67 protein-coding genes (2 of these 67 running past the window's edge) are annotated in these 57,428 nt (G+C 36.6%); 61 read left to right on the top strand and 6 right to left on the bottom strand.

Features of this window, described 5'->3' with window-relative positions; all coding sequences use genetic code 11:
• The 5 genes in view from BLS20_RS03770 to BLS20_RS03750 are tightly spaced (at most 26 nt apart) and all read left to right on the top strand, a layout consistent with a single transcriptional unit that may run on beyond the window.
• Positions 1-117, top strand: the 3' end of a protein-coding gene (locus tag BLS20_RS03770; protein ID WP_090172361.1) for a BaiN/RdsA family NAD(P)/FAD-dependent oxidoreductase. 1,128 nt of this gene lie to the left of the window's left edge; only the last 117 of its 1,245 coding nucleotides appear in the window; its start codon lies beyond the left edge, outside the window; the stop codon is at positions 115-117.
• Positions 118-133: 16 nt separating this feature from the next.
• On the top strand, positions 134-796 hold the full coding sequence (gene cmk / locus BLS20_RS03765; RefSeq protein ID WP_090172358.1) for a (d)CMP kinase: 663 nt from the start codon (positions 134-136) through the stop codon (positions 794-796).
• A gap of 3 nt (positions 797-799) precedes the next feature.
• On the top strand, positions 800-1,660 hold the full coding sequence (gene ispH / locus BLS20_RS03760) for a 4-hydroxy-3-methylbut-2-enyl diphosphate reductase (protein WP_090172356.1): 861 nt from the start codon (positions 800-802) through the stop codon (positions 1,658-1,660).
• A complete protein-coding gene (rpsA, locus tag BLS20_RS03755; protein WP_090172354.1) occupies positions 1,638-2,750 on the top strand; it encodes a 30S ribosomal protein S1 in 1,113 nt (370 codons plus the stop codon). Before ispH ends, rpsA begins: the two co-directional genes overlap by 23 nt.
• Positions 2,751-2,776: 26 nt before the next feature.
• Entirely contained in the window at positions 2,777-3,553 is a 777-nt protein-coding gene (locus BLS20_RS03750) for a CheR family methyltransferase (protein ID WP_090172352.1), read from the top strand.
• Positions 3,554-3,594: 41 nt separating this feature from the next.
• Here BLS20_RS03750 and BLS20_RS03745 read toward each other — a convergent pair whose 3' ends face one another.
• A complete protein-coding gene (locus BLS20_RS03745) occupies positions 3,595-4,683 on the bottom strand; it encodes a ribonuclease H-like domain-containing protein (protein WP_090172350.1) in 1,089 nt (362 codons plus the stop codon).
• Positions 4,684-4,859: 176 nt separating this feature from the next.
• Between BLS20_RS03745 and rsxC the strand changes: the two genes are divergently transcribed.
• From rsxC to BLS20_RS03715, 6 genes are read left to right on the top strand one after another with little or no spacing between them, the layout of a single operon-like run.
• The gene (gene rsxC / locus BLS20_RS03740) at positions 4,860-6,179 is read left to right on the top strand and encodes an electron transport complex subunit RsxC (protein ID WP_090172348.1); all 1,320 of its coding nucleotides are present in this window, start codon (positions 4,860-4,862) and stop codon (positions 6,177-6,179) included.
• Between the two features lie 24 nt (positions 6,180-6,203).
• A complete protein-coding gene (locus BLS20_RS03735) occupies positions 6,204-7,160 on the top strand; it encodes an RnfABCDGE type electron transport complex subunit D (protein ID WP_090172346.1) in 957 nt (318 codons plus the stop codon).
• Entirely contained in the window at positions 7,153-7,773 is a 621-nt protein-coding gene (locus BLS20_RS03730) for an RnfABCDGE type electron transport complex subunit G (RefSeq protein ID WP_090172344.1), read from the top strand. The genes BLS20_RS03735 and BLS20_RS03730 overlap by 8 nt, the downstream gene beginning before the upstream one ends.
• Entirely contained in the window at positions 7,766-8,617 is an 852-nt protein-coding gene (gene rsxE / locus BLS20_RS03725) for an electron transport complex subunit E (protein ID WP_090172343.1), read from the top strand. Before BLS20_RS03730 ends, rsxE begins: the two co-directional genes overlap by 8 nt.
• Positions 8,618-8,631: 14 nt before the next feature.
• On the top strand, positions 8,632-9,207 hold the full coding sequence (rsxA, locus tag BLS20_RS03720; RefSeq protein WP_090172341.1) for an electron transport complex subunit RsxA: 576 nt from the start codon (positions 8,632-8,634) through the stop codon (positions 9,205-9,207).
• Between the two features lie 12 nt (positions 9,208-9,219).
• A complete protein-coding gene (locus BLS20_RS03715) occupies positions 9,220-10,011 on the top strand; it encodes an RnfABCDGE type electron transport complex subunit B (protein ID WP_090172339.1) in 792 nt (263 codons plus the stop codon).
• Between the two features lie 49 nt (positions 10,012-10,060).
• Here the strand turns inward: BLS20_RS03715 and BLS20_RS03710 are convergent, their stop codons facing one another.
• Positions 10,061-10,666: a TIGR04100 family radical SAM protein gene (locus BLS20_RS03710; RefSeq protein WP_090172337.1), complete on the bottom strand. Its 606-nt coding sequence runs from the start codon at positions 10,664-10,666 to the stop codon at positions 10,061-10,063.
• Between the two features lie 10 nt (positions 10,667-10,676).
• Positions 10,677-11,513 carry a pyridoxamine kinase gene (locus BLS20_RS03705; RefSeq protein ID WP_090172335.1) on the bottom strand — a complete coding sequence of 279 codons (837 nt, stop codon included), beginning with the start codon at positions 11,511-11,513 and terminating at the stop codon, positions 10,677-10,679.
• Positions 11,514-11,695: 182 nt separating this feature from the next.
• Between BLS20_RS03705 and proB the strand changes: the two genes are divergently transcribed.
• The 14 genes from proB to BLS20_RS03635 all read left to right on the top strand — a co-directional run bounded on the left by proB (position 11,696) and on the right by BLS20_RS03635 (position 24,064).
• On the top strand, positions 11,696-12,535 hold the full coding sequence (gene proB, locus BLS20_RS03700; protein ID WP_090172333.1) for a glutamate 5-kinase: 840 nt from the start codon (positions 11,696-11,698) through the stop codon (positions 12,533-12,535).
• A 17-nt stretch (positions 12,536-12,552) separates the two neighbouring features.
• Entirely contained in the window at positions 12,553-13,971 is a 1,419-nt protein-coding gene (gene miaB, locus BLS20_RS03695) for a tRNA (N6-isopentenyl adenosine(37)-C2)-methylthiotransferase MiaB (protein WP_090172331.1), read from the top strand.
• Position 13,972: 1 nt separating this feature from the next.
• The gene (locus BLS20_RS03690) at positions 13,973-14,386 is read left to right on the top strand and encodes a NusG domain II-containing protein (RefSeq protein ID WP_090172329.1); all 414 of its coding nucleotides are present in this window, start codon (positions 13,973-13,975) and stop codon (positions 14,384-14,386) included.
• Positions 14,387-14,395: 9 nt separating this feature from the next.
• Entirely contained in the window at positions 14,396-14,905 is a 510-nt protein-coding gene (locus tag BLS20_RS03685) for a Gx transporter family protein (protein ID WP_090172327.1), read from the top strand.
• Positions 14,906-14,919: 14 nt separating this feature from the next.
• Positions 14,920-15,516 carry a Holliday junction branch migration protein RuvA gene (gene ruvA / locus BLS20_RS03680; RefSeq protein ID WP_090172325.1) on the top strand — a complete coding sequence of 199 codons (597 nt, stop codon included), beginning with the start codon at positions 14,920-14,922 and terminating at the stop codon, positions 15,514-15,516.
• Between the two features lies 1 nt (position 15,517).
• Positions 15,518-16,516 carry a Holliday junction branch migration DNA helicase RuvB gene (gene ruvB, locus BLS20_RS03675; RefSeq protein ID WP_090172323.1) on the top strand — a complete coding sequence of 333 codons (999 nt, stop codon included), beginning with the start codon at positions 15,518-15,520 and terminating at the stop codon, positions 16,514-16,516.
• Between the two features lie 71 nt (positions 16,517-16,587).
• Positions 16,588-17,025, top strand: coding sequence for a cell division protein ZapA (locus BLS20_RS03670; protein ID WP_090172321.1), 438 nt, complete (start codon positions 16,588-16,590; stop codon positions 17,023-17,025).
• 65 nt (positions 17,026-17,090) lie between these two features.
• Entirely contained in the window at positions 17,091-19,223 is a 2,133-nt protein-coding gene (locus BLS20_RS03665; RefSeq protein ID WP_176762276.1) for a U32 family peptidase, read from the top strand.
• A 107-nt stretch (positions 19,224-19,330) separates the two neighbouring features.
• A complete protein-coding gene (locus tag BLS20_RS03660; RefSeq protein WP_242870517.1) occupies positions 19,331-20,689 on the top strand; it encodes an FtsW/RodA/SpoVE family cell cycle protein in 1,359 nt (452 codons plus the stop codon).
• A 37-nt stretch (positions 20,690-20,726) separates the two neighbouring features.
• A complete protein-coding gene (locus tag BLS20_RS03655; RefSeq protein WP_090172602.1) occupies positions 20,727-22,115 on the top strand; it encodes a peptidoglycan D,D-transpeptidase FtsI family protein in 1,389 nt (462 codons plus the stop codon).
• A gap of 74 nt (positions 22,116-22,189) precedes the next feature.
• On the top strand, positions 22,190-22,624 hold the full coding sequence (locus BLS20_RS03650) for an NUDIX hydrolase (RefSeq protein WP_090172315.1): 435 nt from the start codon (positions 22,190-22,192) through the stop codon (positions 22,622-22,624).
• 18 nt (positions 22,625-22,642) lie between these two features.
• Positions 22,643-22,948 carry a hypothetical protein gene (locus BLS20_RS03645; protein ID WP_090172313.1) on the top strand — a complete coding sequence of 102 codons (306 nt, stop codon included), beginning with the start codon at positions 22,643-22,645 and terminating at the stop codon, positions 22,946-22,948.
• Positions 22,949-22,953: 5 nt separating this feature from the next.
• Positions 22,954-23,664, top strand: a complete 711-nt coding sequence (locus BLS20_RS03640; protein ID WP_143010220.1) for a hypothetical protein — start codon at positions 22,954-22,956, stop codon at positions 23,662-23,664.
• A complete protein-coding gene (locus tag BLS20_RS03635) occupies positions 23,648-24,064 on the top strand; it encodes a GerW family sporulation protein (RefSeq protein WP_090172309.1) in 417 nt (138 codons plus the stop codon). The genes BLS20_RS03640 and BLS20_RS03635 overlap by 17 nt, the downstream gene beginning before the upstream one ends.
• Before the next feature lie 162 nt (positions 24,065-24,226).
• Here the strand turns inward: BLS20_RS03635 and rpmB are convergent, their stop codons facing one another.
• Complete coding sequence (rpmB, locus tag BLS20_RS03630) at positions 24,227-24,412, bottom strand: 50S ribosomal protein L28 (RefSeq protein ID WP_090172307.1); 186 nt, start codon at positions 24,410-24,412, stop codon at positions 24,227-24,229.
• Between the two features lie 200 nt (positions 24,413-24,612).
• Between rpmB and BLS20_RS03625 the strand changes: the two genes are divergently transcribed.
• From BLS20_RS03625 to recG, 3 genes are read left to right on the top strand one after another with little or no spacing between them, the layout of a single operon-like run.
• Positions 24,613-24,975: an Asp23/Gls24 family envelope stress response protein gene (locus BLS20_RS03625; RefSeq protein WP_090172305.1), complete on the top strand. Its 363-nt coding sequence runs from the start codon at positions 24,613-24,615 to the stop codon at positions 24,973-24,975.
• Between the two features lie 14 nt (positions 24,976-24,989).
• The gene (locus tag BLS20_RS03620) at positions 24,990-26,672 is read left to right on the top strand and encodes a DAK2 domain-containing protein (protein WP_090172303.1); all 1,683 of its coding nucleotides are present in this window, start codon (positions 24,990-24,992) and stop codon (positions 26,670-26,672) included.
• 11 nt (positions 26,673-26,683) lie between these two features.
• Positions 26,684-28,765 carry an ATP-dependent DNA helicase RecG gene (recG, locus tag BLS20_RS03615; RefSeq protein WP_090172301.1) on the top strand — a complete coding sequence of 694 codons (2,082 nt, stop codon included), beginning with the start codon at positions 26,684-26,686 and terminating at the stop codon, positions 28,763-28,765.
• 84 nt (positions 28,766-28,849) lie between these two features.
• Here the strand turns inward: recG and BLS20_RS03610 are convergent, their stop codons facing one another.
• Entirely contained in the window at positions 28,850-30,592 is a 1,743-nt protein-coding gene (locus BLS20_RS03610) for an Rqc2 family fibronectin-binding protein (RefSeq protein WP_090172299.1), read from the bottom strand.
• A gap of 174 nt (positions 30,593-30,766) precedes the next feature.
• Here BLS20_RS03610 and BLS20_RS03605 point away from each other — a divergent pair, with 174 nt between their 5' ends.
• The 32 genes from BLS20_RS03605 (at position 30,767) to rsfS (ending at position 55,902) form a co-directional block, all read left to right on the top strand.
• Positions 30,767-31,645: a YicC/YloC family endoribonuclease gene (locus tag BLS20_RS03605; RefSeq protein ID WP_090172297.1), complete on the top strand. Its 879-nt coding sequence runs from the start codon at positions 30,767-30,769 to the stop codon at positions 31,643-31,645.
• An 8-nt stretch (positions 31,646-31,653) separates the two neighbouring features.
• Positions 31,654-31,920: a DUF370 domain-containing protein gene (locus BLS20_RS03600; protein WP_090172295.1), complete on the top strand. Its 267-nt coding sequence runs from the start codon at positions 31,654-31,656 to the stop codon at positions 31,918-31,920.
• Positions 31,913-32,548 (top strand): guanylate kinase, encoded by a 636-nt coding sequence (gene gmk / locus BLS20_RS03595; RefSeq protein ID WP_090172293.1) that lies wholly within the window; start codon positions 31,913-31,915, stop codon positions 32,546-32,548. Before BLS20_RS03600 ends, gmk begins: the two co-directional genes overlap by 8 nt.
• Before the next feature lie 5 nt (positions 32,549-32,553).
• Positions 32,554-32,883: a DNA-directed RNA polymerase subunit omega gene (gene rpoZ / locus BLS20_RS03590; protein ID WP_090172292.1), complete on the top strand. Its 330-nt coding sequence runs from the start codon at positions 32,554-32,556 to the stop codon at positions 32,881-32,883.
• 26 nt (positions 32,884-32,909) lie between these two features.
• On the top strand, positions 32,910-34,226 hold the full coding sequence (gene rimO, locus BLS20_RS03585) for a 30S ribosomal protein S12 methylthiotransferase RimO (RefSeq protein ID WP_090172599.1): 1,317 nt from the start codon (positions 32,910-32,912) through the stop codon (positions 34,224-34,226).
• Complete coding sequence (gene pgsA, locus BLS20_RS03580) at positions 34,223-34,786, top strand: CDP-diacylglycerol--glycerol-3-phosphate 3-phosphatidyltransferase (protein WP_090172290.1); 564 nt, start codon at positions 34,223-34,225, stop codon at positions 34,784-34,786. The genes rimO and pgsA overlap by 4 nt, the downstream gene beginning before the upstream one ends.
• A 1-nt stretch (position 34,787) precedes the next feature.
• Positions 34,788-35,279 (top strand): CinA family protein, encoded by a 492-nt coding sequence (locus BLS20_RS03575; protein ID WP_090172288.1) that lies wholly within the window; start codon positions 34,788-34,790, stop codon positions 35,277-35,279.
• Complete coding sequence (gene rsmD, locus BLS20_RS03570) at positions 35,267-35,824, top strand: 16S rRNA (guanine(966)-N(2))-methyltransferase RsmD (RefSeq protein WP_090172286.1); 558 nt, start codon at positions 35,267-35,269, stop codon at positions 35,822-35,824. Before BLS20_RS03575 ends, rsmD begins: the two co-directional genes overlap by 13 nt.
• An 11-nt stretch (positions 35,825-35,835) precedes the next feature.
• The gene (coaD, locus tag BLS20_RS03565; RefSeq protein WP_090172283.1) at positions 35,836-36,324 is read left to right on the top strand and encodes a pantetheine-phosphate adenylyltransferase; all 489 of its coding nucleotides are present in this window, start codon (positions 35,836-35,838) and stop codon (positions 36,322-36,324) included.
• 6 nt (positions 36,325-36,330) lie between these two features.
• Positions 36,331-36,975, top strand: a complete 645-nt coding sequence (locus tag BLS20_RS03560) for an ATPase (RefSeq protein WP_176762274.1) — start codon at positions 36,331-36,333, stop codon at positions 36,973-36,975.
• Between the two features lie 241 nt (positions 36,976-37,216).
• Positions 37,217-37,948 (top strand): pseudouridine synthase, encoded by a 732-nt coding sequence (locus tag BLS20_RS03555; RefSeq protein WP_242870516.1) that lies wholly within the window; start codon positions 37,217-37,219, stop codon positions 37,946-37,948.
• Positions 37,917-38,570, top strand: coding sequence for an HAD family hydrolase (locus tag BLS20_RS03550; protein WP_090172282.1), 654 nt, complete (start codon positions 37,917-37,919; stop codon positions 38,568-38,570). The genes BLS20_RS03555 and BLS20_RS03550 overlap by 32 nt, the downstream gene beginning before the upstream one ends.
• Complete coding sequence (locus BLS20_RS03545; RefSeq protein ID WP_090172280.1) at positions 38,571-40,472, top strand: YgiQ family radical SAM protein; 1,902 nt, start codon at positions 38,571-38,573, stop codon at positions 40,470-40,472.
• Between the two features lie 3 nt (positions 40,473-40,475).
• Positions 40,476-41,417 carry an RluA family pseudouridine synthase gene (locus BLS20_RS03540; RefSeq protein ID WP_090172278.1) on the top strand — a complete coding sequence of 314 codons (942 nt, stop codon included), beginning with the start codon at positions 40,476-40,478 and terminating at the stop codon, positions 41,415-41,417.
• A 14-nt stretch (positions 41,418-41,431) separates the two neighbouring features.
• The gene (locus tag BLS20_RS03535) at positions 41,432-42,076 is read left to right on the top strand and encodes a histidine phosphatase family protein (RefSeq protein WP_090172276.1); all 645 of its coding nucleotides are present in this window, start codon (positions 41,432-41,434) and stop codon (positions 42,074-42,076) included.
• Positions 42,077-42,089: 13 nt separating this feature from the next.
• Positions 42,090-42,623, top strand: a complete 534-nt coding sequence (locus BLS20_RS03530; protein ID WP_090172275.1) for a Holliday junction resolvase RecU — start codon at positions 42,090-42,092, stop codon at positions 42,621-42,623.
• 78 nt (positions 42,624-42,701) lie between these two features.
• Positions 42,702-43,898 (top strand): ATP phosphoribosyltransferase regulatory subunit, encoded by a 1,197-nt coding sequence (hisZ, locus tag BLS20_RS03525; protein WP_090172273.1) that lies wholly within the window; start codon positions 42,702-42,704, stop codon positions 43,896-43,898.
• A complete protein-coding gene (hisG, locus tag BLS20_RS03520; protein ID WP_090172271.1) occupies positions 43,899-44,543 on the top strand; it encodes an ATP phosphoribosyltransferase in 645 nt (214 codons plus the stop codon).
• Between the two features lie 20 nt (positions 44,544-44,563).
• On the top strand, positions 44,564-45,862 hold the full coding sequence (gene hisD / locus BLS20_RS03515) for a histidinol dehydrogenase (protein WP_090172268.1): 1,299 nt from the start codon (positions 44,564-44,566) through the stop codon (positions 45,860-45,862).
• Positions 45,863-45,877: 15 nt separating this feature from the next.
• Positions 45,878-46,471: an imidazoleglycerol-phosphate dehydratase HisB gene (gene hisB / locus BLS20_RS03510; protein WP_176762273.1), complete on the top strand. Its 594-nt coding sequence runs from the start codon at positions 45,878-45,880 to the stop codon at positions 46,469-46,471.
• Between the two features lie 3 nt (positions 46,472-46,474).
• On the top strand, positions 46,475-47,755 hold the full coding sequence (gene hisIE / locus BLS20_RS03505; protein WP_090172266.1) for a bifunctional phosphoribosyl-AMP cyclohydrolase/phosphoribosyl-ATP diphosphatase HisIE: 1,281 nt from the start codon (positions 46,475-46,477) through the stop codon (positions 47,753-47,755).
• Between the two features lie 73 nt (positions 47,756-47,828).
• Positions 47,829-49,694 (top strand): TIGR03960 family B12-binding radical SAM protein, encoded by a 1,866-nt coding sequence (locus tag BLS20_RS03500; RefSeq protein ID WP_090172264.1) that lies wholly within the window; start codon positions 47,829-47,831, stop codon positions 49,692-49,694.
• Complete coding sequence (locus tag BLS20_RS03495) at positions 49,678-50,394, top strand: TIGR03936 family radical SAM-associated protein (RefSeq protein ID WP_090172261.1); 717 nt, start codon at positions 49,678-49,680, stop codon at positions 50,392-50,394. Before BLS20_RS03500 ends, BLS20_RS03495 begins: the two co-directional genes overlap by 17 nt.
• Entirely contained in the window at positions 50,387-51,613 is a 1,227-nt protein-coding gene (locus BLS20_RS03490) for a ribonuclease E/G (RefSeq protein WP_176762272.1), read from the top strand. Before BLS20_RS03495 ends, BLS20_RS03490 begins: the two co-directional genes overlap by 8 nt.
• 125 nt (positions 51,614-51,738) lie before the next feature.
• Positions 51,739-52,047: a 50S ribosomal protein L21 gene (rplU, locus tag BLS20_RS03485; protein ID WP_090172257.1), complete on the top strand. Its 309-nt coding sequence runs from the start codon at positions 51,739-51,741 to the stop codon at positions 52,045-52,047.
• 18 nt (positions 52,048-52,065) lie between these two features.
• On the top strand, positions 52,066-52,395 hold the full coding sequence (locus tag BLS20_RS03480) for a ribosomal-processing cysteine protease Prp (protein ID WP_090172254.1): 330 nt from the start codon (positions 52,066-52,068) through the stop codon (positions 52,393-52,395).
• 4 nt (positions 52,396-52,399) lie between these two features.
• Complete coding sequence (gene rpmA / locus BLS20_RS03475; RefSeq protein ID WP_090172252.1) at positions 52,400-52,690, top strand: 50S ribosomal protein L27; 291 nt, start codon at positions 52,400-52,402, stop codon at positions 52,688-52,690.
• A gap of 68 nt (positions 52,691-52,758) precedes the next feature.
• On the top strand, positions 52,759-54,045 hold the full coding sequence (gene obgE / locus BLS20_RS03470) for a GTPase ObgE (RefSeq protein ID WP_090172250.1): 1,287 nt from the start codon (positions 52,759-52,761) through the stop codon (positions 54,043-54,045).
• Positions 54,046-54,057: 12 nt separating this feature from the next.
• On the top strand, positions 54,058-54,354 hold the full coding sequence (gene yhbY / locus BLS20_RS03465; RefSeq protein WP_090172248.1) for a ribosome assembly RNA-binding protein YhbY: 297 nt from the start codon (positions 54,058-54,060) through the stop codon (positions 54,352-54,354).
• A gap of 1 nt (position 54,355) precedes the next feature.
• On the top strand, positions 54,356-54,958 hold the full coding sequence (gene nadD / locus BLS20_RS03460) for a nicotinate-nucleotide adenylyltransferase (protein WP_090172246.1): 603 nt from the start codon (positions 54,356-54,358) through the stop codon (positions 54,956-54,958).
• A gap of 5 nt (positions 54,959-54,963) precedes the next feature.
• Entirely contained in the window at positions 54,964-55,551 is a 588-nt protein-coding gene (gene yqeK, locus BLS20_RS03455) for a bis(5'-nucleosyl)-tetraphosphatase (symmetrical) YqeK (RefSeq protein ID WP_090172244.1), read from the top strand.
• Positions 55,552-55,902: a ribosome silencing factor gene (gene rsfS / locus BLS20_RS03450; protein WP_090172242.1), complete on the top strand. Its 351-nt coding sequence runs from the start codon at positions 55,552-55,554 to the stop codon at positions 55,900-55,902.
• Between the two features lie 296 nt (positions 55,903-56,198).
• Here rsfS and lexA read toward each other — a convergent pair whose 3' ends face one another.
• The gene (gene lexA, locus BLS20_RS03445) at positions 56,199-56,813 is read right to left on the bottom strand and encodes a transcriptional repressor LexA (protein ID WP_090172240.1); all 615 of its coding nucleotides are present in this window, start codon (positions 56,811-56,813) and stop codon (positions 56,199-56,201) included.
• Between the two features lie 441 nt (positions 56,814-57,254).
• On the opposite strand from lexA, the gene iscB reads away from it, so the two are divergent.
• Positions 57,255-57,428: the start of an RNA-guided endonuclease IscB gene (iscB, locus tag BLS20_RS03440; RefSeq protein WP_090172238.1), read on the top strand. 1,119 nt of this gene lie beyond the right edge of the window; 174 of the gene's 1,293 nt are visible here — the first part of the coding sequence; its start codon is at positions 57,255-57,257; its stop codon lies off the right edge, out of view.

The following is a 57,428-nucleotide window of genomic DNA, read 5'->3' as shown; positions in this document are numbered from 1 at the left end:
TGCGGAGAAATGCTTGATCTTGATGCGTTGACAGGAGGTTATAATCTTCAGATTGCATGGTCAACCGGATATCTTGCAACGCAAAGTGTTCTAGATAAGAATGTAATAGACGAATGAAAGGAAGAATGTTGATATGGGAAAAAATATTGCAGTAGATGGACCTGCCGGTGCAGGAAAAAGTACGATAGCCAAAAAAGTGGCAAAGAATCTTGGATTGATTTATGTGGATACAGGCGCAATGTATCGCGCTATCGGTTTGTATATGCTAAGAAATAACATAGATGTATCGGATGAAGAAGCGGTGAATCAGGCTTGTGATCAAATTAGTGTTTCTATTCAATATGTGAATGGAGAACAACAGGTGCTGTTAAATGGCGAAAATGTAAATGGATTTATCCGTAAAGAAGAAGTGGGGAATATGGCTTCAAAAACAAGTTCTTATCCAAAAGTACGCGCAATGCTGCTGGATGCACAAAAAGAGCTCGCTCAAAAGCAGAATGTAATAATGGATGGGAGAGATATTGGTACATGTGTATTACCGGACGCTGAACTAAAGATTTATTTGACAGCATCGGTGCAAACGAGAGCAAAAAGAAGATTTGATGAACTTGTAGAAAAAGGTGTTGAATGCGATATTACAGAAATTGAAAAAGATATTGAACAAAGAGACTATCAAGATATGAATCGAACTATTGCTCCATTGAAGCAGGCACAAGACGCAGTTTTGGTTGATTCTTCAAATTTGACAATTGAACAGGTTTGTGAAACAATCATAAATCTATATGAAGAAAGGTAAGAAATGGAAGTTATTGTTGCTAAGAGTGCAGGTTTTTGCTTCGGAGTAAAAAGAGCAGTAGATTCGTTAGAAAAATTGGTTGAGACCAAGACGGATCAAAAGATATATACTTACGGTCCGATTATTCATAATGAATCTGTAATTCAGCATTTTGAAAGTCGCGGAGTTACGGTTCTTCATTCGAAAGAAGAACTTCTTGAAATTCAAGATGGAATTGTTGTGATTCGATCACATGGAGTGGGCAAAGAGATTTATGAGTTATTAAATTATCGCGGTATTGAGTATTGTGATATGACCTGTCCTTTTGTGCGCAAAATTCATGATTTAGTTGCGGAATATGAAAGAAAAGGTTGTTATATATTAATTGCCGGTGATAAGAATCACCCGGAAGTACAAGGAATTTTGGGATGGTGTTCGCCGGATAATTCACAGACTTTTCAGACAGCTTCTGAATTTGAGAAATTAGGCATAGAAAAAGATAGGTCAACAGTACTTGTCGCGCAAACCACGTTTAACCATAATAAATTTAAGAATTTAGTTGAAATTATAAATAAAAAAGGTTATGATATAAATGTTTTAGATACAATTTGTAATGCCACTGAAGTACGCCAATCAGAGGCGATACAATTGTCTAAAGACGTAGACGCAATGCTGGTGATTGGAAGTAAAAACAGTTCTAATACTCAAAAATTATTTGAGATTTCAAGAGTGGGATGTCCATGTACCTACTTGGTTCAGACATCAACTGATTTAGACGGATCTATATTCAAAGGCATTAAAAGCGTGGGTATTACTGCTGGGGCTTCCACCCCAAAAAAAATTATTGAGGAGGTTCAAACTAATGTCAGAAACAGGAAATTTTGACGAAATGCTTGAAGATTATGACAAAACAATAAGAAATGGGGAGGTAGTCGAAGGCGTTGTTCTTGAAGTAAGACCAGATGAAATCGTTTTGAACGTTGGCGCTAAATCAGACGGAATTATTCCGAGAAATGAATATACAAATGACTCGAATCTTGACCTTACCACTGTTGTTTCGGAAGGCGATAATATGACCGTTAAGGTTGTAAAAGTAAATGATGGAGAAGGACAGATTCTTTTATCTTACAGAAGAGTTCTTGCTGAAAAAGGTAATCAGCGACTGGAGGAAGCATTTAACAATCAGGAAGTGCTTACAGCCGTTGTTGATGAAGTGAAGAGCGGTGGACTTAGTGTAGATGTTGAAGGCGCAAGGGTATTTATTCCTGCAAGCCTTGTATCTAATACATATGAGAAAGACCTTTCTAAATATGAAGGTCAGGAAATTGAATTTGTAATTACTGAATTTAATCCAAGACGTCGTAGAATTATTGGAGATAGAAAACAGTTGATTATCGCTAAGAGAGCGGAACTTCAAAAAGAATTATTAGAGAAGATTCAAGTAGGCGATGTGATTCAGGGTACTATTAAGAATGTGACAGATTTTGGAGCATTTGTTGACCTTGGCGGAGCTGATGGTCTTTTACATATTTCTGAGATGTCTTGGGGGAGAGTTGATAATCCTAAAAAACTCTTTAATAATGGCGACGAAGTTCGCGTATATATCAAAGATATCAAAGATACCAAGATTGCTCTTAGTATGAAGTTCCCGGATGAAAATCCTTGGAATGATGCAAGTGAAAAGTTCGCGGTTGGAAATGTGGTAACCGGAAAAGTTGCTCGCATGACTGATTTTGGCGCATTTGTTGAATTGACACCGGGTGTAGATGCATTGCTTCATGTATCTCAGATTGCACATGAGCATATCGAAAAGCCTTCTGATGTATTGAAGAATGGTCAAGAAATTGAAGCTAAGATTGTTGATTTTAATGAAGCTGATCATAAGATTTCTCTGAGCATGAAAGCTTTAATTCCTCAGGAAGAAAAAGCGGAAGAAGAACAAGCATCTGTAGAAGAGGCATCGGAAGAAGAGTAATTTTCCATGTGAAGGGAGTGCTTTAATTGGCAAACGATTACGAAAAATTTAAAAAAGATATTTATATGATGACAAAAATCGATCTGAGTTCCTATAAGGAAAAACAGATGAAGCGTCGTATAGATACGTTGATTGCAAAGAATGGAATCAAGGAATATGATGAGTATGTTGGGGTAATCAAAAAAGACAAGGCTAAGTTTGAAGAATTTGTCAATTTCCTAACTATTAATGTTTCTGAATTTTACAGAAATCCTGAGCAGTGGAAGCTTTTGGATGAAGAGATTATTCCGGATTTGATTCAAAGATTTGGAAAGAATCTTAAAGTATGGAGTGCTGCGTGTTCAACGGGAGATGAGCCTTATTCTTTGGTTATGGCTTTGTCGAGACATTTGCCACTAAATAATATTCGTATTACAGCAACGGATATTGATAAGCAAGTAATTGCAACTGCCAAGGTGGGCCTATATAACGAAAAGAGTATTGCTGGCGTTCCAAAGGATCTTAAAGAAAAGTATTTTACCAAAATTGGTAATTCGTACCAGATTTCAGAAGAAATCAAAAAACGTGTTACTTTTAAAGAACATAATTTGCTGAAAGATCCATATATGTCAGGTCAGCATTTAATTGTTTGTCGAAATGTTTTGATTTACTTTACCGATGAGGCAAAAGAGGAAATCTACAAGAAATATAATAAAGCTCTGGTACAGGGTGGTGTTTTGTTTATTGGTAGTACGGAACAGATTATCAACTATAAAGAGCTTAATTATTCTCGAGAGCAATCCTTCTTCTTTAGAAAATTGTAATTATGAGATTAAAAAGAACCGATTTGATTCGGTTCTTTTTTTTATAGCGTGAGAAGTGTTTGCAAGTATTTTTTTATATGAGACAAGAGATAATCCTTGGATTGATCAAGCGCAAGAAAAGAATCCTTGCTTTTGTAAGATTGTTTAAATGAAGGGGAAAATATGTTGTTTGGATTAGGCAAAAAATCTCCTTCGTATTTTTGGTAGCAGTTAGAAGCCTTTGCTTTTTGCCTAAGTTCTTTAGGTAGAAACGATGCTACGGATTTGTGAATAGCGCGGTCTTCTTCGGGAAGATAATAATAGTCTTTATAATTATCATAAAAATAAAGCATATTTCCGGTTTTGATTGGAATTTGAATCCGTATCTTTGACGGATCAATTCTGATAAAGAATTGATCACAATAAAAAATAAAAGAATTCGTTATGGTACAGGAGTGGTTATAACTTAAGGCTAATTCTTTGCAGGGATTGCCATTTGCTCCGGTAAATTCTTCGATAGAATAATTGAAATTTGAAAGATGCTCAAAGGATAATATTTCTTTGATGGATAGAAGTTGCATAAGTTCGGGTAGATTTAGGATATCTTCGGTATTATGCTTAAGCAATAGCGTTTCACTTTCTGCATCATGCGTGTTCAAATAAGATTGAAAAACCGTGATCAATTCGCCGCCGGTCATCTTGTCATTTCTGGTGATATGCAGATAATGTTCCATTGTTTTTAATTTTTGGTCAGGTGTCGGTAAAAGGCGAAAGAGTGGTTTGGCTTCTAGATAGATGTCCAATTCTTCCGGGAATATTAGTGGGAGAGAAAGGCTGTGTTTTTGTGCGCGTGCAATAATAAATGGTAAATCAAAACGTTTGCCGTTATAAGAAATCAGCAAATCAGAATCTGACAAAGCATCAAAAAAAGATTTGATAATGGATACTTCATCTTCTTTGGTTTCGGCAAGAAAATGTGTAGAAACAATAGTTTCATTAACGAGTTTCCCGATTCCAATCATGTATATCATATGAAAGTCTCTTGAAAATCCGGTTGTTTCAATGTCGTAGAACAAAGGATTGTTAAAAAAATGTTTTGAAAAAAAGTCAATTTTGTGTGGAATTTCCTTTTTTGACTGAAAAATCTTCATAGTTTGTCACTCCGAACTAAAATTAATCTTGATAATACATATTATATTATGAAATTTGATGAAAAGAAACTAAAAAGATTGTTAAAAAGTTTTCAAAATTAGTATACAATAGGATAAAACAATGTGATATAATTTTAATTGATTGCAAAAAATAATTAAGAAAGCGGGGAAAACTTATGGGCTTAGGTACATTTAAAGGCGGAACTCATCCTTATGATGGCAAAGAGTTATCTAAGGATCAGCCGATAACTGATTATTTGCCCACTGGTGATATGGTATATCCATTATCTCAGCATATTGGCGCACCGGCAACTCCGATTGTTGCAGTTGGTGACGAAGTTTTGGCAGGACAAAAGATTGCCGAAGCAAGCGGATTTGTATCTGCTCCAATTTATGCATCAGTATCCGGTAAAGTAAAAGCAATTGAGCCGCGTCGGGTAGTTGTTGGAGATATGGTTAATTCTATTATCATTGAAAATGATGGTCAGTTTAATGCTGTAGAATTTGAGGAAGTACATGACCTTGATTCTTTAAGCAAAGAAGACATTATTGGGAAGATCAAAGAAGCTGGAGTTGTAGGTATGGGAGGCGCAGGATTCCCAACACATGTTAAATTGTCTCCAAAGGAGCCAAATAAGATTGAATATGTGATTGCGAATTGCGCAGAATGCGAACCATATTTGACATCTGATTACAGAAGAATGCTAGAAGAACCAGAAAAATTGATAGAAGGTATGAAAATTATTCTTCGATTATTTGACAATGCGAAAGGAATTTTCGGTGTAGAAGATAATAAGCCGGATTGTATTGCCAAATTGCAAGAACTTGTAAAAGATGAACCAAGATTGTCTGTGATGCCTCTTATGACAAAGTATCCACAAGGTGGTGAACGTCAACTTATTTATGCAACAACTGGTAGAGCAATTAATTCGAAAATGCTTCCGGCTGATGCAGGATGTATTGTGGACAATGTAGATACAATTGTATCTATTTATCGTGCTGTAAAACTTGGTCGTCCTTTGATGCATCGTATTGTAACAATTACGGGTAATGCTGTTGTCAATCCGGCTAATTACAATATCTGTATTGGTACAAATTATAGAGAATTGGTGGAAGCCGCAGGTGGCTTCAAATCAACACCTGAAAAAATCATTTCTGGTGGACCAATGATGGGATTTTCATTATTTAGTTTGGATATTCCGACTACAAAAACAACATCGGCACTGCTTTGCTTTACAAAAGATGAAGTGGCAGAATATGAAACGACGGCATGTATAAACTGCGCAAGATGCGTAGAAGTCTGTCCGGAACAGCTCGTTCCTTCAAGGCTTGCTGATTTTGCCGAAAATCATGTTGAAGATATGTTTGAACACTGGAATGGATTAGAGTGTATAGAATGCGGAAGCTGTAGTTATATATGTCCGGCAAGACGTAGTCTCGCACAGTCAATTAAATCCATGAAAAAAACAGTAATTGCTAACAAGAGAAAGAAATAATTGGATAGAAAGAGGTGGATTAGCGTGAGTGATTTGTTTAATGTATCATCTTCACCGCATGTCCGAGCTAAAGTTTCTACCAATCGAATCATGCTGTATGTGATCATTTCACTTCTTCCGGCAACGATTTTTGGTATTGTAAATTTTGGAGCTAGGGCACTACTTTTGATTGTCGCAACAATTATAGCTTGCGTTCTTTCAGAGTGGATATTTGAAAAGATTGTTCATAAAAAAAGTACAATCAGTGATTTAAGTGCAGTGGTAACCGGTTTATTGCTTGCATTAAACCTTCCGTCAACCTTACCTGTATATCAGGCGGTTATTGGTGGTGTGTTTGCTATTGTTGTAGTAAAAATGCTCTTTGGTGGTTTGGGACAAAACTTTATGAATCCGGCACTTGGAGCTCGTTGTTTCCTTCTTATTTCCTTTACGGGAAGTATGACAAGCTTTACTTATGATGGAGTATCCGGAGCAACTCCACTGGCGATTATTAAAGACGGTGGTTCTTACGACACAATGAGCTTGTTTTTAGGAACACATGCCGGTACAATTGGTGAAACTTCAATATTGTGTTTGCTTATTGGTGCGATTTTCTTACTTGCTATGGGTGTGATTGATCTTCGTATCCCGGGAACTTATTTAATTACATTTGTTGTATTTATCATCCTGTTTAGCGGACACGGTTTAGACGGAAATTATATTGTAGAAGAGCTTTGCTCAGGTGGTATTATTTTAGGTGCATTCTTTATGGCAACCGATTATGTAACATCACCGATTACACCAAGAGGTAAGATTGTATTTGGTATCTGTCTGGGATGTCTGACCGGTATTTTCCGTTTGTTTGGAGCATCTGCAGAAGGTGTATCATATTCTATCATTTTTGCGAATATGCTTGTACCTTTGATTGAGAGAGTAACAATTCCAAATGCATTTGGTGTAATAAAAGAAAAAAAGAAAAAGGAGGCGAAAGCTAATGAATAAGGCAGTAGTAAAAGACGCTATGATCTTAACGATTATTACGCTTTGTGCTGGTTTGCTCTTAGGTTTCGTCCACGAAATTACATTAGAGCCTATAGCACAGGCAAATTATAATATCCAGCAAGAAGCGTATAAAGCGGTATTTGCTGATGCTGAGTCTTTTGAAGAAGAGGAAGACTTTGATACGACCGCAGCAACAAAGGTAATAGCTTCCGATTTTCCGGATGATGAAATCGAAGGACTTGCAACAGCTTTGGATGCTGATGGCAATACGATTGGCTATGTGATCACGGTAACATCTCATGCCGGATATGGTGGAGATATTACATTATCCATGGGTGTTACTAATGATGGAACCTTGAATGGATATTCGATTACCGATATTAGCGAAACAGCCGGTCTTGGTATGAAAGCAAAAGAAGAAGCGTTTTATTCGCAGTTCGAAAATAAGCAGGTCGAATACTTTGAAGTAACAAAGACAGGCTCAACTTCGGACGATGAAATTAATGCTATCTCCGGTGCAACGATTACATCGAAAGCAGTTACTTATGCAGTAGATGCAGGTCTTGCATATTTTAATACTGAATTAACACAAGGAGGTAGTGCAAATGAATAAGTATGTGGAACGATTAAAGAATGGTCTTTTGACAGAAAACCCTACCTTCGTATTGATGCTTGGTATGTGTCCGACTTTGGCGGTAACAACTTCCGCTATTAATGGACTTGGAATGGGATTATCGACAACGGTTGTTTTGGTATTTTCGAACTTGATTATTTCATTGCTTCGTAATATTATTCCGAATCGTGTTCGTGTACCGGCATATATTGTAGTTGTTGCTACATTGGTAACCGTAGTTCAATTTTTATTGCAAGGATTTGTACCTTCACTTTATTCTTCACTTGGAATTTATATTCCGCTTATTGTTGTAAACTGTATTATTCTTGGTAGAGCAGAATCATTTGCATCAAAGAATGGCCCAATTATTTCAATTTTTGACGGAATTGGTATGGGAATCGGTTTTACATTTGGCTTAACCTGTATCGGAATCGTGCGTGAGATTTTAGGTGCCGGACAGCTTTTTGGAGCACAGATTCTTCCACTTGCGGATGAAGCAACCGGTAAAGCAGGATTTACACCGATTACAATTTTTGTATTGGCGCCAGGGGCATTCTTGGTATTAGGATTCCTGGTCGCAATTATGAATCAGGTTAAAGTTGTTGCAGCTCGTAAGGGAAAACCACTTCCATCAAATGCCGGTTCAATTGAAGGAAATGGTGAGGCTGAGAGAATTACTGCAGAAAAGCAAAAAGAAGCAGAAGCAAAAAAACTCGAAGCAAAAGAAAAAATGCCTCAGGTAAATGCTGTTTCTGAAAAAGAAGCGGTAGAAACTAAGGTAGAAGAGAAAGCAGATAACACAGATAAGCAGTCGACTAAAACAGCCGACGATGTTGATAAGTAGGAGGGTTAGTACAGATGAAAGACGTAATTTTATTAGCCATCAGTGCGGCTATTGTTAATAACGTTGTACTTAGCCAGTTCCTTGGCCTTTGTCCGTTTATTGGTGTTTCGAAAAAAATAGAAACAGCCAGTGGTATGGGAGGAGCCGTTATCTTCGTTATTACAATCGCTTCACTGGTAACCAGTGTCATCGATAAATTTATTTTACAAACATTTGATCTGGTTTATTTAAGGACTATTGTTTTTATTTTGGTAATTGCTGCACTTGTGCAGTTTGTAGAAATGTTCTTAAGAAAACAGATGCCGCCACTTTATAATTCACTTGGAGTATTCCTGCCTTTGATTACTACGAACTGCGCAGTACTTGGTATTGCACTTACGAATGTTCAAAAGGATTATGGAATTGGTGTGAGTGTAATAAGTGGTTTTGCGACAGCTATCGGCTTTATGATTGCAATTGTCATTCTTGCCGGTATCCGTGAAAAAATTGAATACAATGATGTTCCTACTCCGTTCAAAGGATCCGCAATTGTTCTGATTACTTCAGGACTAATGGCAATTGCATTCTTTGGATGGTCAGGCGTAGTTTAGGAGGGCTTGAATATGAGTATTACTGCTGTTATTATTGCCGCTATCATTGTTGCCGTAGTAGGTGTTGTCATTGGATTTTTCCTGGGATTTTCCAGTGAAAAGTTTAAGGTTGAAGTTGATCCGAAGGAAGAAGCAGTACTTGATGTTCTTCCGGGTAACAACTGTGGTGGTTGTGGATTTGCTGGATGTTCCGGTCTTGCTGCAGCAATTGCAAAAGGAGAAGCAGAGATTTCAGCTTGTCCGGTTGGAGGAGATCCTGTAGCTGCCAAGATTGGCGAAATTATGGGAGTCGAAGCACAGGCCGGTGATAAAATGGTCGCTTTTGTTAAATGTGCCGGTGATTGCGATAAAGCAAAAATAAATTATAACTATTACGGTGTTGAGAGCTGTGATATGATGAAATTTGTTCCGGGTGGCGGTCCTAAAAAATGTGATTATGGCTGCCTGGGATATGGAGAATGTGTGGATGCGTGTCCTTTCGATGCGATTCATATCGTTAATGGAGTTGCAGTTGTAGATAAAGAAGAGTGTAAGGCTTGTAAGAAATGTATAACAGCCTGCCCACAGAATTTAATTGAACTTGTTCCTTATAAGGCAAAATACAGGGTGCACTGTAGTTCCAAAGACAAAGGAAAAGATGTTATGCAGTCTTGTGAGGTTGGATGTATCGGATGTAAATTATGCGAAAAATCCTGTCACTTTGATGCAGTTCATGTTGTGGATAATATTGCATATATTGATCAGGAGCTATGTAAAGGTTGTGGTCTTTGTGCAAAGAAGTGTCCTAAAAAAATCATTTATTAATTAGACAAGATGTAAAAAAACAGCCGCTCATTGTGAGCAGCTGTTTTTTTTAATCTTCCCAAGGACGAATTCGATAAGTTGCACCGATTTTGTCGCATATCTTTTGACAGGCAGCTTCATCATCCTTTGATATAGTTGTTTCAACAGTTGTAAGTATTACGTTTGGCACATAATTTGTGCAGGATTCTGCGAATTTTAGCATTTCGTTAAAAGAACAGTCCCCAAATTTACTTTGAACCAGTTTGTGATAATCATCAGCGTTCGAGGTGTTTAGACTGATTGAAACAGTATCAATTAAATCTTTGAAAAGAGGTGTGATATCTTTGTTGTTTACAAGATTCCCTAAGCCATTTGTATTGATACGAATCTTTTTTTTATAGGTGTTTTTTACAAATTTTGCAGTTTGTAAAAGTACATCTAAAGCTTCTGTCGGTTCGCCGAAACCACAAAATACAACCTCATTATAGGCTGATAGATTAAATTGTTCAAAAGCAGCTTTTACTTCTTCAAAAGATGGCTCATGGTCAAGCCATAAAGAATTAGATTCTCCAATCCGATCCATATTTTGTCTTAAGCAAAATGTGCATGCGCAAGGACATTTGTTTGTGAGATTTACATATAAATTATTATGTACTTTATATAAGATTTCTTCCATGTTATTTCCTTTACTTTAGAGTATATAGTAGTTCTTCGAAGCATACACCATCTGTCAATGGTATATTTAATTTGGTAGAGCATTCGATACATTTTTTAATAAAACGAGATGCTTTTTTTACTGAGTCAATAAATTCAATGCCATTTACAGCGTCAGCAGCAAGGATAGCTGCAAAGACATCTCCGGTTCCGGAACGTGAATCCCCGATTTTGTGTGTGCGAATAATACGAGGTTCTTTTTTTGACCAGTAACAATAATTTGCAACAAAACTTCTTTGAGGAATGCCTGTAATACAGATTTTTTGAGGTCCCATATCAAAAAGTTTTTCAGTCATAGTCTTCAGTTCACTTTGTTTCCAATGTTCTTTGTATGGGGTGTCGGTTAAGATGCAGGCTTCTGTTAAGTTGGGGGTTAATATATCTGCATAATGCACAAGTTCTTTCATGGCACTGCACATTTCTGTGGTATACGTGGCATAAGGTTTGCCATAGTCACCCATAACAGGATCGACTAATACAATAGTATTATCTGTCTTGAATTTTTTTATGAAATTCTCGACAATTTTAATTTGTTTTTTTGAGCCTAAAAAACCACTGCATATGCCATTGAACGTAAGATTTAGTTTATCCCATTCTTGAATATAGGCTTCCATGTTGTCTGTATAATCATCAAAGAAATAACTATCAAATCCGGTATGATTTGATAAAATAGCGGTAGGAACGGCGCAGCATTGTACTTTTAACATTGAAATAATAGGTAAGGCAACCGCGATAGAACAGCGACCAAATCCCGAATAATCATTAATTAATGCAATTTTCTTTTGATGGTTATGGCAATTAGTGTTCATGAGCCAAATCATCCTTCTTTCTGTTGGTTTGTCTTAATTACTTCTACAAAAATACCATTTTGCTATAAAAAATGCAACAAAATGATGCAATTTATAAGGGTTTGTGATAAGGTAAAATATGGTTTACTTAAGATGGGATTATAATGAAGTATTTTAAATATAATATTTGATAGGTGAATGTTATGCAAAAAAGACCATGCATTGAAAAGAAAAAAAGAATAGTTGTTAAAATCGGTTCTTCCTCATTAACTCATGAAGAAACAGGAAATATATATTTTGCCAAGATTGAGAAACTTGTTCGTGAATTGTGCGATTTGAGAAATAGCGGGATCGACGTATGCCTCGTTTCCTCCGGAGCGATTGCGGTTGGAAGACAGGCAATCGGATTAACCAATAAACCGAGTTCAAATTCTCAAAAACAGGCATGCGCCGCGGTTGGACAGGCAAGACTTATGATGACATATCAAAAAGTATTTGCTGAATATAACCAGACCGTTGCACAGGTGTTGATGACAAAAAACACGATGATTTTACCTAATTCTCGACAAAATGCACATAATACATTTGAAGAATTATTTGCGATGGGGGTAATACCGATTGTAAATGAAAATGACACGGTATCAACATATGAAATGCAATTTGGCGACAATGATACATTATCTGCACTAGTAGCAACACTTGTGAATGCAGATTTATTGGTTTTGCTTTCCGATATCAACGGGATGTATACAGACGATCCAAGAGAAAATGAATATGCCAGATTGATAGAATATGTTCCGGAATTAAATGATGATGTTATGCAGATGGGAAAGGATTCGACAGGAAGCGGAGTTGGAACCGGTGGTATGCATACGAAACTGAATGCTGCAATGATAGCAACAAGATCCGGAGCAGATATGATTATTACAAATAGTAATGATTTGAATTGTTTGCATCATTTGTTTGACAATGAATATACAGGAACTTTGTTTGCAAAAAATGAACAGACAGACTTTTTGTTAGAAGATTTTTTGAAAGATTAAGATATGGTGAAAGATAAATGACAGATACAATAAATATTCCTACAACAGAACCGCAAAGACAGTTTTATTTTATAAAAGAGGCTAAAAAATACGTAGATTTTCTTTCTAAGGAAAAAGGTAGAGCATTAACTTATTTTGTAAATACATTTGGTTGTCAGATGAATGCCAGAGATTCTGAGAAAATTGTTGGAATTCTTGAACAAATTGGGTATAAGCCGGGAGATTCAGAAGAATCGGACCTGGTTATTTATAATACCTGCACAGTTCGAGAAAATGCGAACAACAAAATTTATGGACATCTTGGATATTTAAGTAGTTATAAAGAGCATAATCCGGATATGAAGATTGCTTTATGTGGCTGTATGATGCAAGAGCAGTCGGCTGTTGATAAAATCAAATCCGCACATCGCTTTGTAGATATTATTTTTGGGACACATAATATTTTTATGATTGCAGAGCTGATTGTACGATCTTTTGAAGAAGAAAAGATGGTGGTTGAAGTCTGGGATGGTACGGATCAGATTGTAGAAAACCTTCCGGCTGTTCGAAAGTATCCATTTAAATCCGGCGTAAATATCATGTATGGATGTAATAATTTCTGCTCTTATTGTATCGTGCCATATGTACGAGGAAGAGAACGAAGCAGAAAACCGGAAGATATTATAAATGAAATAAAACAGTTGGTAGCGGATGGCGTTGTGGAAGTCATGCTTCTTGGACAAAATGTAAATTCATATGGCAAGAACTTAGAGCATCCTATTACTTTTGCGCAATTACTAGAGCAGGTTGAACAGATTGAAGGGTTAGAAAGAATACGATTTATGACGTCGCATCCAAAAGATTTATCAGATGAATTGATTATGTTTATGAAACATTCTAAAAAAGTGTGTCATCATTTTCATCTGCCACTTCAATCGGGCTCTACGAAACTGTTAGAAGATATGAATCGTCATTATACAAAAGAAGATTATCTTCTATTGGTGGAGAAACTTCGAAAAGCGGTTCCGGATATTGCCATCACTACAGATATCATTGTGGGGTATCCGGGTGAAACAGAAGAAGATTTCCTTGAGACAATGGATGTGGTTGAACGTGTAAAGTATGATAGTGCGTTTACATTTATTTATTCAAAACGTTCCGGTACGCCGGCAGCAAAAAGAGACGATCAAATCACACCTGAGGTTATCAAAAATCGATTCGATCGATTGTTAAAAAGAGTTCAGCAGCTTGCAAGTGAAAAAGCGAAAGCTTTAGAAGGCAAAACGATGGATGTATTAGTTGAGTCTGTTAATTCTCAAAACAAAGAATTGGTTTCTGGAAGATTGTCGAATAATAGTATTGTTCATTTTGCGGGTAATAAAGAACTGATTGGTCAGATTGTTTCCGTTAAACTTGTCTGTTGTAAAGGATTCTACTATATAGGAGAACGGATATAGGATGGAAGAATACTATCAGCCAAAATTTCGAAAACGAGATGCGTTATTAATCGGTCTAGTACTTGCTTTTGCAGTTTGTATATTTGTTATCATGCATACGATAGGAGCAAAAAGCGGTAATTTGGTTCGCATTTCGGTAGATGGAGAAATATATGGTGAATATTCACTAGAACAGGATGAGACCATATATGTAACGTCTAAAGATACGGTTACGAATGTCGTAATTATTCAAGATGGTTATGTATCTATGGAAGAGGCCGATTGTCCGGATCAATTATGTGTGGAACAAGGTAAGATTCATCTTGCTAATGAATCTATTATTTGTTTACCTAATAAAGTTGTAGTTGAAATATTGGAAAATGGTGATGATGATAGTGCGTCCTTAGATGATGGAGTTGATGCTATCGCAAAGTAAAGGATTCATATGAAACATAATGTTGCATTTCTTGGGGTTTTTTTGGCTTTGGCACTTGTCTTTAGTTATGTTGAGGCAATGATTCCGTTTGCTATTGCAATCCCGGGAGTAAAACTTGGAATCACAAATATTGTGATTGTTTTAATTTTATATTTGAATGGGCCGAAGGAAGCGCTTATTGTTTCTGTGCTTAGAGTGATTCTTGCAGGTTTATTGTTCGGCAATCTGTTTAGTATTCTATATTCCATGGCGGGAGCACTATTGTCGCTTGCGATTATGGTTTTCATTAGACACACAAAACAGTTTCACGTTATTACAGTTAGTGCAATCGGTGGTATTGTGCATAATCTTGGACAATTGATTGTTGCTGCTTTTGTCGTGGAAAATTACAATATTATGTATTATTTTGCGGTTTTAATGATTGCGGGCGTAGTAACCGGAATTATCATTGGGATTGTTGGAAATGAAATGATTAAACGTGTTGGACATTTGTTTTGGAAACGTCAAGTGCGCACTTAGAAAGAGAGTAAAATATGTATTCTTATTTTATAGGAACAATTGCAGATATAGAATCTGATCGAATCATAATTGAAACCAATAATATCGGATATGAGATATTTTTGGCTGAGCGAGAGATTGAAGAACTTGGGGTTGTAGGTGATGAAGTTAAGGTGTTTACCTACTTGTATGTTAGAGAAGATGCTCTAATATTATATGGATTTTGTTCGAAAGAATCTTTTAAGATGTTTAAATTATTGATATCGGTAAACGGCATTGGTCCTAAAGCTGCGCTGGCCATATTATCCATTCTTACGCCATATGATTTGCAATTTGCTATTTTATCGGAAGATGCCAAGACGATATCAAAAGCACAAGGGGTTGGCACAAAGTCGGCGCAGCGTGCAATTATGGAATTGAAAGATAAAATCAGTTTAGAGGAAGCTTTTGAAGAAAAATCAAATGCACATTCCGCGCAAAGTGAAAATAATAGCGCCAAAGCACAAGCTATTGCAGCACTAGAATCTCTTGGTTTTTCGAAATCGCAGGCATTAAAAGCCATTAATTCATTGGGTGATATTTCCGGTTATGATATAGAAATGATAATTAAACTTGCATTAAAGGAGTTATAAATTGGAGAAGCGTATTATATCAACGCAATTAAATAAAGAAGAACAAAGGGTCGAAAACTCATTGCGTCCGCAGCAATTAAATGATTATATCGGACAAAAGAAAATCAAAGAGAACATGTCGATATATATGCAGGCGGCAAAGCAACGAGGTGAATCATTAGATCATGTGCTGTTTTATGGACCTCCCGGTCTTGGAAAAACTACGCTTGCCTGTATTATAGCTAATGAAATGGGAGTGAATATTAAAACAACATCCGGTCCTGCGATAGCAAAACCGGGAGAGATGGCTGCTATTTTAAACAAACTTGAAGAAGGCGATGTTCTCTTTGTGGATGAAATTCACAGGCTTAATAAGCAGGTAGAAGAACTGTTATATCCAGCCATGGAAGATTATTGTATTGATATTATGGTAGGAGAAGGTGCAAGTGCAAGGGCAATTAGAGTAGAACTTCCAAGATTCACTCTTGTAGGTGCAACAACAAGAGCTGGATTGCTTTCTGCACCATTAAGAGATCGATTTGGTGTTGTGATGCACATGGAGTATTATACAACGGACGAACTTACGCAGATTATTAAGAATTCGGCGCAGCGTCTTGAAGTAGAAATTGCACAAGACGGGGCAGAAGAAATGGCACGTCGTTCTAGAGGCACGCCGCGATTGGCTAATCGGCTTTTGAAAAGAGTCCGGGATTACGCGCAAGTAAAGTATGATGGAGTGATTACAAAAGAAGTTGCAAATTATGCACTTGATATTTTGGGAGTGGATAAAGAAGGACTAGATAAAACGGACCGAAATATTCTCACAACCATCATGCATCATTTTGCCGGCGGACCGGTAGGATTGGATACGCTGGCCGCTTCTCTAGGAGAAGATGCCGGAACAATAGAAGATGTTTATGAACCCTATCTGGTTATGAATGGATTTATCAATCGTACTCCTAAAGGAAGGGTTGCAACACCAAAAGCGTATTATCATTTTGGAATCGATTTACCAACTTAATGGTTGTGAGATATAAGAAAAAAACATATAATAAAAATAGAAATATAGAAAAATAAAAAAAGAGGTAATCTATGGCTACAAAATCTGATGCGGAAGTAATCATTGGTGGCAAAATCTATACACTAAGCGGTTATGAAAATCCTGAATATTTACAAAAGGTTGCAGCATATCTTAACCAGAAGATGAATGAACTTAAATCTTTGGAGGGATATCAGCATTTATCAACAGACTTAAAGAATGTGCTTTTGAATATTAATATAGTGGATGACTATTTTAAGGCGAAAGAAACTGCAGATCGCATGGAGAAAGAACTTCAGGAAAAAGATCGAGAGCTTTATGATGCCAATCATGAACTTGTGTCTGCGAAGATGAATGAAGAGACTTTGTCAGAGGCACTAAAAGATTCTGAAAGTAAAAATCGTGAATTGTTGATGAATAAAGCAAAACTCGAAACAACACTTGAAGATGCTTTGCTTGGAACAGAAGAAAAAGAAGAAACTAAATCATAAAATCTAAAGAGCTGTGGCCTTATACAATGGTTTCAGCTTTTTTACTTGTCAAAGGAAGGTTGCTTATGCCAGAATTATTAGCGCCGGCCGGCTCGTATGAGATGATGCTGGCTGTGTTTGAAGCGGGGGCAGACGCCGTATATCTTGCCGGAGAGCGTTTCGGCGCCAGAGCTTATGCGAAAAATTTTAATGAAGAGGAACTTCTTCGGGCGCTGGATTATGCCCATTTACATAATAAAAAAATCTATCTGACGGTGAACACCTTATTAAAAAATCGAGAAATAGCAGATGAATTATATACATATTTACATCCTTATGTAAAAAATGGTCTTGATGCTTTGTTAGTTCAGGACTGGGGTGTATTTGATTTTGTGAAAAATGTATTTCCAAATCTGCAATTGCATGCTAGTACGCAGATGTGTATCACATCGACTAAAGGTGCTAAGTTTCTAGAACAACAGGGAGCATCCCGCATAGTTCTTTCTAGAGAACTTTCATTACAGGAAATTTCCAATATTCATAAAAACGTTAAGGCGGAATTGGAAGTTTTTGCACACGGAGCACTTTGTTATTCTTATTCCGGAAAATGCTTGTTGAGTTCTTTGATTGGTGGCAGAAGCGGCAATAGAGGACGATGTGCTCAGCCATGCAGACTTTCTTATAACTTGGATGGGGTTTCGCATGACGCAGAATATTTATTGTCATTAAAAGATTTGTCAACCATTGATATATTGCCGCAAATGTTAGAAGCGGGAACGCATTCTTTTAAAATTGAAGGACGAATGAAACAAAAAGAATATGCATACCAGGTTGTTAGCCTGTATCGTAAATATCTCGATATAGCTTTAGAGCAGGTATCAGATTTTAAAGTTGCACCAAAAGACCGAGAAATGTTATTAAATGCCGGTAATCGATGTGGTTTTACGAAAGGGTATCTTACAGGCTGCGTAGATTCTCAGATGGTTACATTTGTACTTCCTTCGCATAAAAAGAAGACGAAAGAACAACCATCTTTGGAATTTGTAGAACAAAAAATTCCGGTAAGGATTTCTATGGAATTTCGAATTGATCAACCTGCGATTATGACATTAACGGCAGGAGATAAAAGTGTCTGTGTATGTGGAGAAACAGTTTTGGCTGCCTCTTCTAGACCATTAACTAAAGAAGAAGTGATAAAAAAAGGGGCAGCTTTTGGGACGACTCCGTTTGAAGTTACAGATCTTGAGATTGAATTAGACGATAATGTTTTTTATAGCGCAAAATCTCTAAAGACGCTAAGAAGACAGGCAGTTCAAGAGCTCATGGAAGAGTTACTGGCAAAGCCTCGTGAAGTTTTTGCTGAAACTGTGTATCATAAAAACCTTTCTTCTTTGGAAAATAAGAAACCTTATATGGCTGTAAAAGTGTCCACGATAGAACAATTGGAAGATAGCCTCAAGCGTTCATTTGTTGATGCAATTTACGTAGATTTCGATCTTTTGATTGGTGGAGAAAAGTTATTAGATATTTTGTCAAATACGGATAAAAAGGTTGCTCTTTGTCTTCCTTATGTTATTAAAGAACAGACATCTGCCGATATTAAGAAAATTCTCACGAAATATTCACATTTATCTAATATAAATTATATTGCAAATGATTATGATGGCATTGGAATGTTAGAAGAACTAGGAATATCTAAGGATCGGATTATTTTGGATGCCGGTCTTTATACATTTTCCGATTATGCGATGCAGGGGTTTTGGAAGGCTGGTTATCGTACATTCACAGTGCCATATGAACTTAATGAAAAAGAATTGCTTCATCGTGAAAACAGTCATAGTGAGATGGTAGTATATGGATATTTACCCGTAATGCAATCAGCGCAATGCCTGCGAAAGAATACCGGGCAATGCACGAAGGATAGCGCTATTGTTTTTTTGACCGATCGGAAGAAACAAAAGATGATGGTTAAGCCGCATTGTGAATTATGTTATAATACCATCTATAACAGTCAGCCGTTATGCCTGATTCAACATGCAAATAAAATAAAGTCTATGAATTTTAAGGGATATCGGCTAGAGTTTGTGACGGAATCAAAAAAACAGGTGATGAGAATACTTGATTATTACGAACAAGAATTTATAAAAAAAGAACGTTGGAATCCGGATATCATGCTGGATTCTTATACGAATGGTCATTTTAAACGAGGGGTAGAATAATGGAGCATCTGTTGACAGAGCTTTCTAAGTATCTTTTGATTATCTTTTTTGCCATTTATACATTCCAATGCTTTAATGTCTTTAAAGGCAGGAAGTCAGAGGAAAAAATGCGTAAAATTTATGGACGGCAGACAGGTTTTATGTTTCTGATCCATTTACTTGGAAACGTTCTGATTATTATGAACGAAAAAGAATTAAAATATTTTATTTTTTATCTGGCACAGCTTGCGCTGATGATTATCTTTCTGATTTTGTACACAAAAATATACAAAAAGGCATCCAGATTGGTTGTTAATAATATGTGCATGCTGATGATTATTGGATTTATCATGCTGACGAGGCTGGAGTTTGAATCTGCGCTTAGACAATTTGAAATCGCTGTTGTTGGACTTGTCCTTACATTAATCGTTCCACTACTGATTCGAAAGGTAAAATTTTTCAAAAAACTGACATGGATTTATGCCGGAGTCGGAATCGTCTTTCTTGCAGCGGTTAAAGTGATGGGAACAACAAGTTATGGCGCACAGTTATCGATAAATTTCGGCAGCGTATCCTTGCAGCCGTCTGAATTTATCAAAATAATTTTTGTGATGTTTGTTGCTTCTATGCTTTATGAATCAACAGAATTCAAGCAGGTTGTGAAAGCTACAATTGTTGCAATCATTCATGTTGGAATTTTGGTTCTTTCTACGGATCTTGGAGCGGCACTTATTTTCTTTGTGGCTTATCTTGTTATGTTGTATGTGGCAACCAGATCCCCAAAATATATTGGAGCGGGACTTGGTGTCGGTGTGATTGCTTCTTTGGTAAGTTACAAATTGTTTGCACATGTTAGAAACCGTGTGATTGCATGGCAAGATCCATTGGGTTCCTATTCGGGGAGCGGATATCAGGTTTCACAGTCGCTTTTTGCGATTGGAACCGGAGGCTGGGTAGGACTTGGGCTTTATAATGGAATGCCGGAATCGATTCCGGTTGTAAAGCAAGACTTTATCTTTTCTGCAATTTCAGAAGAACTTGGCGGAGTATTTGCCATATGTATTGTTTTGGTCTGCGCCAGCTGCTTTTTGATGTTTCTAAATATTGCGTTACAGATTAAAGATCAGTTTTATAAATTGATTGCGCTAGGCCTTGGTACTGTTTATGGTTTTCAGGTATTTTTAACAATCGGCGGTGTTACAAAATGTATTCCGTCAACCGGAGTTACATTACCGCTAGTGAGTTATGGTGGCAGTTCTTTGCTTAGTACACTGATTATATTTGCTATCATCCAGGGATTATATATTTTAAGACAAGACGAAGGAGCTTTGTATGAAGTCACAAAGAACAAATCGGGCCGAAAAGCACCGCAGGATATCAGAATCGAACCAGAGACAGAAAAATCGTTATCAGACAGACGAACAACAAATAGAACAAAAAAGAAAAAACATAAAGGGTTCGAGACGCAATTCGAAAATCTCGACTAATCGAAATCTCGAATTTGGCGTTATAGCTTATGTGTTTGTGGCAATTTTTATTATTTTAATTGTATATTTTGCATATTTTATGATTATGAAGAGTGATGAGTACGTAAATTCTTCATACAATCCGCGTTTGGATACTTTTTCAGAAACGGTAGTTCGAGGTAGTATTCTTACAGAATCCGGGGATGTGTTAGCCCAGACAGAAGTTGATTCGGAAGGTAATGAAACAAGAGTATATCCATATGATAATTTGTTTGCTCATGTGGTTGGGTATTCAACGAATGGAATGGCCGGATTGGAACTTGCGGAAAACACCTATATGTTGCGTAGCCATAGTAGTTTGGTTGAAAAAGTTGTTAATGATGTAAAGGAAGAAAAGAGTCAAGGCGATAACATTATTACGACTTTGGATACTTCTATTCAGGAAGCGGCTTATGAGGCTCTTGGGGATTATGATGGAGCAGTAGTAGCTATAGAGCCGGAAACCGGTAAAGTGATTGCAATGGTATCAAAACCGGATTATGATCCAAATACCATTGCACAGGATTGGGAATCTCTAACATCTGAGGATAATGATAGTTCGCAGCTTCTTAATAGAGCAACGCAAGGTCAATATCCGCCGGGATCGACCTTCAAGATTATAACAGCTTTGGAATATCTGATTGAGAATGATAATAATTATGAAGATTATTCTTATACTTGTACCGGAAGTACCACTATGGGAAATAAGCAATTGAAATGTTACCAGGGTGAAGTGCATGGTAGTGTTGATTTGGCAGAATCCTTTGCAGAATCATGCAATACTTCATTTGCAAATATGGCACTTGATTTTGACAAAAGTGATTATATTTCTTTGTGTGATAAAATGCTTTTTAATCAAAAGATTGATTTTACATTATCTACAGTGGCTTCGAGCTTTTCGTATGAAAAATCAGATGGAGACGCTATGCTAATGCAGACTGCAATCGGTCAAGGAGAGACATTGGTAACACCTCTTCATATGGCGCTGATTGCCGCTTCAATTGCAAATGACGGAGTAGCATTAAAGCCTTATTTGGTTGACAGCATTGAAAGTTATGACGGAAATGTTGTGGAAGAATATGAGGCAGAGGAATATGCTACCCTTATGACGCAGGAACAATCCGAAATTTTAGAAACATTTATGCGCAAAACCGTTAAAACGGGAACTGCTTCTGCGTTGCTTGATAATGAATATAAAGCATATGGAAAGACGGGAACCGCCGAATTTAATAGTAGTGGTGATTCGCATGCCTGGTTTGTGGGATATGCAACGAAAGAAGGAAAAAAATCAATCGCAATTGCGGTTATAGTTGAAGATTCCGGAGCCGGAAGTAAATATGCCGTACCTGTAGCTGATGAATTGTTTGATGCTTATTTTGCATCTGATATTTCGGATGAAGAAGATTAGCTCTTTCTTGCGAACGAACTTTAGTTGGAGTATAATTCTATTAACATATGAAAACCGCGTCAGGAGGTTTTGCAATGATAGAAGCTACAAGTTGTGGTGGCGTTGTAATTTTTAGAGGCAAGATTTTGCTTTTGTATAAAAAATACCGCAATAGATATGATGGATGGGTACTTCCGAAGGGTACTGTAGAAGCCGGTGAGGAGCATGAAGAGACCGCACTTAGAGAAGTAAAAGAAGAAACAGATGTTAGAGCAGATATTGTAAAATATGTAGGAGTATCTGATTATACATTTTCAACAGCAGAAGATACGATTCATAAAAGTGTTCATTGGTATTTGATGAAGGCTAAGAATTATTACAGTAAGCCTCAAAGAGAGGAATGCTTCGTTGATTCCGGATATTATAAGTTTCACGAGGCGTATCATTTGCTTAAATTTGCTAACGAGAAACAGATTCTAATAGAGGCTTACCAACAATATCAGGATTTACGTAAAGGTCATCTTTGGTAGAAGCTTGAGGGGCTTATTATGAGAAGTGTGAAGCAGATTTATACGCTAGGGTTTCTAGAAGAGCAGATTGATGAACTGCTGAAGATGATTCTACATGGTGATGCAATTGGGAATCTTTATCTTGTCATGCTTGGCAAGAGAAAAGAAGAACCAATTGTAATTTATCCTGCTTGGATGTCTGTAGCACATCTTATAGAAGAAGATGTGCTTGTTGGATTTGCAGACGGAAAAGAGAATGCTTTTCGACTGGTTGAAAGTATTATTTCTGATATATATGAAGAAACCTACGATGTTAATGTAATAGAATACTTTCAAAATAAATAAAAGGTTTGGTTATTTATATGCCGATGGAACTTACTGCTTTATGCCTGGTCGGTTATATCTTGCTGATAGTGCTTGCGGTTATAATTGTCATGGTATTACTTCTTTTGTTTTCGCCATTTCGATATGAATTAGATGCGAAAGTGAAAGAAGAAATAAGTGCAAGATTCAAAGTACGGTTTTTGGCCGGGATATTTGAATTTGCTCTTGTTTATAAACAGGAACAATTATTGATGCGCATAAGGTTATTAGGCTTTAAAAAAAGACTGAAGAAAAAAGAAGATTCGAAAAAAGATAAAAAGAGTACCCCAAAAGACTCAAAAAATAATATTTCGGATACTATTAAGAATTTTTTAGCTTTTGTTTCGGATAAAGAAAATAGAGGACTTGTTAAGTATATACTTCCTAGAGCATTTAAACTGCTTAAGAAAATTGCACCGGATGTCATAAAAACGAATTTTGATTTTTCTTTGGGAAAGCCGGATCGAACCGGATATTTAACGGGAGCTATAAGTCTGATTCCAATTGTTTATATGTATGATATTCATGCATATCCGGATTTTGACTCTGAACAGATGTATTTAAAAGGGATTATACATATTCAGGGAAAGATTCATATTATTTATTTATTGGCATTTGCGATTGGTTTGTTAAAAAATAAAAAAATAAGAGAAGTAATTAAAAAAATTAGGAGGAGTAAAGATGGCAGAAAAGGATAGTTTGTTTTCCGACACAATGGATTCGTTAATGAAGGGTATGAACGGCATGTTGTCTACGAAAACAGTAGTGGGAGAAGCGATTCACATTGGCGATACCATCATTCTTCCATTGGTAGATGTTTCGTTTGGAGTAGGAGCCGGGGCATTTCAAAAGCAAGATAGTTCGAATGGCGGAGGCGGCATGGGCGGCAAGATGTCCCCAAGTGCTGTTTTGGTGATTCAAAATGGAAGTACTCGATTAATTAATGTAAAAGAACAAGATGGAATCACGAAATTGCTTGATATGGTTCCGGATTTTGTGGCACGTTTTACCGGTGGTCATAAGAAATCATATTCAGAAGATGCTATGGAATGTGCAAAAGAAGAGATGGAAGAAATGCTTGATGATTCCGTTAATTAAGCAAAAAAGAAAGCTTGTACCGACTTTTAAAAGTTAGAGAGATAATCTAATAATGAAAGTCGGTATTTTTTTACAAAGTTTGAAAATATAAGATTCGTATAATTAAGGATAAAAAAAAGAGACTGTTGAATAACAGTCTCTCTTATAGCTTCATTTCTAAGATTATGCTCTTTCTACTTTGTTAGATCTTAAGCATGATGTACAAACATACAATCTCTTAGGAGTACCGTTCACTTTACATCTAACGGATTTGATGTTTGATTTCCACATTCTATTCGTCTTTTTATGTGAATGGCTGACATTGTTACCGAAATGAGCGCCTTTTCCGCAAATAGCACATTTTGCCATTTTAACACCTCCTTGTTCATCACACTAAACCCGACTCATATATGTCGAGCTCACAACATGATTTATTCTAACAGAACTGATAGGGGAATGCAAGAAAAAAATTACGTTTTTTATAAAAAGATAATTTATCTGTTTCTTTTTGCGCCAAAAAAATGTATAATATACTCTGATTAAATCTGTAATAATAAGGAGGGACCGTCATGGCAAATAGCGGTGAAATGAATACAAAGCTTGGTAAAATTACTGTAGATCCACAGGTTATTGCTTCATATGCTGGAAGTGTGGCAGTGGAATGCTTTGGTATTGTTGGTATGGCAGCCGTTAATATGAAGGATGGCATTGTTAAATTATTAAAGAAGGATTATTTACATCACGGCATTAATGTGATGATTCAGGATAACAAAATTGTATTGGATTTTCATGTGATCGTAGCATACGGTGTAAGCATTAATACAGTAGCAGATAATTTGATTCATACTGTGAAATACCAGGTAGAAGAATTTACCGGTATGGAGATTGAGAAAATTAATATCTACGTTGAAGGCGTTAGAGTAATTGACTAAGGAGGATAATAGTCTTGAGTACGAATTCGATTGATGCTGCTATGCTTAGCAAGATGTTTCTTGCTGCAGCTAAAAATCTTGAAGCAAAAAAAGAATGGATAAATGAATTGAATGTATTTCCGGTTCCGGATGGTGATACCGGTACAAATATGACAATGACCATTGTTTCGGCAGCAAATGAAGTTGCCGCATTAAACAAACCGACTATGGAAAGTCTTGCGAAAGCAATTTCGTCTGGTTCTCTTCGGGGAGCGAGAGGAAATTCGGGTGTTATTCTTTCGCAGCTCTTTCGCGGTTTTACTCGTGTAATCAGTAATTATGATAAATTGGATGTCACAATTTTGGCAGAAGCAGCGCAAAGAGCGGTAGAGACTGCTTATAAAGCTGTAATGAAGCCAAAGGAAGGAACCATTCTTACGGTTGCGAAGGGTGCTGCTAAGATTGCAGCTGATTTGATTCATGATACACAAGATGTAGAAGAATATCTTGCCGCAATTATTGAAGAAGCAGAAGCTGTTTTGGCAAAAACACCTGATATGCTGCCGGTATTAAAAGAAGCAGGTGTTGTGGATTCTGGCGGACAAGGACTTGTTGAAGTTTTACATGGAGCGTATGATGCGTTACTTGGTAAAGAGGTTGATTATTCGGTTGAAGGAATTGCAACTTCAAGTAAGGTTGTTAAGATTACACCTGAGACAGAAGCTGAAATTAAGTTTGGTTACTGTACAGAATTTATTATTGTTTTGAATCAGCCGGTGACGGATGAACGTGTTAATGAATTAAAAGATTTTCTTGAGAATATCGGTGATTCTATTGTAGTTGTCGCAGATGATGAAATTATTAAGATTCATGTTCATACGAATGATCCGGGTGTTGCAATCACAGAAGCTTTAACACTTGGTTCTCTTAGTAAAATTAAAATTGATAATATGCGAGAGGAACATCAAGAAAAGCTAATTAAAGATTCACAGGCGATTGCTGCTAAACAGGCAGAAGAAAATAAAAAACGTCATGAAGCAAATACACAAAAAGAATTAAAAGATTATGGCTTTATTTCTGTGTCTGTTGGAGAAGGAATCAAACAGATTTTTAAAGACCTTGGGGCAGATTATATCATCGAGGGCGGACAGACGATGAATCCAAGTACGGATGATATTATGACTGCAATTGAGCATGTAAATGCAAAAAATATTTTTGTATTTCCTAATAATTCGAATATCATTCTTGCAGCAAATCAGGCAGCTGAACTTACGGAAGATAAGAATATTATAGTGATTCCGACAAAGACAGTTCCGCAAGGGATTGTGGCGCTGATTAATTATATGCCAGATCAAAGTGTAGAGGAAAATCAGGAGATTATGCTTGAAGCAATCTCACAGGTTAAGTCTGGTTCTGTGACCTATGCGGTCCGAGATACAACAATAGACGGCAAAGAAATCAGACAAGATGACTATATGGGAATTGGGGATGCCGGAATCTTATCGGTTGGTACAGACATGGTAGAGACTTCTTTAGAAATGATTCGTAATATGGTTGATGAGGAGTCAGGCCTGATTGGCGTGTATTATGGCGAAGATGTGAAATTGGAAGATGCACAGAAGTTTGCTGAAACTTTAGAAGATGAATTTGAAGATTGTGAAATTGAACTCCAATATGGAGGTCAGCCAATTTATTATTATCTGATTTCTGTTGAATAAAGGAAGTATGTATGAATTTAGATTCTAAAATTACACAGATAAAAGGAGTCGGAAAAAAAACTGAAGAATTATTTGAAAATCTGGGAGTATACACCGTAGGTGATATGCTCCTTAATTTTCCACGTGAATATAAGCTTTATCCGCATCCGCTAAGTCCCGGGGATGTATATTTGACGATGCAACAAAATCCTGCTCTAATCAAAAAAGAATGGGCGGTAGAGGTAAAAGCGGTAAAATCTCCTGTTGTTCGTGCGGGAAGAAGAACTTCTGTAACAGTGCTTTCCTTAAAGCACAATTTACTAGATGTCGAAGCGGTATGGTTTCGAAGTGATTTTTTGCGTTCGGTTATAAAAGCTGGACATCGTTATATCTTATATGGTAAGTGTGAAATAGATCATAATCGATTGAAAATCACACAGCCGAAAGTTTTTTCAAAGGAGCAATATCAGATTGCATACGAAAATCGCCTTATACCAGTATATCGACTTACAAAAGGATTAAAGCAGCATCAGATTATAAAAGCAATTCAAAATATTTTTGAGGATGATATTGAAATCATAGATTGGATTCCGGAAGAAATTCGAAAACATTATGGCTTTCCGAATAGAAGAGAAGCTATTTATCAAATGCATTTTCCGGACTTTGAAGATAAAAATATAGCAGCGCAAAAACGATTGGCGTTTGAAGAATTCTTTTTGTTCTTGCTTTCCATAAAGAGTAATGAACAGTTTCAGGGGAAAGAAAAAAGTGAATATAAAATAAATACAGATGAGGAGTGGCAACGGGCATTAGATTCTCTTTTGTTTCCGCTGACAAACGATCAAACAAAGGCATTAAATGAAATATTGATGGATATGCAATCGGATTACAGAATGCAACGACTTTTAGAAGGTGATGTAGGATCGGGTAAAACGATTGTCGCATTTTTGTCGATGTTGGCTGTAGCTTTTGCAGGATGGCAATCTGCACTTATGGCACCAACTGAAGTTTTGGCACGCCAACATTATGAAACATTTAAAAAATTGATAGAAGATATGGGCTTGGCAGATGAAATTCCGGTGATTTTGCTTGTGGGTTCTATGAGTGCAAAAGAAAAACAAGATGTTTACGAGTGTATAGAATGTATGCCTACGGCCATGATTATCGGAACACATGCTTTGATTCAAGAAAAAGTCAACTATCAAAATCTGGCTTATGTGGTGACGGATGAACAACATCGGTTTGGTGTAAAGCAACGTGAAGCTTTTGGGAATAAAGGGATGCATCCACATATACTTGTTATGAGTGCTACACCGATACCAAGAACGTTGGCTTTAATTCTATATAATAATATAGATATATCCAGGATTCTCGAAAAGCCGGCAAATCGATTACCAATCAAAAATTGTGTGGTAGGAGATAGCTATTTGCCTGCAGCCTATAAATTTATGAAAGAGCAGATTGAATTCGGCCACCAATGCTACGTGATTTGCCCTATGATTGAGGAAAATGAAGAGTCACAGGTGCGAAGCGTAGAAGAAGTGGAAAAAATGCTTCGAGAACAATTTGAGGATTCCATTGCGATTGGAGTTATGCATGGCAATTTGAAAACAAAGGAAAAAAATGATGTGATGCATGCATTTGAATTGAACGAAATATCAATACTGGTTTCCACTACGGTGGTGGAAGTAGGAGTAGATGTTCCAAATGCAACGATGATGATGGTTTTCAATGCTGAACGGTTTGGTCTTGCACAGCTTCATCAGCTGCGTGGAAGAATCGGAAGAGGGGCAGCGCAAAGTTACTGCGTGTTTTTGTCGGATTCTTCGAAAGCAAAAGAACGATTGGAAATATTAAATAAAAGCAATGATGGTTTTCAAATTGCAGATGAAGATTTGAAGCAAAGAGGTCCTGGTGATTTTTTTGGAGAAAGGCAAAGTGGAGATATGGGGTTTGGTATGGCAGATCCTTATCGGGATAGCGATATGTTAAAAGAAGCTGCGAAATGTGCGACGGAACTGTTGCAAGTTGATCCTAAATTATTAACACATAAGCTTTTAAAAGCACAGTTAGAACGTTATCGTTTAAACATGGCTGATAATTTAAACATTTAACAGCATCGAGGCACAAGACTCTTTTTTGAGTTTTGTGCCTCTTTGATAAAGGGTGAATCAAGCTTAACCTTGGCTTGCTGTCTATTATTTGATTAAAGTTAATTTTTGGATATCAGGTGCGATGGTCATGGAATAATTTGTGTAATAAATGACAAAACCGGGTTTTGCACCATTTGGCTTTTTGACTTCTTTTTTTATCACGTAATCAATGTCTACTTTTTGAGAAGTGCGTCCATTTGAATAATAAGCGGCCAAAGCTGCAGCTTCTTCATAGGCGGTATCCGACGGTTCTTCGCCATTTGGGCATCGAAGAATCACATGCGAGCCCGGCATTCCTTTTGCGTGGAACCACCAATCACCACCATTTGCAAAGTGGAATGTTAATTCGTCATTTTGATAATTGTTTTTTCCAACATAAACATCATATCCATCGCTTGTTCGATAATGTAATGGCTTGGATTTGCGACTCTTTTGCTTGGAATTAGAGCGTTTATGGATGTAATTGTTATCAAACAATTCGTCTCTAATCATAGCAAGATCTTCTTCCGAGGTCGCCAAATCAAGACTTGTTAAAATACTTTCAAGATGATCGATTTCGGCTTGTGCTTCTTTTAAAAGCGTTGTTAATGCTTCGAAGGTTCGTTTTTGCTTATTGTATTTATCGAAATAACGCTGTGCATTTTCCTGAGGAGTTAAAGAGGAATCTAATCGAATGGTTACTTCCTCGTCCGTATAATAATTAGTACATATGAGCTTATCACAACCTTCTTCTAAATGATAACCGTAAGTATTAATTAATTCTCCGTAGATTCTAAATTGGTCACGTTTTTTGGTATCTTTAATTTGACGGTTTTGAAGTTGCAACTTTTTTTTGTTACGTTCTAAAGCGGTTGTAACTATTTTTCGTAAATCGGAAGTCTTTTGACGCATTCTTGTATATAAATCACGACTCGAGTAAAAGGTTTCAAGAGCTTTAGAAATGGATTCGAACGAGGTACACTTCAAATCGCCGTATTGTGTTAAGGTAAGAGAAGAAAAGTCAAGAGGGATTTCGTTTTCGTAAACGATATTGGGATTGAATATGCCTTCTTGAATTTCTTCGATCATTAATTCAAATTGGTGGTAGAGATGTTGCTGTTCTAGATCTGACAATGAACTGGTAGAGCAATCGGCATCAAGCGAAGCACGAAAGCAAAGTTCGTTGGCAATTAAGGGACTGATGCCGGTATAAGCGTTGTAAATCGCTTTAAAAAGAGGCATTCCCTTTGCTATAACGCGATTATGAAAATCTTCAAAATTAATAGAAAACACACTTGCTTTTTCTTGCATATTAGGAACAAAATATTCTCGACCCGGTAACACTTCACGCACAGAACTTACGAAAGCGGATATGTGTTTGATACTGTCGATGATTTTACCATTTTCGTCTGTGAAAATCAGATTAGAATGTTTGCCCATAAGTTCCGCAATTAATTTCTTGTGACATAAATCGCCAAGTTCGTTTAGATGTTCGATTTCGAAGATAATGATTCGTTCTAAATCGGGTTGATGGATATGAACAATTCGCCCATTGGAGATATGTTTCCTAAGAAGCATACAAAAATTGGGGGCAGTCATAGGACTGGGCTTGTTTTCCTCCACAAAATAGATAAGCGGAAGAGAAGGGCTTGCAGACAAATATAATCTTTTTGTTCCATTGCTTTTGGATTTACATGTTAATAATAATGCGTCCTTTTCGGGCTGGGCAATTTTACTTATGCGAGCACCGATTAACAGATCTTGAAGTTCCTTTGTAAGATTATGGACAACGATTCCATCTAGTGCCATACCAAATCTCCTTTTTAACTGATACTATATCTCTTAATATTATAATAAAAAAGTTAAAAATAACAAGAATAACAAGAATTTCAAGATTATAATTTGACTTAAAATCATGAATTGCATATAATAAATTGATATATATAATTACTAGTATTATGCAATTGAAAAGGAAGCAAAAACATGATTAAAAGTATGACAGGATTTGGACGCGGAGAATCTATTGATGAATATCGAAAGATTACGGTCGAAATCAAAGCGGTGAATCATCGTTACCTTGACCTGAACATCAAGATGCCAAAGAAACTGAACTTTTTTGAAAACAAGATTCGAGGAGTGCTGAAAGACTACATCCAGCGTGGTAAGGTGGATGTATATATCACATATGAAGAATACCTCGATCAGACACTTTTGATTAAGTACAATAAAGAAGTTGCAGCTCATTATATGGAAAAATTTGAACAGATGGCTGCGCAATTTGGAATTGTAAATGATGTAAATGTTGCGGCGCTTTCGCGATATCCGGATGTAATCGTAACAGAGGAGCATCCCGAGAATGAGGAGCAGCTTTGGCTTCACTTACAGCCTGTATTGATGGAGGCAACGGACAATTTTGTGAAAAGTCGAGAAGTTGAAGGGGAACAACTTCAAACAGACTTGGCTTTGAAATGCGACGCTATGTATGAAAAAGTTCTTGATATAGAAAAAAGAGCTCCTCAAATTATTGAGGAATATAAAGCAAAACTGTTAGATAAAGTTGCTGATTTAATGGAAAATAATGAAATTGACGAATCACGAATAGCTGCAGAAGTTACAATTTATGCGGACAAAATTTGCGTTGATGAAGAAATTGTACGATTAAAGAGTCATATAAAAGCGACAAAAGATGCGCTTTTCGACTCAGATAGTGTTGGAAGAAAGCTTGACTTTATTGCGCAAGAGATGAATCGGGAAGCGAATACGATTTTGTCGAAATCGACAGATCTTGCAAGTAGCGATACCGCCATTTATCTTAAAACGGAGATTGAAAAGATTCGTGAACAGATTCAAAATATCGAGTAGGGTTGACTATGTTTGTAAATATTGGGTTTGGTAATATTGTAAACACGAAAAAGATAATAGCTATCATTTCGCCTGATTCTGCGCCCGCCAAGCGACTTTTGCAGTCTGCAAAAGAAAAATCAGCTGTGGTTGATGCAACGCAGGGAAGACGTACCAAAGCAGTTTTGGTCATGGAAAATGATTATCTTGTGTTATCTGCACTTCAGCCGGATACAATAGCCGGCCGAATTGAGGGGAAAAACATAGAAAATGGAGATGCATCAGACGATGAATAAAAAAGGCGTATTAATTGTTATTTCAGGATTTGCCGGAGCTGGAAAAGGATCGATTGTAAAAGGACTCCTTGAACATTATCCTGGCAAATATGCTTTGTCTACTTCTGCAACAACCAGAAGTCCAAGGCCGGGTGAGAAACATGGAAAAGAATATTATTTTTTATCCGTTGAGGAATTTGAAGAAATGATACAAAAGGATTCCTTGATTGAATATGCCAATTATGTTGGAAACTATTATGGAACACCTAAAGAATATGTTATGAAACAGCTAGAAGACGGACAAGATGTAATTCTTGAAATTGAAGTTCAAGGAGCATTAAATGTCAGGAAATCATTTCCGGATGCGTTACTTTTGTTTGTGACACCGCCAACGGCACAGATTCTTGAACAAAGACTTACCGGAAGAGGCACGGAAACGGCTGCGGTTGTAAAGCAACGCATGAAACGTGCATATGAGGAATCACAGATGATGAAAAAATACGATTATCTGATTGTAAACGATTCCCTTGAAGATGCAATTAAACAAACGCATAGTATTATTCAAAATGAACATTTAAAAATAAGTCAGAATTGTTCATTTATTAAAGAAATTGAAACACAATTAAATGATTTTTATAAAGGAGAGTAAATATTATGATTCATCCATCGTATGTAGATTTAATGAAAGTAGTTAATGAAGAAAGCCATAACATTGGTGAAGAACCGGTTGTAAACAGCCGTTATTCGATTGTGCTTGCAACTGCAAAAAGAGCGCGTCAGATTATTGCCGGAGATGCTCCGATGATTGAAAATGCAAATATTAAAAAGCCACTTTCTGTTGCAGTAGATGAGTTAAAACAAGGCTATGTAAAGATTTTGAATGAAGAAGAAGCAATGGAAATGAAAGAAAAAATAAATGAAGCTTTAGAGAATTCAGATTATGTTGTTGAGCAAGATGATTCAGTAGATCATAACGAAGAATAATAGATATGTGTAATCCTCAAAATTCCATTAATATATTTTTTGTATCTTTAGGCTGTGATAAAAATCTCGTGGATTCAGAATATATGCTTGGCATTTTGCAATCAGCCGGATATTCCTTTACGAACACAGAAGAAGATGCAGATGTAATTGTTATTAATACCTGTACGTTTATTGATTCAGCAAAAGAAGAAAGCATCAATACCATTTTGGAAATGGCGCAGTGGAAAGAACGCGGAAGATGCAAAGCTCTTATTGCAACGGGATGTCTGGCTCAGCGTTTTTCAAAAGAAATCAAAGAAGAACTTCCGGAAGTAGATGCTATTATTGGCACCAATTCTTGGGACGAGATTGCGAAAGCAGTTACAAAGGTATTAGAACAAAAACATTTTGAAAAAATCGGCGAGTTAACAGGTATGCCGGACATGTCAAAAAAACGTATTTTGACTAGTGGTACACATTATGCCTACCTTAAAATTGCAGAAGGATGTGACAAACATTGCACCTATTGTGTAATTCCATCTATCCGTGGAAAATACAGAAGTGTTTCCATGGAGGTGTTAATAAAACAAGCACAAGATTTGGTAGAAATGGGTGTAAAAGAACTTTTGCTGGTAGCACAGGAAACAACTCTTTATGGTGTTGATTTGTATGAAAAGAAATCCTTGCATATTTTATTACAAAAGCTCGCCAAAATAGATGAACTTAAGTGGATTCGTATCTTGTATTGTTATCCGGAGGAAATATATCCGGAATTGGTAGAAGAAATTAAAAATAATCCAAAAGTGTGTCATTATTTGGATCTTCCAATTCAACATTGTTCAGATCGGATTTTGAAAAAAATGGCACGAAGAACTTCAAAAGCAGAACTGAAAAAAACCTTTGAGATGCTTAGAAGAGAAATCCCGGATATAGCGCTTCGTACAACTGTCATTTGTGGGTTCCCTGGAGAAACAAAAGAAGAACACAAAGAACTTCTTTCATTTATTGAGGAAATTGGGTTTGATCGCCTCGGAGCATTTGCTTATTCCAGAGAAGAAGGAACTGCGGCAGCATCTTTTGAAAATCAGATAGAGGATGAAACGAAGCAATTATGGGTAGATGAAGTAATGGAACTTCAGCAGGAAATTTGCGAAGAAAAATGCTGTGAGATGATAGGAACTCATCTAAAGGTCTTGGTAGAAGGAACCGCTGAAAATGTATATGTATGCAGAACGTATCGGGATGCACCGGATATAGACGGATATCTATTCCTTGAAACTTCACAGATTCTTCATACCGGTGATTTTGTTAATGTTAAAGTAACCGGTGCATATGAATATGATTTGATAGGAGAACTAGAATGAATTTACCAAATAAATTAACAATGTTTAGAGTGATTTTGATTCCTTTTTTTGTTATTTGCCTGTTGGTACCGGCATTTCAAAACAATATTGGACAGCTTGTCGCATTAATTATATTTATTGTGGCTTCCCTAACGGATATGGCAGATGGAAAAATTGCTCGAAAATACAATTTGGTTACAAATTTTGGCAAGTTTATGGATCCACTTGCAGATAAATTGCTTGTATGTTCAGCAATGATTTGTTTGGTTTCACTTGACGATCTGCCAGGCTGGGTTGTTGTTATTATTATTGCAAGAGAGTTTGTGATTAGCGGGTTCCGTTTGATTGCCTCAGACAATAATGTAGTAATAGCTGCAAGCATGTGGGGAAAAGTTAAAACGGTATTTCAGATGGGCATGATTATTTTGATTTTGCTTAATTTTAGCTGTCTTCCAACGATAGCTTCTATAATCTTACATGCTATCATTCCAATAGTAATTGGTATAACAGTAGTATTAACAATTGTTTCATTAATTGATTATCTTATTAAAAACAAAGAAGTTCTTAAGGAGCAAAAATAATATGATAACACAATTGGCAGCTCTGCTTAACAACAATCATAACACGGTATCAACAGCGGAGTCGTGTACCGGAGGTTTGATTGCCGCAGAGCTTACATCGGTTGCCGGAAGTTCAAGCTATTTTCAGGAAGGTTATATTACTTATTCGAATGATATTAAAGAAAAAAATCTTGGTGTCAGTCATGAAACGCTTGAACGATATGGCGCTGTTAGTGAATATACCTGTAAAGAAATGTTGCTTGGACTTTTGCATCGAACATCAAGTGACTATGGCATTGCTGTTACAGGAATAGCAGGTCCGGGCGGTGGAACCGAAAAAAAACCGGTAGGGCTTGTATATATTGGTTGCGGCAGCCTTGATGATTATCGGATTTATGAAGAACATTTCACCGGAAACAGAGAACAAATCAGGCGACAGACCGTTACACATGCAATTAGGTATCTTGTTTGCCAGATTAAAGAAAGAAGTGAATCTTTATCATGCGAATTATAGCAGGAAGGGCCAAAAGACTTCCTTTAAAAGCACCTGTAGGGAAAGATACCAGACCTACAACAGATCGAATCAAAGAAACGTTGTTTAATATGCTGCAGCCGGATTTGGCGGACTGTTCTTTTTTGGATTTGTTTTCCGGTAGTGGAAACATTGGTCTTGAGGCTGCTTCTCGTGGAGCAAAAAAAGTTGTATTGGTTGAAAATAACAAAAAAGCATGTGATATTATAAAGGAAAACATGCTATTTACGCATCTTGATGATGTTTGTGTTTTGCTTCAAAAAGATGTTTTGGTGGCGATTGCGAATATGGCACAAAAAGAAAGATTTGATATTATATTTGCAGATCCGCCATATCAGTTGGGAATCGAAAAAAGTTTGCTTAAAGCGGTACGTGAAAGCAATATTTTAAATCCTGATGGTTATATGGTGATAGAAGCGGATATTCATACTGATTTTTCATATGTCAATGAGCTTGGATTTCAAATACTAAAAGAGAAAATATATAAAACAAATAAGCATGTATATCTCGATGAGATACCATGTTAATGAGGTAATTTATGACTAGGGGAATTTATGCCGGAAGCTTCGATCCTGTTACTTATGGGCATCTGGATATTATTAAGAGAGCTTCCAAAATAGTGGATGAACTTGTAGTGGCTGTATTAAATAACAGTGCGAAAAATCCGTTGTTTTCTGTCGATAATCGTGTTAGTATGATTAAAGAGCAGATTCGGGATTTGGATAATGTGTCGGTGGATACATTTGATGGATTATTAGTGGATTATGCGAAGAAAATTGATGCGAATATATTGGTTCGAGGTTTAAGAGCTGTGACGGATTTTGAGTATGAATTGCAGATCGCACAGACGAATCGGGTTGTAAACGAGAAGATTGATACGATATTTTTAACAACCTCATTGGAATATGCATATTTAAGCTCGACTATTGTAAAAGAATTTGCATCATATGGTTCGGATATATCAAAGTTTGTACCGGATGCAGTAGCTAAGTCAATTTTTGAAAGATATAACAGACAAGGAGACTAAAACGTTATGGCACGTATGGAACAGATTATTGAGGAGATTGAGGAATATATCGCTGAATGTAAGGCGCAGCCATTTTCGCAATCAAATATCATTGTTAATCGTGATGAGATTGAGGAAATGTTAGAAGAGTTAAAGATTAGAACGCCGGAAGAAATCAAGCGTTATCAAAAGATTATTAATAATAAAGAAGCAATCTTGGCATCCGCCCAGGAAAAAGCCGATGCAATCATTGCAGAGGCACAGATTCAGACCAATGAGCTTATCAGTGAACATCAGATTATGCAACAAGCTTACGCTCGTGCAAATGAAGTTATTGTTGCAGCAACCAATAACGCCAGAGAAATCTTAGATTCGGCTACGAATGAGGCGAATGATGTACGGCAGGCAGCAATGGAATATACAGATAATTTGCTTAAGAGTATAGAAGATTTGCTTTCTCATAGTATAGATACTTCAAAAAATCGTTTTGAAAGTCTTATGAAATCTTTGCAAGGAACATTAGATGTAGTATCATCTAATAGATTACAATTGGCACCTCCAGAAGAACCAATACAAGAGGCACCGGTTGTAGAACCGATTGGAGAGGCTACGCATCAGGAGACTCCTGATGAAATTATTCCAGATGAGGTTGCGAAAGAACTTCAAGAATAATTTAAAAGCCTGGCCAGAAAAGTCCGTGCCTTTAACTCAGTCGGAGAACAAGCTCCGACTGAGTTAAACGCTCCGCGAGGATGCGCACGGATTCGGACAGGAATTTGTCTGCTGAAGCAGACCCGAATCCGGCGCGCAAGACTCGCGAGCGAGTCTTGACGTTTATGCACAGGTAAGGATCTGACAAACAATTAATCACTTGGCATCATGGTGGTACATGATGCCTTATTTTATGATAATAATGAAACAAATAAGAATAGATAAATATCTTTCAACCATGGAAGTTGGTTCAAGAAGTGAAATAAAAAAAATAATACAAAAAAAGCGTGTATCAATTAATGGTATTTCGATAAATGATGCAGGTTTAAAAGTGACACCGGGCATTGATGAAGTGCTTCTGGATGGAAAACTGATTGCATATAAAAGATTTCGTTATTATTTATTTCATAAACCTGCAGGATGTGTAAGTGCCAATTCGGATGCAATGCATAAGACAATTATGGATTATATGAAAGATGCACCCGGACGCGATTTGTTTGCAGTAGGAAGATTAGATCTTGATACAGAGGGGTTATTGATTATCACAAATGACGGAGACTTTACGCATAGCTTATTAAGCCCAAATAAACATGTAGAAAAAGAGTATTATGCGCTCATAGATGGATCTGTAAGTGAGCGGGATGTGAATGCGTTTAAAGCAGGAATCGATATCGGCGAAAAAAAGATCTGTAAAAGTGCCGGATTAAAAATTTTAGAAAGCTCTGACACATCAAAAGTCCTGATAACGATTACAGAGGGCAGATTTCATCAGGTGAAACGTATGGTCCATGCAATCGGAAGAGAAGTTATTTATTTAAAACGTCTTAAAATGGGGCGTTATGAATTAGATGAAACGCTTTTGCCCGGAGAATATAGAGAGTTTACAAAGGAAGAGTTAGAAGATGTGGAACGATATAAACGCGGTGCTATTTGATATGGATGGAACACTGGTTGATTCTATGTGGGTGTGGCATCAAATTGATGTGGAATTCTTAGAGCAAAGAAATATTCCTTTTCCGAAAGAACTTAATAAGGATATTGAAGGGATGAGTTTTGTTCAAACAGCAGATTATTTTATAGAAAAATTTCATTTACCAAATACCTCTGAGCAGTTGCAAAGAATATGGAATGATATGGCTCGAGATCATTATATAAATGATGTTGTTTTTAAAGAAGGTGCTTGGGATTTGCTTCATGAATTAAAAGCAAAAAACAAAAAAATCGCAATGGGTACCAGTAATTCAAGGGAATTGGTAAATGTTGTACGAGAAAAGTATGATTTAGATCGTTTCTTTGATGCTTATGTAACATCTGATGAAATCGTAAACGGCAAGCCGGCTCCCGATGTTTATTTAAGAGCTGCGAAAGAAATTAATGTAAACATCAAAAATTGTCTTGTATTTGAGGATATGACAAATGGCATAATTGCAGGAAAAAGTGCAGGAGCTAAAACGTGTGCAATAAATGATTCTTTTTCTGCGCCTATATGGGAAGAAAAGAAGAAAAAAGCAGATTATTTTATTGATAGTTATTATGATTTGCCAGAGGTATTCTAAATGACACGAGAAGAGTTTTTGCCAATAACAAAACAAGATTTGCATAACAGGAATATAAAACAGCCCGATTTTGTTTATGTTCTAGGAGATGCTTATGTCGATCATCCATCATTTGGACCGGCTATTATTTCTAGGCTTTTAGAAAGCAAAGGCTATAGCGTTGCTATCATATCGCAGCCGGATTGGAAAAACGATGAAAGTATCCGGATATTTGGTGAACCGCGTCTAGGTTTTTTGATTTGCGGAGGAAATATGGATTCCATGGTAAATCATTATACTGTTTCCAAAAAAAGACGGCATCAAGATGCCTATACACCGGGCGGTGAATTCGGAAAACGACCGGATTATGCAGTTGTGGTATATGGTAATTTAATTCGTAGGAGTTATAAAAATATCCCGATCATAATCGGTGGAATTGAAGGCTCCTTAAGAAGATTGGCGCATTATGATTATTGGTCGAACAAACTAAAACGTTCACAGCTTCTTGATTCCGGAGCGGATCTTATTTCTTATGGGATGGGGGAAAAATCAATTGTAGAAATTGCAGAGGCTTTAGATGCAGGGGTTCCAATTGAGCAAATTACTTATATTCGAGGAACGGTATATAAAACAAGAGATTTAAAAAACACGCTTGAGGACAAGATTTTATTACCGACCTATGAAGAAATGCAACAAGATAAACAAATGTATGCAAAAAGTTTTTATAAACAGTATCAAAACACGGATCCGTTTAGTGCGCATCAGCTTGTAGAGGCATATCCACATAATGTATATGTGGTGCAAAATCCGCCTTCCTATCCCTTGTCACAATCACAGATGGATGCTATTTATGCATTACCTTATGCAAGGACATACCACCCAGATTACGAAAAACAAGGCGGAGTACCGGCAATTTCAGAAGTGAAATTTTCATTAATTGCGAATCGCGGTTGCTTTGGGGGATGTAGTTTTTGTGCGTTAACATTTCATCAAGGACGTATGATTCAAACCAGAAGTGAAGAATCAATACTAAAAGAAGCAAAGCTTATTACGCAAGATCCTGATTTTAAAGGATATATTCATGATGTTGGAGGACCAACAGCGAATTTTGATACAGTGGCGTGTGAAAAACAGCTGACAAAAGGTGTTTGCACGCATCGTCAATGTTTATTTCCGGAAAAATGTCCGAATCTGAAAGCGGATCACAGTCGATACCTTTCGCTTTTAGCTAAATTAAGAGCGCTTCCGGGAGTGAAGAAAGTTTTTATTCGTTCCGGCATTCGCTTTGATTATTTACTATATGATAAGAATCGTGAATTTTTAAAAGAGTTATGTAAATATCATATTAGCGGTCAGCTGAAAGTTGCGCCGGAACATATATCGGATATTGTGTTATCGAAGATGGGAAAACCGCCAAAAGCAGTATACGATCGTTTTGTTAAAGAATATACGAAGATGAATCAATCGCTTGGTAAGAAACAATATCTTGTACCATATTTGATGTCCTCTCATCCTGGGTCAACGTTAAAAGAAGCCATCGAACTGGCATTGTTCGTACGAGATATGGGGTATATGCCGCAACAGGTACAGGACTTTTATCCGACACCCTCGACACTTTCGACGGTAATGTTTTATACCGGTTTAGATCCTAGAACGATGGAAAAGGTATATGTGCCCAAAAGCGAAAAAGAAAAAGCAATGCAGCGCGCATTGATTCAATATAAAGATCCAAAGAATTATGATCTTGTTAAAGAAGCTTTATTAAAAGCAGGACGAAAAGACTTAATAGGATTTGAAAAAAACTGTCTGATTCGACCAAGAAAAGAATCTGGTTCCTATTCGAAACAAGGTGCTGCAAATAAGAAAAAAGCACCATCAAAAAACAAAAAAATTCGTAATGTACACAAAAAAAGAAAGAAGTAAACGATGAAAGAATTTCAGGTTGGACCAAATGAAGCTGGACAAAGGATGGATAAATTCTTAGTAAAATATCTACCAAATGCTTCGAAAGGATTCCTATACAAAATGCTTCGAAAAAAGAATATAACTTTAAACAAGAAAAAAGCATCCGGACAGGAACTATTGCAAATCAATGATAGGATTCAAATCTTTTTTTCTGAGGAAACGTTTTTAAAGTTTTCAAAAAAGATAGCTTGTGAATATCCAACCACGAAGCTGGATATTCTTTATGAAGATTTGGATTTGCTGGTACTTAATAAACCGGCCGGAATGCTTTCACAAAAAGCAAACGCATCGGACGTTTCAGCAAATGAGTATATGATTGGATATCTTCTTGAATCCGGTGCGCTGACATCGAGTGAACTTTCCTCCTTTCGGCCGTCTGTGGTCAATCGCCTGGATCGAAATACATCGGGGCTTTTATTATTTGGTAAAACATTAAAAGGACTTCAGAATTATTCGAAAGCTCTAAAAGAAAGAACAATAGAAAAATATTATCTAAGTATTGTGAAAGGTGATGTTTCAGACAAATTCATACTAGATGGTTATTTGACCAAAGACGAAAAGAAAAATCGTGTATCTATTACCGATTCGCAAGTAAGCGGAAGCAAACGAATAGTGACAGAATATGAACCGCTAGAAAGATATGGAGCTTATACTTTGTTGAAAGTTCATTTGATAACCGGAAAAACACACCAAATCAGAGCACATCTGTCTTCTGTCGGACATCCGATTATTGGTGATTTGAAATATCACGGACCGGGAGTGATTTTAATAAACGGAAAAAAAACCCCCATAAAACGGCAGATGTTACATGCATATGAAATGATAGCAGAAAACGGAAAAGTGTTTCAGGCACCGATTCCGGATGACTTTAAACAACTGTTAAATACAATCAATAATTATTAGGAGCAATACTTATTATGCGTTTATATTTAATGCGTCACGGAGAAACCGATTGGAATAAAGAAGGCAGAATTCAGGGTTCTGCGGATATTAAGCTAAATCAAAATGGGATTGATTTAGCCTATAAGACATTAGAAGGAATTGAAAAAGCCGGAATAAAATTTGATTATATCTATTCATCACCGTATATAAGAGCGCTTAAAACAGCACAAATCTTATCAAAAGGAAGCGTTCCTATCGAAACGGACCAACGCATAAGAGAAATGGATTTTGGAAAATATGAAGGTATTGAACTGGCTCAAATAGCGACAAAGCCGGAATATAAAAATATGCATCGTTTTTTTGTTGAACCGGATGCATTTGTTCCGGAGGAAGGAATGGAAAGTTATGAAGAAGCTTTTCAAAGAATTGATGCGTTTTATCAGGAAAAAATAGCTCAGGATATGGAACGCTATGAGCATGTTCTAATTGTTTGTCACGGAGCAATTATTCGTTCCTTTATAGCTTATCTTTGTCATAAATCCATAGGAGATTTATGGAATCTTAAACAACCAAATTGTGCTTTGAACATTTTTGAAATTACAAAAGAGCAAGTTGATTTGATAGAGATGGCTAAAATCGTTTACGATAAATCATTGTTACCGAATCGAAAGTATACCTAGATAAGAGGACGTTATGGCAACATGGAATTCAAGAGGTCTTAGAGGTTCAACACTTGAAGATCTGATTAATAAAACAAATGAAAAATATGAAGAAAGTCATCTTTGCCTTGTTCAAAAAGTTCCAACACCAATTACGCCGATTAAAATTGATAAAGAGAAACGACATATTACTCTGGCATATTTTGATCAAAAAAGTACGGTAGATTATATTGGCGTAGTACAAGGCATTCCGGTGTGTTTTGATGCAAAAGAGAGCGCAACAAACACATTTCCGCTTCAAAACATTCATGCACATCAGGTGCAGTTTATGAAAGAATTTGAAGCACAAAAGGGGATTGCTTTTTTTATCATTAATTATACCAAGACCGGAGAACTTTATTATCTTAGATTTCGAGAATTGGCTGCTTTTTGGAAACGCATGGAAGATGGCGGAAGAAAAAGCTTTCGAAAGGATGAACTTACGCCAGAGTATTTCTTTTCAGCTAAAAATCAGTTGTATGTTCCTTATCTGGATATGATGGCGAAAGATTTAAAGGAGCGGGATTGACTTTTATATGGACATCCCATATAATTGAATTGTTTTAACGTGTTAGCATATTAGCACACTAAAGTGTTTGGAGGAAATATGAAAAAAAACATACTACATACACCGGATGGTGTTCGTGATCTTTATAATGAACAATGTGAAAATAAGCTATATTTAGAGCATCAATTTCGAAAGGTTTTAAGACGGTTTGGATATCATCCGATCCAGACACCTACGTTGGAGTTTTTTGATGTATTTAATTCGCAAGTGGGTTCCGTATCTTCGAAGAATATGTACAAACTGTTTGATCAGGAAGGTAATACGATGGTGATTCGACCGGATATTACACCTTCAATCGCAAGATGTGTCAGCAAATATTATCCGGAATCCAAAATGCCGATTCGTATGTATTATTTAGGGAATACGTTCGTCAATAATTCAAGTTATCAAGGACGTCTAAAAGAAGTAACACAGGTTGGGGCAGAACTTATCAACAATGCGCATGTTGATGGCGATGCAGAGATGATTATGATGATGATTCATGCACTTTTGAGTGCCGGATTGGATGAGTTTCAAATCAGCATTGGACATGCTGGATTCTTTGAAGGTCTTGTGAAAGCAACAAATCTGGGTGAAGAATTAACCGACCGGATAACCGATTTGATTTTAAATCGTAATTTCTGGGGAGTGAAAGAATTGCTTGAACCGCTAAAATTAGATGCGGATTTAAAAGAATTATTTGCAAGAATAGGCGATCTTTATCCGGATGGGGAATCCATCTTAAAGCTCTTACCGTTTGCCCAAAAATATCCAAATGTAAAAGAAGCCATTCATCGTCTGCATGATATTTATGAAGTGCTAAAGCTTTATGGAGTTACACAGTATGTTTCTTTTGACCCGGGAATGCCGGAAATGCATGATTATTATACCGGTGTTATATTTAACGCTTATTCTTTTGGTAGCGGAGAACCGATTGCGAAAGGTGGACGCTATGATAATCTGATCGGACATTTTGGAAAAGATGCACCTGCAATTGGTTTTGCCATAGTTGTAGATCAAATTATGATGGCTTTAAATAACCAGAAAAAGGAATTTCCAAGACGTAAAAATCGCCTTTTGATTATGTATTCAAAAGAGCATTTAAAAGAGGCTATTTCGATTGCAAATGAACACCGCAGCAAAGATGAAAATGTAGAATTGCTTCTGATTTCTTCGAAAGTTTCGCAAGAAGAATATAACGAATATATGAAAGTCAATAATTTTGACACAATTATAAGATTAGATGAGGATAAATAAATGGGGAAAGAACGATATTTAACCTTTGCACTTGGAAAAGGAAGATTGGCAGATAAAACACTGGAAATGTTTGAAAAAGTCGGAATTACCTGCCAGGAAATGAAAGATAAAGATACTAGAAAGTTGATATTTGTAAACGAAGAAATGAAAATGCGTTTCTTTTTGGCAAAAGGACCGGATGTCCCAACATATGTTGAATATGGTGCTGCAGATATCGGTGTTGTCGGAAAAGACACCTTATTGCAGGAACAACGTGATATTTATGAGGTTTTGGATCTTGGCTTTGGAAAATGCCGTATGTGTGTATGTGGACCGGCAAGTGCAAAGGAACTTTTAAGGCACCACGAACAGATTCGTGTAGCAACCAAATATCCTGTGATTGCTAAAGATTATTTTTTTAATAAAAAAAATCAGACAGTTGAATTGATTAAATTAAATGGTTCCATTGAATTAGCGCCAATAGTAGGATTATCTGATGTGATTGTGGATATTGTAGAAACAGGTTCTACACTTCGGGAAAACGGTCTTGAAGTCTTAGAAGAAGTATGCCCGTTATCTGCACGTATGGTTGTTAATCAGGTTAGTATGCGTATGGAAAACAAACGTATTGTTAAACTGATTGAAGATTTGAAAAAAGTATTATAAAAAGAATCGAGGAAATGTTCATGAGAATCTTAAAACTTACCAAAGATACAACAAATGATATTTTAAACTCTTTGCTTAAACGTAGTCCAAATAATTATGGAAGTTACGAAAGCAGTGTGAATGAAATTGTACAAAATGTAAAAGAAAATGGCGATAAAGCCATTTTGGAATATACAGAAAAATTTGATGGCGTAGCGATGAAGGCAAATGATTTGCTTGTGACTCAAAGTGAGATTGAAGAAGCATATAAAAAAGTGGATTCAAAACTTATTGACGTGATTCGTAAGGCGATGGTAAATATAAAAAGTTATCACGAAAAACAACGCCAATACAGTTGGTTTGATTCGCAAGACAATGGAATTATTTTAGGTCAAAAAGTGACACCACTTGGTGTTGTTGGTGTTTATGTTCCGGGAGGAAAAGCAGTCTACCCATCTTCGGTATTAATGAATGTATTACCGGCAAAGGTGGCCGGTGTGGATAAGATTGTTATGACAACTCCGCCCGGAAAAGATGGTAAGGTTAATCCTTCCACACTTGTTGCTGCGCATGAAGCCGGTGTGGATGAAATATATAAAACAGGTGGTGCACAAGCTATCGCAGCACTTGCATTTGGTACCGCTACAATTCCAAAAACCGATAAAATTGTAGGACCTGGAAATATTTTTGTAGCCTTAGCGAAAAAAGCGGTATTTGGTTATGTGAGTATTGATTCGATTGCCGGTCCTTCTGAAATACTGGTCTTAGCGGATGAAACAGCAAATGCGCGCTTTGTTGCGGCTGATTTACTTTCGCAGGCAGAACATGATGAATTGGCATCTGCAATCTTAATTACAACCAGCGAGAGACTTGCAAATGAAGTATCCGCAGAGGTTGAAAAATTTGCGAATGAATTATCAAGAAAAGAAATCATCAATAAATCATTGGATAACTATGGATATATTCTGGTTGCTCAAACCCTTGAGCAGGCAATTGATACCGCTAATGAAATTGCGTCTGAGCATCTTGAAATTGTTATGGATAACCCATTTGAAATAATGACAAAAATCAAAAATGCAGGAGCTATTTTCCTAGGTCCATATTCTTCAGAACCACTGGGAGATTATTTTGCAGGTCCAAATCATGTTCTTCCGACGAATGGAACTGCTAAGTTTTTTTCACCATTATCCGTAGATGATTTTATAAAAAAATCCTCTATTATTTCATATTCGAAAGAAGCATTAGAGCCAATCTACAAAGATATCGTACAATTTGCTGAGTGCGAACAGTTGACGGCTCATGCGAATTCGATTAAAGTTAGATTTGAAGACAACGAATAGAGTTGAAGCGAGGTTATGAATTTGGAACGAATTGCAAACGAAAGCAGAAAGACAAAAGAGACGGATATTGAGATTACGCTTAATATAGACGGCGCAGGTACGGCTGAGCTGAATACCGGAATCGGTTTTTTTGATCATATGCTAGATGGTTTTGCCAGACATGGATTCTTTGATTTAAAAGCCAAGTGCAAAGGTGATTTAAAAGTCGATTGTCACCATAGTATTGAAGATGTTGGTATTGTATTGGGCAAGGCTATAAAAAATGCCTTAGGTGATAAAAAGGGTATTCGGCGTTTTGGAAGTAGTATTATTCCAATGGATGAAACGTTGGTGCTTTGTGCGATTGATTTATCCGGTAGACCATATTTTGCTTTTGAAGGCGAATTTGAACACGATATGGTTGGCGATATGGATACTCAAATGGTACGGGAATTCTTTTATTCCATAAGTTATGCTGCCGGTATGAATTTACACATTAAGATTTTGTCCGGTAGAAATGATCATCATAAGATAGAAGCCGTATTTAAAGCTTTTGGTCGGGCTTTGGATGAAGCAAGCTCAATTGATAAGCGTGTTACAGATATTTTATCTACGAAAGGTAGTTTATAAGAAATGGTAAGTAAATATTTAACAGCCTTGATTTTTTTAAAAAACGGAAAGGCGGTTAAGAATTTTGACGATCATGAATCAATGGGTGATATCTTTCATATTGCGCACATGTATAATGATGGTGGTATGGATCGGCTAATGGTTCTTGATCTTTCAACCGATGATAAGGAACATGAAATTAATATCAGTGTTATCAAGGAATTATCCAGAATTATGGAGATTCCAATTATTGCTGGTGGACATGTAAACAAATTTGATGATATCAAGAAGCTGTTATATGCAGGTGCAAGCAAGGTGATTGTGAATTGTTCAAAAGCTGATGCCATCGAGCTTGCGCAAGAAGGTGCAGAGCGTTTTGGAAAAGAGACGATCATTGCTTCGATTGCAACCGTTGATATGTTCTTTAAGAAAAAAGAAATTGTAGATTACGTAGATGAGTTTTTTGTATTAAACGAAACAACTGCAACATCTTTTGAGAATATTACAGATCTTAATTATACGGTTTTTATGAAAGAGTATACCTTTGAACGATGCGTTGACATCTTAAAAAAAGAAAAGGTATGGGGCGTATGCGGACCATTTTTGAATGATGTCAATACGGATATCATGAAATTAAAAAAAGATCTCTCGGATAATGGGATTAATCTGGATTCTCTGGTATGTGCAATTTCTTGGGACCAGTTTAAACTAAACTCCGATGGAATGATACCGGTTGTTGTGCAAGATTATATTACCGATCAGGTTTTGATGGTAGCTTATATGAATGAAGAAGCATTCGAAACGACGCTGAAATTAGGTAAGATGACTTATTGGTCAAGATCAAGAAATGAATTATGGACAAAAGGATTGACATCCGGCCATGTTCAATATGTTAAGGCGTTATACCTTGATTGTGATAATGATACAATTTTGGCAAAAGTATCACAGGTTGGAAAAAGCGCTTGCCACACAGGAGCCGTTAGTTGTTTCTTTCAAGAACTTGTAAAAAAGGAATATGTGGAAAAGAATCCGATAAAGATTTTTGAAAATATTTATCGTGTAATTGAAGATAGAAAAGAACATCCTAAGCAGGGTTCTTATACCAATTACTTGTTTGATAATGGACTTGATAAGATTCTTAAGAAAGTCGGAGAAGAGTCTACGGAAATTGTGATTGCTTCAAAGAATCCGGATCCGGAAGAGATTAAATACGAGATTTCAGATCTTTTGTATCATCTTATGGTATTGATGGTAGAAAAGGGGATTGATTGGCAAGATATTTGCCAAGAATTGGCACGTCGCTAAAAATATGGTACATTAAAATAACTTCTGCTTATATGGCAGAAGTTATTCTTAGATTGAGAAAGGATTTTAAGAGATGTCTAAGCTGGCTTTATCAGATGATATACTTATGAAAGTTGATAAACCTACCAGATACATAGGTAGCGAAGTCAATATGGTAAAAAAAGAAATAACTCCGAATATGTTACGATTTTGTATGTGCTTTCCTGATCTGTATGAAATTGGAATGTCGCATCTGGGAATGCAGATTTTATATGCAATGTTTAATAAGCAGGAAGATATTTATTGTGAGCGTGTTTTTTCTCCGGGGATAGATTTGCATGAAATATTGCTTGCGCATAAGATTCCTTTGTTTGCGTTAGAATCACAAGATCCGGTAAAAGATTTTGATTTTTTGGGTATTACACTTCAGTATGAAATGTGTTATACAAACATCTTGCAGATTTTGGAATTAAGCCAGATTCCATTTTGGGCAAAAGATAGAGATTGGTCTTATCCGATTGTTATCGGTGGTGGACCGTGTAGCTATAATCCGGAACCGATTGCAGATTTTTTTGATTTGTTTTATATAGGTGAAGGAGAAGTGATTTATGATGAATTATTCAAGGTATATCGCGATAGCCGTTCAAAAGGAGATTCTAGAGAAACATTTTTACGAAAAGCAGCCTGTATTCCCGGTATTTATGCACCTTCCTTGTACGAAGTAACTTATCACGAGGATGGAACAATTTGTGAGAGGACAAAGCGTTTTGCAGAGATTCCGGATACGGTTCAAAGACAAGTTGTTAAAGATGTTACGAATTCTCCTTATTTAGAAAAGCCGATTGTTCCGTTCACGAAAATCACACAAGACCGCGTTGTATTGGAAATTATGCGTGGGTGTATTCGAGGGTGCCGATTTTGTCAAGCCGGAACAATTTATCGGCCAACGCGCCAAAAAGACGTTGATCAGCTGAAAAAACAGGCGTATTTACTTTTGAAAAATACAGGTTATGAGGAGATTTCTTTAAGCTCGCTTAGTTCCTCGGATTATGAATCACTTGAAGAATTGGTTACTTTTTTGATCAAAGAGTTCAAAGGTAAGGGCGTTAATATTTCCCTGCCATCTCTTCGAATAGATGCTTTTTCTTTGGATGTGATGAGTCAGGTGCAAGATATTAAAAAAAGTTCCTTGACGTTTGCTCCGGAAGCAGGCTCGCAAAGAATGCGTAATGTCATTAACAAAGGACTAACGCAAGAAGATATTATCAGAGGTGCAGGACTTGCATTTGAAGGTGGATGGCAAAAAGTCAAATTGTATTTTATGCTTGGTCTTCCAACAGAAACACAGGAAGATATGGTTGCAATTGCAAAGCTTGCTAACGAAATTGCGGTTCGTTACTATGATATTCCAAAAGAAGAGCGCAATGGTAAATGTCAGATTACCATCAGTACCTCGTTTTTTGTTCCAAAACCATTTACAGCATTTCAGTGGATGAAAATGTGTTCAAAGGATGAGTTTTTGGATCGTGCGCATATCGTAAATGATGCAGTAAAAAAACAATTAAATAGAAAAAGCTTAAAATATAATTGGCATGCAGCCGATGTTACTCGTTTAGAAGGCGTAATGGCGCGAGGGGATCGCCGGTTAAGTCGCGTTATTTTGACGGCATACCAAAAAGGATGTTTGTTTGATGCATGGACAGAAAGTTTTGATTATGATAAGTGGGTTCAGGCTTTTGAGGAAAATGGAATAGATAGTGGTTTTTATGTAAACAGAATTAGAACAGAAGATGAAATCTTCCCATGGGATTTTATCGATGTTGGTGTAACAAAAGAATTTTTGCTACGAGAATATCATCGTGCACTAGAAGGGGTTATAACCCCGAATTGTCGAGAGCGATGTTCCGGTTGCGGTGCTAATCGATATGGAGAAGGAGTTTGCTATGAAAATCAGAATTAAATTCACAAGACATGGAAGTGTTAAATTTTTAGGGCATCTTGATTTAATGCGCTATTTTCAAAAAGCTATTCGCCGGGCTGATATTGATATCAAATATTCGGAAGGTTTTAGCCCGCATCAGATTATGTCATTTGCAGCACCAATCGGTGTTGGAGTCGAAAGTTGTGGTGAATATTTTGACATTGAAGTGCATTCAACAATGTCCTCGCAAGAAGCAATTAATGCTTTAAATGCAACAATGGCTGACGGAATCATGGTTACACAGTACCGGCAATTACCGGATAAAACGCCAAAAGCAATGGCACAGGTTGCAGCGGCTACTTATGAGCTTTATTATAAAAATCCCGAAGACAATCCGTTAGAACTTGGAAAATTAGAAAAACAAGTCGATAACTATATTATAGCGACGAATGAAATCCTTGTTACAAAAGAAACAAAAAAATCGGTTCGTGAAATTAATTTAAAACCTTTCATTTATGATTTTCGAATTATTGATCGAAATGGACCTGGATTTTTTATGATGTTAAGTGCCGGAAGTATTGAGAATATCAAACCACAGTTGGTACTTCAGTATCTATATGAAAAAACAGGACTTTCATTTGATATCAATCAAATTCAAATAGAACGTCAGGATGTGTTTTTCAAATCAAAAAAAGGAGAATTTCTTCCTTTAGGGGCTGCGGGGGATTGCATTGAATAGAATCATATTTACAGATATTGAACTTGAAAAAGAAACGCACAAACAAACCTTTTCCCTATGGGGATTGTTATCGGATGAGAGATTGGAAGATCTTCGTTGCTTTTCGAAAGATCATGTATCACTTGTCGGTAATATTTATGTTGGACGTGTCGTTCGAGTTGATTATAATCTAAATGCTGCTTACATATCTTATGCTGATGGCAAAGATTGTTTTACTTCTTTGAAATATTTAGATCGCGCGATTTTTACGAACAAAGTATCACGAAAAGAAATTGGTGGTGGCGATGAAGTATTAATCCAGATTGAACGCGATGCCATTAAGTCAAAGATTCCCGGGGCTACTTTTGATTTGACTTTTCATAGCGGTCATGCTTTGATTACCAGAGGAAATCTTACCAAATCAATTTCTTCGAAGATAAAAGGCGAAATGCGAAAAGAATTGCAAGATTTTTTGGAACAATCATTTGGATTAGAGTCAGATTTTGGAATTGTCCTTCGCACTAACTGTGTAAATATAAATAAAGAGGAACTTTCTTTCGAAATTAATGAGTTGTTGTTATCTGCGAGGAATATGTTAGAGCATTGTGTTTATAAAGCGGCGCATTCCTTGCTTCATGAATCAGAACGGGAAGAAATTGCATATATTAAGAAATTGTCCAATGTTTCAATTGATGAGATTGTTACGGATTCAAAGGAGATTTATGAAAGCATTTTGTCATTTTCCGATACTGCGAAAAATTTAAAAAATAAAATTCGTTTTTATGATGATTCCTATAGCCTTGTTAACTTATATGGATTAAAAACCAAATTATCGCAAGCCACTTCAAAAGTAGTGCATTTAAAGTCGGGAGCACAACTGGTTATAGAAGCTACAGAAGCAATGACGGTTATAGACGTTAATTCTGGTAAAATCCAAAAAAAGAAAGCAGCTCAAGATTTTTATTTGAATGTGAATCTAGAAGCCGCCAGAGAAATTGCAAGGCAAATGAGAATTCGTAATTTATCCGGAATTATTATCGTTGATTTTATCAGTATGAAACAAACAGATACGAATCGTCTCTTTAAAGAGTTAAAGGAAATTCTAAAAGAGGATTCCATAAGTGCTCAGGCTGTTGATATCACAAAGCTTGGATTAATTGAAATCACACGAAAAAAAGTCTCTCGTACATTAGCACAGGAACTTGCATTGGGCTTTTATGATAATGAGAAAAAAGCGTGACAAATCCCTTGACGAACATATCGAGTCATGGTATTATACTTGAGTATGCCGCACAACGAGGTTTTGTAAAGTATACCATAACGGTATCACCAAAGTTGGCGAGTAATGATAATAGGAGGTGCCATATGTACGCAATTATAGCAACAGGTGGTAAACAGTACAAAGTATCCGAAGGCGATATCATTACCATTGAAAAGCTTGAGGCAGGTGAAGGTGACAAGGTTACTTTTGATCAGGTTCTCGTAGTGAACGATGGAACATTAAAGGCAGGAACACCAACAGTAGCTGGTGCGAGTGTTGAAGCTAGCGTTGTTAAGAACGGACGCGGTAAGAAAGTCATCGTTTACAAGTATAAGAGAAAGACTGGATATCACAAAAAGAACGGTCATAGACAGCCATATACTCAGGTTAAGATTGAAAAAATTAATGGCTAATCGTTTGGGTGAATAGTTATGACGAAAATAACTGTTTACAAAAACAATTCGAATCAATATATAGGATTTAAAATGACCGGTCATTCTGGATTTGCGCAAGAAGGCGAAGATATTGTCTGCGCCGGAATTTCGGTTTTGGCGATTAATACCGTCAATTCGATTGAGTTTTTAACCAAACAGCAATTTACTTTGAATGACGATGAAATAAGCGGTGATCTTGAGATGAGATTTTCATCTCCTGCACAGGAAGATACTGCTTTATTGATTGAGTCCATGATACTGGGACTTAAGATGATTCGAAAACAATACGGAAATAATTATATTACACTAATGTTTGAGGAGGTGTAAGATCATGTTAAAAATGAACCTTCAGTTTTTTGCTCATAAAAAGGGAGTTGGTTCTACAAAGAACGGTAGAGACTCAGAATCTAAGAGATTAGGAGCAAAGAGAGCAGACGGACAGTTCGTAAAGGCTGGAAATATTCTTTACAGACAGCGCGGAAGAAAGATTCATCCGGGTACTAATGTTGGTATTGGTGGAGATGATACTTTATTTGCAACGGCTGACGGAATCCTTCGTTTCGAAAGAAAAGGAAGAGATAAGAAAGTAGCCAGCGTATATCCGGTTGCAACTAACGAATAAAAATCTTGATTTTTTAGTCCGGCTAATTATTTAGTCGGACTTTTATCATTTAGGCAGGAGGTAACAATATGTTTGCAGATCGCGCAAGAATAATTATAAAATCAGGCAAAGGCGGCGATGGTCATGTTAGCTTTCATCGCGAAAAATATATTGCAAATGGTGGACCGGATGGTGGCGACGGAGGCAAAGGCGGCGATCTCATTTTCGAAGTTGATCCTGGTCTAAATACACTTTATGATTATCGACATAGAAGAAAATTTGCCGCCGAAGATGGTGAGGAAGGAGCCAAGAGAAATTGTACCGGTAAGAATGGTCAAGATCTTATTTTGAAGGTTCCGGCCGGAACTGTTGTAAAAGAGGCACAATCCGGTAAAGTAATTGCAGATATGTCCGGAGATAATCTTAGACAGATTGTTTTAAAAGGTGGCCGCGGAGGAAAAGGAAATCAGCATTATGCAACAGCAACTATGCAGGCTCCAAAATATGCACAGCCGGGAAAACCGGGACTTGAAATTGAAGTTTGGTTGGAACTTAAAGTTATTGCAGATGTTGGCCTTGTTGGATTCCCAAATGTAGGAAAATCGACCTTTTTATCTCGAGTTACCAATGCACAGCCTAAGATTGCCAATTATCATTTTACGACGCTTAATCCAAATCTAGGTGTTGTAGACCTTCCGGAAGGTAGAGGTTTTGTAATTGCTGATATTCCCGGACTTATCGAAGGTGCATCAGAAGGAATCGGATTAGGTCATGAATTTTTACGTCATGTCGAACGTACAAGAGCGATCCTTCATATTGTAGATGCTGCATCAACAGAAGGACGAGATCCTGTAGAAGATGTTTATGCCATAAACAAAGAATTAGAAGCATACGATCCTAAAATTTTGGAAAAACCAACCTTAATAGTTGCGAATAAAATTGATGCAATTTATGATGAAAATAATGATGCCGTGCAGCGTTTAAAAGACGAATTTGAACCAAAGGGTATACAGGTAATGGCAATGTCGGCTGTATCAGGGAAAGGATTAGATAAAGTACTTTACAAAGTGGCAGATCTTCTTGATACAACAGATAAACAGCCGGTTGTATTTGAACAAGAATATTTTCCGGAATTATTTATATTTAATGAAGAACCGTATACAGCACAGTATGATGAAGAAGATGATGTATACGTAGTTGAAGGACCTAAAATCGAAAAGATGCTTGGCTATACCAATATTGATTCCGAAAAAGGATTTTTATTCTTCCAAAAATTCTTGAAAGAACAAGGAATTTTAGAAGAACTCGAAAAGCTTGGAATCGAAGATGGAGATACTGTTCGTATGTATGGTCTTGAATTTGATTATTATCAGTAAGGAGTTGTAATTTTGAAATTAACCAGTAAACAAAGAGCATATCTTAAATCACTTTCAAGTACAATGGATCCGGTTTTAAATATCGGAAAAGCTTCCTTGACACCGGAAATTATCACAGCAATCGAAGAGGCTTTTCATAACCGAGAACTGATTAAAATCAGCGTTTTAAAAAATTGTTATGATGATCCAAAACAGATGGCGCAAATGATTGCAGAACGTTCTAATTCCACGGTTGTACATGTGATTGGAAAAAAGATTGTGCTTTATAAACCGTTTAAAAAGGACCCGGTTATTGTCCTTCCTAAGTAGAATGAGAAAAATTGGAATACTAGGCGGAACATTTGATCCGGTTCATAATGGACATTTATTAATTGCAGACAATGCGATGGATGAATTTCAGTTAGATGAAGTATGGTTTATCCCAAATGGAAATTCGCCACATAAAAATAATATCGAAATAACAGACCAGGTACATAGATATCAAATGTTGCAACTTGCAACTTGCAATCATAATGATTTTTATGTAAATGATTATGAATTACATCAAAATGAAATCTGTTATACCTATAAAACATTGGAATATTTAGTAAAAGAATATCCTGATGATAAGTTTTATTTTTTAATGGGAGCAGATAGCCTTGATTATTTTATGGAATGGAAAAAGCCTGAGAGGATTTGTGAATTATCACATATTTTAGTTACAGTTCGCGATGATCTTGATGACCGCGAAGTATTAGAAAAAATCAAGCAACTGAAAACCATCTATCAAGCCAATGCTGATTTGATTAAAATGACCGCATTTTCTGTTTCATCGAGTGATATAAGAAGGAGAGTCAAGAATAAACGTTCCATACGTTATCTTGTTCCGGAATCCGTTCGTAATTATATTGAAAAAGAAAAATTATATTTATAAAAATCATGACAAGTAAGTACGATTCTATAAAAAAACAATTACAAAACACATTAAATGAACATCGATTTACACATACGCTCGGAGTTGCTTATACTGCATCAGCACTTGCAATGCGCTATCAAGCAAATGTTGAAAAAGCTTTTCTTGCCGGTCTTTTGCATGATTGTGCAAAAAACATACCATCTGATAAGATGCTGCAAATATGCAAAGAAAACGAGATTCGTATTTCTTCGGCAGAACAATCTAATCCACAACTGTTGCATGCAAAATTAGGTGCTTATATTGCCAAAGAAGAATACGCAGTTCATGATGAAGAAGTATTAAATTCGATTCGTCTTCATACAACAGGAGCTCCCAAAATGACTGTATTAGATAAAATCATTTATATTGCCGATTATATTGAGCCAAATCGTAAGGAATTACCGCATATGGCGGAAATTCGTCATCATGCGTTTGAGGATCTTGATATGGCAATGGAAGAGATTACAACAGATGTTTTGAATTATCTAATATCTAATGGTAATGTGATTGATGAGATGACATTAAATACACAACGTTACTACCAACAACTTAACAAAGAAAAGAGGAATTAAATGGAATGTTCACAAGAAATGGCAAAGATTGCATATGAAGCTTTACAAGAAAAAAAATCAGAAGATGTTAAAGTAATCGATATTCAAAATATTAGTGTATTGGCTGATTATTTTATCATTGCAAACGGTACCAATCCAAATCAGTTAGAAGCTATGAAAGATGCCGTTGATGAAGCTTTATATAAAGCCGGCTATAAAGTAAAACAAGTCGAGGGTAATAGAAGCAGCACCTGGATTTTATTGGATTATGAAGATATTATTGTCCATATTTTTTCAAAAGAAGATCGATTGTTTTATGATTTAGAACGAGTATGGTCAGACGGTGAAGAAGTTGATGTTACGACTTGGTAAGCGAGTCTTGACTTCAGAAAAAGCCTTTGAATCAGAGATTTGATTCAAAGGCTTTTATTATTTTACGGTTTAGAAAACTAAGAAAGTGTTTTAACTCAGTCGGAGAAATCCCCCACCTCTAAGCGTTAGCGTAGGTGGGGGTTATGACAAACTATACTCAGTCGGGGGACAAGCTCCGACTGAGTTAAACGCTCCGCGAGGATGCACACGGATTCGGACAGGAATTTGTCTGCTGAAGCAGACCCGAATCCGGCGCGCAAGACTCGCGAGCGAGTCTTGACCGGAAAAAATTTTCATTATAAAAATCTAAATACACCAAATACTTTTCCTAAAATTTTAACCTGGTTTACAATGATAGGCTCCATAGAATCATTTTCCGGTTGGAGTCGATAATAACCATCTTCTTTATAATAAGTTTTTACGGTAGCTGAATCATCGATTAAGGCAACAACAATATCACCATTTTTGGCAGTGTTTTGTTGTTGAACTAATAAATTATCACCATCAAAAATACCAACATTAATCATACTTTCACCGGATACTTTTAGCATAAAAGTTTGGGAATTAGGCATGAATTCAGATGGAATAGGAAAATAACTTTCTACATTTTCAACTGCTAAAATAGGCTGACCGGCAGCAACTTTACCAACCATTGGTACATTAACGACTTCCCGTCTTGTCAAATTGAATGAATCATCAATTATTTCGATTGCACGCGGTTTGGTAGGATCGCGTCGAATATAGCCGTTTTTCTCAAGCGTTTCAAGATGTGAATGTACGGAAGAGGTTGATTTCAAATGAACTGCATCACAGATTTCACGAACAGCAGGCGGATAGCCTTTATTTAAAATTTCCTTCTTTATAAATTCTAATATTTCACGTTGTTTATCTGAAATTTTTCCATAAGACATAACCAAATTCCTCCTATATAAGCTGTAATAATAATAGCATAGGCTTAAAAAAAAAGCAAACATATATTCCGAAAATTTGTTCGAAAAATATGTTGACAAACACTTGTTCTGATATTATAATAAAACCACAAACAAAACATTTGTTCGCAACACACGTTCGGAATATGGAGGATGTCGTATGTCAACTACCACGCACCTAAAGGTACGTGGCTTGTAAAAGCCACAAGTTGACTAGCCTAAGTTCTTTGAGAACTACGTTACCCACAAATATATAGTTACCTTGGAATGTTTAGCCTAGTTCCAAGCTCTAAGGTATGTGATTAAACAATCCTGTGTGGTAGGGATAGTGTTGCATACATAAAACTGTGGGATAACATTGGCGAAGGCTTTCTAACCACTCTTCGGAGTGGGTAATTAAATTATTGAAAGGAGCATAGCCTTATGGTTTATGTACTAAATCAAGACGGACAACCTATAATGCCTACAAGAAACCATGCTAAAGTGCGTGTGCTTCTAAAGAATGGCAAGGCAAAAGTAATTAATCGTTGTCCGTTTACAATACAACTTTTATATCCGTGTGATAACCAAACGCAATCTATCTCTTTAGGTGTAGAT

The sequence above is a fragment of the Eubacterium oxidoreducens genome (genome assembly GCF_900104415.1).
In the GTDB taxonomy this organism is placed as follows: Bacteria; Bacillota; Clostridia; order Lachnospirales; family Lachnospiraceae; genus Eubacterium_C; species Eubacterium_C oxidoreducens.
The sequence above is the reverse complement of the archived record's forward strand: the minus strand, read 5'-3'. Positions and strand labels throughout refer to the sequence as shown.

Coding starts and splice junctions, on each gene's coding strand:
- cmk (WP_090172358.1), top strand. CDS start 134: ATGGGAAAAAATATTGCAGTAGATGGACCTGCCGGTGCAGGAAAAAGT.
- ispH (WP_090172356.1), top strand. CDS start 800: ATGGAAGTTATTGTTGCTAAGAGTGCAGGTTTTTGCTTCGGAGTAAAA.
- rpsA (WP_090172354.1), top strand. CDS start 1,638: ATGTCAGAAACAGGAAATTTTGACGAAATGCTTGAAGATTATGACAAA.
- BLS20_RS03745 (WP_090172350.1), bottom strand. CDS start 4,683: ATGAAGATTTTTCAGTCAAAAAAGGAAATTCCACACAAAATTGACTTT.
- rsxC (WP_090172348.1), top strand. CDS start 4,860: ATGGGCTTAGGTACATTTAAAGGCGGAACTCATCCTTATGATGGCAAA.
- BLS20_RS03730 (WP_090172344.1), top strand. CDS start 7,153: ATGAATAAGGCAGTAGTAAAAGACGCTATGATCTTAACGATTATTACG.
- rsxE (WP_090172343.1), top strand. CDS start 7,766: ATGAATAAGTATGTGGAACGATTAAAGAATGGTCTTTTGACAGAAAAC.
- rsxA (WP_090172341.1), top strand. CDS start 8,632: ATGAAAGACGTAATTTTATTAGCCATCAGTGCGGCTATTGTTAATAAC.
- BLS20_RS03715 (WP_090172339.1), top strand. CDS start 9,220: ATGAGTATTACTGCTGTTATTATTGCCGCTATCATTGTTGCCGTAGTA.
- BLS20_RS03710 (WP_090172337.1), bottom strand. CDS start 10,666: ATGGAAGAAATCTTATATAAAGTACATAATAATTTATATGTAAATCTC.
- BLS20_RS03705 (WP_090172335.1), bottom strand. CDS start 11,513: ATGAACACTAATTGCCATAACCATCAAAAGAAAATTGCATTAATTAAT.
- proB (WP_090172333.1), top strand. CDS start 11,696: ATGCAAAAAAGACCATGCATTGAAAAGAAAAAAAGAATAGTTGTTAAA.
- miaB (WP_090172331.1), top strand. CDS start 12,553: ATGACAGATACAATAAATATTCCTACAACAGAACCGCAAAGACAGTTT.
- BLS20_RS03690 (WP_090172329.1), top strand. CDS start 13,973: ATGGAAGAATACTATCAGCCAAAATTTCGAAAACGAGATGCGTTATTA.
- BLS20_RS03685 (WP_090172327.1), top strand. CDS start 14,396: ATGAAACATAATGTTGCATTTCTTGGGGTTTTTTTGGCTTTGGCACTT.
- ruvA (WP_090172325.1), top strand. CDS start 14,920: ATGTATTCTTATTTTATAGGAACAATTGCAGATATAGAATCTGATCGA.
- BLS20_RS03670 (WP_090172321.1), top strand. CDS start 16,588: ATGGCTACAAAATCTGATGCGGAAGTAATCATTGGTGGCAAAATCTAT.
- BLS20_RS03665 (WP_176762276.1), top strand. CDS start 17,091: ATGCCAGAATTATTAGCGCCGGCCGGCTCGTATGAGATGATGCTGGCT.
- BLS20_RS03660 (WP_242870517.1), top strand. CDS start 19,331: ATGCGTAAAATTTATGGACGGCAGACAGGTTTTATGTTTCTGATCCAT.
- BLS20_RS03650 (WP_090172315.1), top strand. CDS start 22,190: ATGATAGAAGCTACAAGTTGTGGTGGCGTTGTAATTTTTAGAGGCAAG.
- BLS20_RS03645 (WP_090172313.1), top strand. CDS start 22,643: ATGAGAAGTGTGAAGCAGATTTATACGCTAGGGTTTCTAGAAGAGCAG.
- BLS20_RS03635 (WP_090172309.1), top strand. CDS start 23,648: ATGGCAGAAAAGGATAGTTTGTTTTCCGACACAATGGATTCGTTAATG.
- rpmB (WP_090172307.1), bottom strand. CDS start 24,412: ATGGCAAAATGTGCTATTTGCGGAAAAGGCGCTCATTTCGGTAACAAT.
- BLS20_RS03625 (WP_090172305.1), top strand. CDS start 24,613: ATGGCAAATAGCGGTGAAATGAATACAAAGCTTGGTAAAATTACTGTA.
- recG (WP_090172301.1), top strand. CDS start 26,684: ATGAATTTAGATTCTAAAATTACACAGATAAAAGGAGTCGGAAAAAAA.
- BLS20_RS03610 (WP_090172299.1), bottom strand. CDS start 30,592: ATGGCACTAGATGGAATCGTTGTCCATAATCTTACAAAGGAACTTCAA.
- BLS20_RS03605 (WP_090172297.1), top strand. CDS start 30,767: ATGATTAAAAGTATGACAGGATTTGGACGCGGAGAATCTATTGATGAA.
- BLS20_RS03600 (WP_090172295.1), top strand. CDS start 31,654: ATGTTTGTAAATATTGGGTTTGGTAATATTGTAAACACGAAAAAGATA.
- gmk (WP_090172293.1), top strand. CDS start 31,913: ATGAATAAAAAAGGCGTATTAATTGTTATTTCAGGATTTGCCGGAGCT.
- rpoZ (WP_090172292.1), top strand. CDS start 32,554: ATGATTCATCCATCGTATGTAGATTTAATGAAAGTAGTTAATGAAGAA.
- pgsA (WP_090172290.1), top strand. CDS start 34,223: ATGAATTTACCAAATAAATTAACAATGTTTAGAGTGATTTTGATTCCT.
- BLS20_RS03575 (WP_090172288.1), top strand. CDS start 34,788: ATGATAACACAATTGGCAGCTCTGCTTAACAACAATCATAACACGGTA.
- rsmD (WP_090172286.1), top strand. CDS start 35,267: ATGCGAATTATAGCAGGAAGGGCCAAAAGACTTCCTTTAAAAGCACCT.
- coaD (WP_090172283.1), top strand. CDS start 35,836: ATGACTAGGGGAATTTATGCCGGAAGCTTCGATCCTGTTACTTATGGG.
- BLS20_RS03560 (WP_176762274.1), top strand. CDS start 36,331: ATGGCACGTATGGAACAGATTATTGAGGAGATTGAGGAATATATCGCT.
- BLS20_RS03555 (WP_242870516.1), top strand. CDS start 37,217: ATGAAACAAATAAGAATAGATAAATATCTTTCAACCATGGAAGTTGGT.
- BLS20_RS03550 (WP_090172282.1), top strand. CDS start 37,917: ATGTGGAACGATATAAACGCGGTGCTATTTGATATGGATGGAACACTG.
- BLS20_RS03545 (WP_090172280.1), top strand. CDS start 38,571: ATGACACGAGAAGAGTTTTTGCCAATAACAAAACAAGATTTGCATAAC.
- BLS20_RS03540 (WP_090172278.1), top strand. CDS start 40,476: ATGAAAGAATTTCAGGTTGGACCAAATGAAGCTGGACAAAGGATGGAT.
- BLS20_RS03535 (WP_090172276.1), top strand. CDS start 41,432: ATGCGTTTATATTTAATGCGTCACGGAGAAACCGATTGGAATAAAGAA.
- BLS20_RS03530 (WP_090172275.1), top strand. CDS start 42,090: ATGGCAACATGGAATTCAAGAGGTCTTAGAGGTTCAACACTTGAAGAT.
- hisZ (WP_090172273.1), top strand. CDS start 42,702: ATGAAAAAAAACATACTACATACACCGGATGGTGTTCGTGATCTTTAT.
- hisG (WP_090172271.1), top strand. CDS start 43,899: ATGGGGAAAGAACGATATTTAACCTTTGCACTTGGAAAAGGAAGATTG.
- hisD (WP_090172268.1), top strand. CDS start 44,564: ATGAGAATCTTAAAACTTACCAAAGATACAACAAATGATATTTTAAAC.
- hisB (WP_176762273.1), top strand. CDS start 45,878: ATGAATTTGGAACGAATTGCAAACGAAAGCAGAAAGACAAAAGAGACG.
- hisIE (WP_090172266.1), top strand. CDS start 46,475: ATGGTAAGTAAATATTTAACAGCCTTGATTTTTTTAAAAAACGGAAAG.
- BLS20_RS03500 (WP_090172264.1), top strand. CDS start 47,829: ATGTCTAAGCTGGCTTTATCAGATGATATACTTATGAAAGTTGATAAA.
- BLS20_RS03495 (WP_090172261.1), top strand. CDS start 49,678: ATGAAAATCAGAATTAAATTCACAAGACATGGAAGTGTTAAATTTTTA.
- rplU (WP_090172257.1), top strand. CDS start 51,739: ATGTACGCAATTATAGCAACAGGTGGTAAACAGTACAAAGTATCCGAA.
- BLS20_RS03480 (WP_090172254.1), top strand. CDS start 52,066: ATGACGAAAATAACTGTTTACAAAAACAATTCGAATCAATATATAGGA.
- rpmA (WP_090172252.1), top strand. CDS start 52,400: ATGTTAAAAATGAACCTTCAGTTTTTTGCTCATAAAAAGGGAGTTGGT.
- obgE (WP_090172250.1), top strand. CDS start 52,759: ATGTTTGCAGATCGCGCAAGAATAATTATAAAATCAGGCAAAGGCGGC.
- nadD (WP_090172246.1), top strand. CDS start 54,356: ATGAGAAAAATTGGAATACTAGGCGGAACATTTGATCCGGTTCATAAT.
- yqeK (WP_090172244.1), top strand. CDS start 54,964: ATGACAAGTAAGTACGATTCTATAAAAAAACAATTACAAAACACATTA.
- rsfS (WP_090172242.1), top strand. CDS start 55,552: ATGGAATGTTCACAAGAAATGGCAAAGATTGCATATGAAGCTTTACAA.
- lexA (WP_090172240.1), bottom strand. CDS start 56,813: ATGTCTTATGGAAAAATTTCAGATAAACAACGTGAAATATTAGAATTT.